Origin of the sequence: Flavobacterium pokkalii, assembly GCF_014596575.1 — a bacterium.
GTDB lineage: Bacteria > Bacteroidota > Bacteroidia > Flavobacteriales > Flavobacteriaceae > Flavobacterium > Flavobacterium pokkalii.
This window is the reverse complement of sequence record NZ_NASZ01000021.1, coordinates 1-57,671: the sequence shown is the minus strand read 5'-3', so window position 1 is coordinate 57,671 and position 57,671 is coordinate 1. Positions and strand designations below refer to the sequence as shown.

The 57,671-nt window shown below is 34.6% G+C and carries 55 protein-coding genes (1 of these 55 running past the window's edge); 18 read left to right on the top strand and 37 right to left on the bottom strand.

Annotated features, from left to right (window positions below; genetic code table 11):
• The 3 genes from rny to B6A10_RS12810 all read right to left on the bottom strand — a co-directional run.
• Window positions 1–1,061: the 5' portion of a ribonuclease Y gene (gene rny, locus B6A10_RS12825; protein ID WP_188221184.1), read on the bottom strand. The gene continues 502 nt to the left of window position 1, outside the view; only the first 1,061 of its 1,563 coding nucleotides appear in the window; the start codon lies at window positions 1,059–1,061; its stop codon lies off the left edge, out of view.
• A 217-nt stretch (window positions 1,062–1,278) separates the two neighbouring features.
• A complete protein-coding gene (locus B6A10_RS12815) occupies window positions 1,279–1,566 on the bottom strand; it encodes a cell division protein ZapA (protein WP_026714984.1) in 288 nt (95 codons plus the stop codon).
• 8 nt (window positions 1,567–1,574) lie between these two features.
• Entirely contained in the window at window positions 1,575–1,865 is a 291-nt protein-coding gene (locus tag B6A10_RS12810) for a hypothetical protein (protein WP_026714983.1), read from the bottom strand.
• A 177-nt stretch (window positions 1,866–2,042) separates the two neighbouring features.
• Here B6A10_RS12810 and B6A10_RS12805 point away from each other — a divergent pair, with 177 nt between their 5' ends.
• The 3 genes from B6A10_RS12805 to B6A10_RS12795 all read left to right on the top strand — a co-directional run bounded on the left by B6A10_RS12805 (window position 2,043) and on the right by B6A10_RS12795 (window position 7,035).
• Entirely contained in the window at window positions 2,043–3,737 is a 1,695-nt protein-coding gene (locus tag B6A10_RS12805; protein ID WP_188221183.1) for a M23 family metallopeptidase, read from the top strand.
• 12 nt (window positions 3,738–3,749) lie between these two features.
• Window positions 3,750–6,215, top strand: a complete 2,466-nt coding sequence (locus tag B6A10_RS12800; protein WP_188221182.1) for a TonB-dependent receptor — start codon at window positions 3,750–3,752, stop codon at window positions 6,213–6,215.
• Between the two features lie 97 nt (window positions 6,216–6,312).
• Complete coding sequence (locus B6A10_RS12795) at window positions 6,313–7,035, top strand: CREC-EF hand family protein (protein WP_055090520.1); 723 nt, start codon at window positions 6,313–6,315, stop codon at window positions 7,033–7,035.
• On the opposite strand, the gene B6A10_RS12790 is transcribed toward B6A10_RS12795, so the two are convergent.
• The 5 genes from B6A10_RS12790 to B6A10_RS12770 all read right to left on the bottom strand — a co-directional run bounded on the left by B6A10_RS12790 (window position 7,032) and on the right by B6A10_RS12770 (window position 12,922).
• On the bottom strand, window positions 7,032–7,733 hold the full coding sequence (locus B6A10_RS12790; RefSeq protein WP_188221181.1) for a hypothetical protein: 702 nt from the start codon (window positions 7,731–7,733) through the stop codon (window positions 7,032–7,034). The genes B6A10_RS12795 and B6A10_RS12790 overlap by 4 nt on opposite strands.
• 78 nt (window positions 7,734–7,811) lie before the next feature.
• Window positions 7,812–9,641: an ABC transporter ATP-binding protein gene (locus B6A10_RS12785; RefSeq protein WP_055090523.1), complete on the bottom strand. Its 1,830-nt coding sequence runs from the start codon at window positions 9,639–9,641 to the stop codon at window positions 7,812–7,814.
• Window positions 9,641–11,368, bottom strand: a complete 1,728-nt coding sequence (locus B6A10_RS12780) for a phospho-sugar mutase (protein WP_188221180.1) — start codon at window positions 11,366–11,368, stop codon at window positions 9,641–9,643. The genes B6A10_RS12785 and B6A10_RS12780 overlap by 1 nt, the downstream gene beginning before the upstream one ends.
• 55 nt (window positions 11,369–11,423) lie before the next feature.
• Entirely contained in the window at window positions 11,424–12,383 is a 960-nt protein-coding gene (locus B6A10_RS12775; RefSeq protein ID WP_026714976.1) for a glycosyltransferase family 2 protein, read from the bottom strand.
• Window positions 12,384–12,388: 5 nt separating this feature from the next.
• Window positions 12,389–12,922, bottom strand: a complete 534-nt coding sequence (locus B6A10_RS12770) for a DUF4199 domain-containing protein (protein ID WP_188221179.1) — start codon at window positions 12,920–12,922, stop codon at window positions 12,389–12,391.
• 244 nt (window positions 12,923–13,166) lie between these two features.
• Here B6A10_RS12770 and B6A10_RS12765 point away from each other — a divergent pair, with 244 nt between their 5' ends.
• The 4 genes from B6A10_RS12765 to B6A10_RS12750 all read left to right on the top strand — a co-directional run bounded on the left by B6A10_RS12765 (window position 13,167) and on the right by B6A10_RS12750 (window position 18,124).
• Window positions 13,167–13,418 carry a type B 50S ribosomal protein L31 gene (locus B6A10_RS12765; protein ID WP_026714974.1) on the top strand — a complete coding sequence of 84 codons (252 nt, stop codon included), beginning with the start codon at window positions 13,167–13,169 and terminating at the stop codon, window positions 13,416–13,418.
• Between the two features lie 126 nt (window positions 13,419–13,544).
• A complete protein-coding gene (locus tag B6A10_RS12760) occupies window positions 13,545–14,720 on the top strand; it encodes a GlmU family protein (RefSeq protein WP_188221178.1) in 1,176 nt (391 codons plus the stop codon).
• Between the two features lie 150 nt (window positions 14,721–14,870).
• Complete coding sequence (locus B6A10_RS12755) at window positions 14,871–16,334, top strand: alanine/glycine:cation symporter family protein (protein WP_188221177.1); 1,464 nt, start codon at window positions 14,871–14,873, stop codon at window positions 16,332–16,334.
• Window positions 16,335–16,489: 155 nt separating this feature from the next.
• Window positions 16,490–18,124: an ABC-F family ATP-binding cassette domain-containing protein gene (locus tag B6A10_RS12750; protein WP_188221176.1), complete on the top strand. Its 1,635-nt coding sequence runs from the start codon at window positions 16,490–16,492 to the stop codon at window positions 18,122–18,124.
• Between the two features lie 61 nt (window positions 18,125–18,185).
• On the opposite strand, the gene B6A10_RS12745 is transcribed toward B6A10_RS12750, so the two are convergent.
• Window positions 18,186–18,488, bottom strand: coding sequence for a GNAT family N-acetyltransferase (locus tag B6A10_RS12745; protein WP_194431841.1), 303 nt, complete (start codon window positions 18,486–18,488; stop codon window positions 18,186–18,188).
• A gap of 276 nt (window positions 18,489–18,764) precedes the next feature.
• On the opposite strand from B6A10_RS12745, the gene B6A10_RS12740 reads away from it, so the two are divergent.
• Window positions 18,765–19,442, top strand: a complete 678-nt coding sequence (locus tag B6A10_RS12740) for an alpha/beta hydrolase family protein (RefSeq protein WP_055090535.1) — start codon at window positions 18,765–18,767, stop codon at window positions 19,440–19,442.
• Between the two features lie 75 nt (window positions 19,443–19,517).
• On the opposite strand, the gene B6A10_RS12735 is transcribed toward B6A10_RS12740, so the two are convergent.
• Window positions 19,518–20,033, bottom strand: a complete 516-nt coding sequence (locus B6A10_RS12735) for a hypothetical protein (RefSeq protein WP_055090537.1) — start codon at window positions 20,031–20,033, stop codon at window positions 19,518–19,520.
• A 166-nt stretch (window positions 20,034–20,199) separates the two neighbouring features.
• Here B6A10_RS12735 and rpmH point away from each other — a divergent pair, with 166 nt between their 5' ends.
• The gene (gene rpmH, locus B6A10_RS12730) at window positions 20,200–20,361 is read left to right on the top strand and encodes a 50S ribosomal protein L34 (RefSeq protein WP_008464848.1); all 162 of its coding nucleotides are present in this window, start codon (window positions 20,200–20,202) and stop codon (window positions 20,359–20,361) included.
• A 155-nt stretch (window positions 20,362–20,516) separates the two neighbouring features.
• Window positions 20,517–23,372, top strand: coding sequence for a carbamoyl-phosphate synthase large subunit (gene carB / locus B6A10_RS12725; RefSeq protein WP_055090538.1), 2,856 nt, complete (start codon window positions 20,517–20,519; stop codon window positions 23,370–23,372).
• Between the two features lie 51 nt (window positions 23,373–23,423).
• Here the strand turns inward: carB and B6A10_RS12720 are convergent, their stop codons facing one another.
• The 10 genes from B6A10_RS12720 to B6A10_RS16365 all read right to left on the bottom strand — a co-directional run bounded on the left by B6A10_RS12720 (window position 23,424) and on the right by B6A10_RS16365 (window position 32,097).
• Window positions 23,424–23,726, bottom strand: coding sequence for a type II toxin-antitoxin system RelE/ParE family toxin (locus B6A10_RS12720; RefSeq protein ID WP_188221175.1), 303 nt, complete (start codon window positions 23,724–23,726; stop codon window positions 23,424–23,426).
• The gene (locus B6A10_RS12715) at window positions 23,716–23,955 is read right to left on the bottom strand and encodes a hypothetical protein (protein WP_188221174.1); all 240 of its coding nucleotides are present in this window, start codon (window positions 23,953–23,955) and stop codon (window positions 23,716–23,718) included. Before B6A10_RS12715 ends, B6A10_RS12720 begins: the two co-directional genes overlap by 11 nt.
• A gap of 700 nt (window positions 23,956–24,655) precedes the next feature.
• A complete protein-coding gene (locus B6A10_RS12710; RefSeq protein ID WP_188221173.1) occupies window positions 24,656–25,285 on the bottom strand; it encodes a hypothetical protein in 630 nt (209 codons plus the stop codon).
• A gap of 203 nt (window positions 25,286–25,488) precedes the next feature.
• Window positions 25,489–27,468 carry a KUP/HAK/KT family potassium transporter gene (locus tag B6A10_RS12705; protein ID WP_188221193.1) on the bottom strand — a complete coding sequence of 660 codons (1,980 nt, stop codon included), beginning with the start codon at window positions 27,466–27,468 and terminating at the stop codon, window positions 25,489–25,491.
• Between the two features lie 119 nt (window positions 27,469–27,587).
• Window positions 27,588–28,880 (bottom strand): hypothetical protein, encoded by a 1,293-nt coding sequence (locus B6A10_RS12700; RefSeq protein WP_188221172.1) that lies wholly within the window; start codon window positions 28,878–28,880, stop codon window positions 27,588–27,590.
• A 167-nt stretch (window positions 28,881–29,047) separates the two neighbouring features.
• Window positions 29,048–29,503, bottom strand: a complete 456-nt coding sequence (locus B6A10_RS12695; protein ID WP_317172039.1) for a sensor of ECF-type sigma factor — start codon at window positions 29,501–29,503, stop codon at window positions 29,048–29,050.
• Between the two features lie 21 nt (window positions 29,504–29,524).
• On the bottom strand, window positions 29,525–29,941 hold the full coding sequence (locus B6A10_RS12690) for a hypothetical protein (RefSeq protein ID WP_188221171.1): 417 nt from the start codon (window positions 29,939–29,941) through the stop codon (window positions 29,525–29,527).
• Between the two features lie 33 nt (window positions 29,942–29,974).
• Window positions 29,975–30,517: an RNA polymerase sigma factor gene (locus B6A10_RS12685; RefSeq protein WP_188221170.1), complete on the bottom strand. Its 543-nt coding sequence runs from the start codon at window positions 30,515–30,517 to the stop codon at window positions 29,975–29,977.
• A gap of 54 nt (window positions 30,518–30,571) precedes the next feature.
• Entirely contained in the window at window positions 30,572–31,687 is a 1,116-nt protein-coding gene (locus B6A10_RS12680; RefSeq protein ID WP_188221169.1) for an SRPBCC family protein, read from the bottom strand.
• A 221-nt stretch (window positions 31,688–31,908) separates the two neighbouring features.
• The gene (locus B6A10_RS16365; protein ID WP_238929401.1) at window positions 31,909–32,097 is read right to left on the bottom strand and encodes a hypothetical protein; all 189 of its coding nucleotides are present in this window, start codon (window positions 32,095–32,097) and stop codon (window positions 31,909–31,911) included.
• Window positions 32,098–32,177: 80 nt separating this feature from the next.
• Here B6A10_RS16365 and B6A10_RS12675 point away from each other — a divergent pair, with 80 nt between their 5' ends.
• Window positions 32,178–32,567, top strand: coding sequence for a pyrophosphohydrolase domain-containing protein (locus B6A10_RS12675; RefSeq protein ID WP_026714957.1), 390 nt, complete (start codon window positions 32,178–32,180; stop codon window positions 32,565–32,567).
• A 134-nt stretch (window positions 32,568–32,701) separates the two neighbouring features.
• On the opposite strand, the gene B6A10_RS12670 is transcribed toward B6A10_RS12675, so the two are convergent.
• The 10 genes from B6A10_RS12670 to B6A10_RS12625 all read right to left on the bottom strand — a co-directional run bounded on the left by B6A10_RS12670 (window position 32,702) and on the right by B6A10_RS12625 (window position 41,012).
• Window positions 32,702–33,658: a transketolase family protein gene (locus tag B6A10_RS12670; protein ID WP_188221168.1), complete on the bottom strand. Its 957-nt coding sequence runs from the start codon at window positions 33,656–33,658 to the stop codon at window positions 32,702–32,704.
• Between the two features lie 83 nt (window positions 33,659–33,741).
• Entirely contained in the window at window positions 33,742–34,596 is an 855-nt protein-coding gene (locus B6A10_RS12665) for a transketolase (protein ID WP_188221167.1), read from the bottom strand.
• 158 nt (window positions 34,597–34,754) lie between these two features.
• Window positions 34,755–35,198 (bottom strand): OsmC family protein, encoded by a 444-nt coding sequence (locus B6A10_RS12660; RefSeq protein ID WP_188221166.1) that lies wholly within the window; start codon window positions 35,196–35,198, stop codon window positions 34,755–34,757.
• A gap of 22 nt (window positions 35,199–35,220) precedes the next feature.
• Complete coding sequence (locus tag B6A10_RS12655) at window positions 35,221–35,535, bottom strand: rhodanese-like domain-containing protein (protein WP_188221165.1); 315 nt, start codon at window positions 35,533–35,535, stop codon at window positions 35,221–35,223.
• Between the two features lies 1 nt (window position 35,536).
• Complete coding sequence (locus tag B6A10_RS12650; protein ID WP_188221164.1) at window positions 35,537–35,821, bottom strand: rhodanese-like domain-containing protein; 285 nt, start codon at window positions 35,819–35,821, stop codon at window positions 35,537–35,539.
• Between the two features lie 128 nt (window positions 35,822–35,949).
• Window positions 35,950–37,464 carry a flotillin family protein gene (locus B6A10_RS12645; RefSeq protein ID WP_188221163.1) on the bottom strand — a complete coding sequence of 505 codons (1,515 nt, stop codon included), beginning with the start codon at window positions 37,462–37,464 and terminating at the stop codon, window positions 35,950–35,952.
• 9 nt (window positions 37,465–37,473) lie between these two features.
• Window positions 37,474–38,043: an NfeD family protein gene (locus B6A10_RS12640; RefSeq protein WP_188221162.1), complete on the bottom strand. Its 570-nt coding sequence runs from the start codon at window positions 38,041–38,043 to the stop codon at window positions 37,474–37,476.
• Between the two features lie 97 nt (window positions 38,044–38,140).
• Window positions 38,141–38,689 (bottom strand): RBBP9/YdeN family alpha/beta hydrolase, encoded by a 549-nt coding sequence (locus B6A10_RS12635; RefSeq protein ID WP_188221161.1) that lies wholly within the window; start codon window positions 38,687–38,689, stop codon window positions 38,141–38,143.
• A 163-nt stretch (window positions 38,690–38,852) separates the two neighbouring features.
• On the bottom strand, window positions 38,853–39,332 hold the full coding sequence (locus B6A10_RS12630; protein ID WP_188221160.1) for a hypothetical protein: 480 nt from the start codon (window positions 39,330–39,332) through the stop codon (window positions 38,853–38,855).
• Window positions 39,333–39,449: 117 nt separating this feature from the next.
• A complete protein-coding gene (locus B6A10_RS12625; RefSeq protein ID WP_188221159.1) occupies window positions 39,450–41,012 on the bottom strand; it encodes a protein adenylyltransferase SelO in 1,563 nt (520 codons plus the stop codon).
• A 421-nt stretch (window positions 41,013–41,433) separates the two neighbouring features.
• Here B6A10_RS12625 and tgt point away from each other — a divergent pair, with 421 nt between their 5' ends.
• From tgt to B6A10_RS12590, 7 genes are all read left to right on the top strand, one after another.
• Complete coding sequence (gene tgt, locus B6A10_RS12620; RefSeq protein ID WP_055090601.1) at window positions 41,434–42,564, top strand: tRNA guanosine(34) transglycosylase Tgt; 1,131 nt, start codon at window positions 41,434–41,436, stop codon at window positions 42,562–42,564.
• A gap of 66 nt (window positions 42,565–42,630) precedes the next feature.
• Window positions 42,631–43,719, top strand: a complete 1,089-nt coding sequence (locus tag B6A10_RS12615) for an LptF/LptG family permease (protein WP_055090564.1) — start codon at window positions 42,631–42,633, stop codon at window positions 43,717–43,719.
• Entirely contained in the window at window positions 43,706–44,608 is a 903-nt protein-coding gene (locus B6A10_RS12610; protein WP_188221158.1) for a DMT family transporter, read from the top strand. The genes B6A10_RS12615 and B6A10_RS12610 overlap by 14 nt, the downstream gene beginning before the upstream one ends.
• A 54-nt stretch (window positions 44,609–44,662) precedes the next feature.
• Window positions 44,663–46,597, top strand: a complete 1,935-nt coding sequence (locus tag B6A10_RS12605; protein ID WP_188221157.1) for an LTA synthase family protein — start codon at window positions 44,663–44,665, stop codon at window positions 46,595–46,597.
• A gap of 179 nt (window positions 46,598–46,776) precedes the next feature.
• A complete protein-coding gene (locus tag B6A10_RS12600; RefSeq protein WP_055090570.1) occupies window positions 46,777–47,730 on the top strand; it encodes an acetyl-CoA carboxylase carboxyltransferase subunit alpha in 954 nt (317 codons plus the stop codon).
• A gap of 145 nt (window positions 47,731–47,875) precedes the next feature.
• The gene (gene dnaB, locus B6A10_RS12595; protein ID WP_055090572.1) at window positions 47,876–49,420 is read left to right on the top strand and encodes a replicative DNA helicase; all 1,545 of its coding nucleotides are present in this window, start codon (window positions 47,876–47,878) and stop codon (window positions 49,418–49,420) included.
• A gap of 36 nt (window positions 49,421–49,456) precedes the next feature.
• The gene (locus tag B6A10_RS12590; protein ID WP_188221156.1) at window positions 49,457–50,719 is read left to right on the top strand and encodes an asparagine synthetase B; all 1,263 of its coding nucleotides are present in this window, start codon (window positions 49,457–49,459) and stop codon (window positions 50,717–50,719) included.
• Window positions 50,720–50,731: 12 nt separating this feature from the next.
• On the opposite strand, the gene B6A10_RS12585 is transcribed toward B6A10_RS12590, so the two are convergent.
• The 7 genes from B6A10_RS12585 to thrS all read right to left on the bottom strand — a co-directional run bounded on the left by B6A10_RS12585 (window position 50,732) and on the right by thrS (window position 57,136).
• Window positions 50,732–51,133 (bottom strand): hypothetical protein, encoded by a 402-nt coding sequence (locus B6A10_RS12585; RefSeq protein WP_188221155.1) that lies wholly within the window; start codon window positions 51,131–51,133, stop codon window positions 50,732–50,734.
• 157 nt (window positions 51,134–51,290) lie between these two features.
• Window positions 51,291–51,965 carry a response regulator gene (locus tag B6A10_RS12580; RefSeq protein ID WP_188221154.1) on the bottom strand — a complete coding sequence of 225 codons (675 nt, stop codon included), beginning with the start codon at window positions 51,963–51,965 and terminating at the stop codon, window positions 51,291–51,293.
• A gap of 10 nt (window positions 51,966–51,975) precedes the next feature.
• Window positions 51,976–53,712 carry a tetratricopeptide repeat-containing sensor histidine kinase gene (locus tag B6A10_RS12575; protein WP_188221153.1) on the bottom strand — a complete coding sequence of 579 codons (1,737 nt, stop codon included), beginning with the start codon at window positions 53,710–53,712 and terminating at the stop codon, window positions 51,976–51,978.
• Window positions 53,713–53,854: 142 nt separating this feature from the next.
• Window positions 53,855–54,199: a 50S ribosomal protein L20 gene (gene rplT, locus B6A10_RS12570; RefSeq protein ID WP_026714940.1), complete on the bottom strand. Its 345-nt coding sequence runs from the start codon at window positions 54,197–54,199 to the stop codon at window positions 53,855–53,857.
• A gap of 118 nt (window positions 54,200–54,317) precedes the next feature.
• Window positions 54,318–54,515 (bottom strand): 50S ribosomal protein L35, encoded by a 198-nt coding sequence (gene rpmI, locus B6A10_RS12565; RefSeq protein WP_055090581.1) that lies wholly within the window; start codon window positions 54,513–54,515, stop codon window positions 54,318–54,320.
• 100 nt (window positions 54,516–54,615) lie between these two features.
• Window positions 54,616–55,173 (bottom strand): translation initiation factor IF-3, encoded by a 558-nt coding sequence (gene infC, locus B6A10_RS12560; RefSeq protein WP_394330981.1) that lies wholly within the window; start codon window positions 55,171–55,173, stop codon window positions 54,616–54,618.
• Window positions 55,174–55,189: 16 nt separating this feature from the next.
• The gene (gene thrS / locus B6A10_RS12555; protein WP_188221152.1) at window positions 55,190–57,136 is read right to left on the bottom strand and encodes a threonine--tRNA ligase; all 1,947 of its coding nucleotides are present in this window, start codon (window positions 57,134–57,136) and stop codon (window positions 55,190–55,192) included.
• Between the last annotated feature and the right edge of the window lie 535 nt (window positions 57,137–57,671).

Here is a 57,671-nt window from a genome sequence, read left to right as displayed (position 1 = left end):
AATTCGGCAGCCATTAATCCGCAAAGTTTAGAAACTTCACGAGAGTGTTGTAATAAGTTTTGACCGTAAGACGAACGGTATTTCATACGACCAACAACTTTGATTAATTCTGGGTGTAAGCCGTGGATTCCTAAGTCAATAACGGTACGTTTACCTACTTCAATAATTTCGTCGTCAATTTGTTTCGCAGTTTTAGCCACCACTTCTTCAATACGTGCCGGGTGAATACGTCCGTCAGTTACTAATTTATGTAAAGACAAACGCGCAATTTCTCTACGAACAGGGTCAAAACAAGAAAGGATAATTGCTTCCGGAGTATCGTCAACAATAATTTCTACTCCCGTAGCAGCTTCTAAAGCGCGGATATTTCGTCCTTCACGACCGATAATTCTACCTTTTACGTCATCAGATTCGATGTTGAAAACCGAAACACAGTTTTCTACTGCTTCTTCAGTTCCTACACGCTGAATAGTGTTGATGATGATTTTCTTAGCTTCTTGTTGTGCTGTAAGTTTAGCTTCTTCAATAGTGTCCTGAATATGAGACATGGCTTTGGTTTTAGCTTCTGCTTTTAAACCTTCTACCAATTGCTCCTTAGCTTCTTCCGCAGATAAACCAGAAATCAATTCTAATTGTTGTAACTGACTTTTGTGTAGTCTGTCAACTTCAGCCTGTTTTTTGTCTAAAAGCTCCACTTTAGCCTGTAATTCGGCTGTTTTTCTTTCAAAATCATCGTTGATTTTCTTAGCTTTAGATAGTTCATTCGAAATTTGAGATTCTTTGTCTCTCGTTCTTTTTTCAACTTCAGCTACTTTTTTATCACGAGCCAAAATTACTTGCTCGTGCTCTGATTTTAATTCGATAAATTTCTCTTTTGCCTGAAGAATTTTATCTTTTTTTATGTTTTCGGCTTCAAAATTAGCGTCTTTTAAGATTGAAGCAGCTTCTTTTTTTGCGTTTTTGATAAGGTTAGAAATGTTACTTTTTTCAATGATTTTAGCAATGCTAAAACCCACTGCAACACCTATAATTCCCGAAATAATGATCGTTAATATGTCCATGTTTGTTTAAAAAATTAATATATAAAAAAAGCCTACATTAAGTGGTTTGTATAAACTCGTAAAGACAAGTTTTGAGCTAACTCACTGTTCAAGCTTCCAAACTGAATTGGCTTGCTATAGTAGTGACGATTTGCTCATTCTAATTTGTTAGTGTTGAGTTTATCAAATAGGTACTAATGTAGGCAGTATCTTAGTTATGTAAGAACGTCTTGTTTTTTTAGAGATTTTCGTCTAAAAATGCATTAATTTTCTGAATTCTGTCAACCGTTTCATCTGCGTTGATAGCGTTGTCAATCTGTTTTTGCTCTACCTGTGATGCAAATTGCAGGGCACACATGGCTAAAACGTCCTGTTTGTCGCGAACAGCATAATTTTCTTCAAATTGCTTTATCATAGTATCAATTTTTCGGGAAGCACTTCTAAGTCCTTCTTCCTGACTCGGATCCACCGTTAAGGGATACACGCGGTCTGCAATTGATATTTTAATTTTAAGCTTTTCGTCCATTTTTTATACTAATCTGATAACTGAGCGATACAGTAATCAATTTCACGAATTAATGAATTTATTTTAAGCTTTGTATCTCTTTTATTTTCTTCGCTGCCTAATAATGAATTGGCAATTTTAAGTGTTTCATACTGTGCTTTTAAAGCTTCAATCTCCTGAGATTGTTTTTGTATGATTTGTGCAGATTTATTTAATTCGACAGTTAAATCCTGATTGTTTTTTTCTAAATTTTTTAGTTTTAGAATCAGTTTTTCAACTTTACTTTCAAGAGTATCAATTATTTCTGCAATTACACTCATTATTAATCCTAATCATTACTTAATATTACAAATTTAGTATTAGTTTTTATTATTCCAATATTTTATTGTTTTTTTTATTATAAAATAATCAAAATGTTGTCCTGTAATTGGTTACAAAAAAATCTTTTTTCTAAAGCATTCCTAATTAGTTTTTTTATCTTAGCAAAAACGACATCTATGAGATTTTTTCTTTTTTTTCTATTGATTTCCAGAGCAGTTATTGCTCAAACAGTTTATCCACAGGATTATTTTCAGCCCCCGTTAGCGATTCCGATGCAGTTGTCGGGAAATTTTGGCGAATTAAGACCTAACCATTTTCATGCGGGTTTTGATTTTAAAACCCAGCAAAGAGAAGGGCTCGAAGTTCACGCCGCCGCCGATGGTTATGTTTCCCGTATTAAAATTTCGCCTTTTGGAAACGGAAAGGCTATTTATATCAATCATCCCAACGGATTTACAACGGTATATTGTCATTTGCAAACAGCTACCGGAGCGATTGAAGCATACATTAAAAAAACGCATTACAAAGAGCAGTCTAATGAAATTGAGATGTTTCCGCAAGCCAATGAATTAGTTGTTAAAAAAGGAGATGTGATTGCCCTTTCCGGAAATTCAGGTTCTTCCGAAGGACCACATTTGCATTTTGAATTCAGAGATACAAAAACTGAAAAAATTATCAATCCGATGTTTTTTGGTTTTGACAAAAATTTTAAAGACACTAAAAAACCAATCGTTTCGGCGGTGTATGTTTATCCGCTAGACGGTGCCACGGCTAATAAATCCAAACAGCCTTTGATGCTGAATTTAAGTTTGCAAAAAGACGGAACTTATCTGGCTAATAAAGTTTTGGCTAACGGAGCTATTGGTTTTGGGGTTTCAGCGGTTGATTATGATAATGTTTCCTGGAATAAAAACGGTGCTTTTAAAATTCAATCTTATTTGAATGGAAAAGCTTCTTTTGGTTACCAGTTTGATACCTATTCTTTTGACGAAATGCGTTATGTGAATGCTTTGATAGATTACGGTCGTTATAAAAAAACATCGCAAAGGGTTCAGAAATTATTCATGAAAACGCCATATAATCTGAGTATTATTAAAACTGACGCAACCAATGGAGTCATAACAGTTTTGCCTAATTTAAGTTCAACCTATCGTATTGAAGTGGCTGATTATTTTGGAAACACCACAATTATCAATATTCCGATTGCTTTTGATGCTTCCAGCCCGATTGTGGAGAAAGAAAAAGTGGAGTCTAATTATTTTGTAAAAGCCAATAAGGATAACATCTTTTCAAAAGAGAATATGACGGTTACTTTTCCAGCCGGAACTTTCTATGATGATTTTGCGATGAATTTTGCGGTGAATGGGGCTGCTTTAACCGTTCATGATGATACTGTTCCGGTACATTCCAGTTTTGAAATAACAATGGAAAGCGACAAATATTCGGAGGAACAAAAAAGTAAAGTATATATTGCCAGTTTAAGTTCTAGTGGGCGATTGGGGTATAATTCAACTTCCGTAAAAGGGAATTTGTATGCCACAAAAGTGCGTTCTCTGGGAAAATATACTTTGGCAATGGATACGACTGCGCCAACAATTAGTATGGCAAAATCTATTGAAGGTCGTTGGATTAGTAATGATAAAACGATTCAGCTTTCCATCAGTGATAGTGGTTCCGGAATTAAGTCGTACAACGGTTATTTGAACGGAAATTGGATTTTGTTTGAATACGATTATAAAACCCGAAAAATAACCCATCATTTTAGTGATGGAATTGTTGCCGAAGGAGCCAATGATTTAAAAGTAATTGTAACCGATCAGGTAGGGAATGCAGCCACTTTTGAGACGCATTTTTTTAGAAGTCAAAAATAATAATCAGGTACTTTGAAGAGCGTCAGATTTCGTTTCGGTTTTATTTTGTTTTGGGTTTCTTTTTCAGCTTTTGCACAGTTGGCAAAAGTAAAAGGAATCATCTTTGATGCTCAAAATCGACCTGTGAGCAATGTAAATATTTCATTTTCTGGGCATACTACCCAATCGAATGCGAAAGGGTATTATTCTATAAAAGTTCCGGTAAATAAGAAAGTTAATTTACTTTTTACACATCTAACCTATAAAAAGGCTACTGTTGCTTTGTTGTTGAAAAACAGCTATGATTACGAGTTAAATTTGGTTATGAACGAGCAGGAGGAACAAATGGGTGAGGTTTTGGTAAGCAGAGACCGGAAATCTCAAATTCAGGGCATAACCACACTTTCGGCTGAAACGATTAAGAAAATTCCGGGAGCGAATGCCGGAATTGAAAATGTGTTGAAAACAATGGCAGGAGTGAATTCTAATAACGAAATGAGTACGCAATATGCGGTTCGTGGCGGAAATTATGATGAAAATTTGGTCTATGTCAACGAAATTGAAATTTATCGTCCGTTTTTAATTCGTTCCGGACAACAGGAAGGTTTGAGTTTTACGAATACCGATTTAGTTCAAAATGTAAATTTCTCAGCCGGCGGATTTCAGGCAAAATACGGCGATAAGTTGTCTTCGGTTTTAGATATTACGTATCGCAATCCAAAGCAGTTTGGAGCTGCTTTTGAAGCCAGTTTTCTGGGCGGAAGCCTGGCTCTGGATTTGGTTTCAAAAGATAAAAAATGGTCTTCGGTAACTGGTGTTCGTTATCGAAATAACAGTCTTTTAGTAAATAGTCAGGATACGGAAACGAATTATACGCCTTCTTTTGCAGATGTTCAAACCAATGTAACTTATAAAGCATCGGATAAGTGGCAATGGGGTTTTTTAGGGAATCTTTCGCAAAATAAATACAATTATCAGCCTTTAATTCGTCGGACAAGATTCGGGACGTTGGATACTCCAAAGGTGTTAACGGTGTATTATGAAGGGCAGGAAAAAGATGAATATAAAACGTATTTAGCTGCTTTAAAAACGACTTATAAAGTTTCGGATAAGTTGAAATTCAAATTTATTAATTCCGTTTATCACACTCAGGAACAGGAATATTTTGATATTTTGGCACAATATCTTTTAACGGATAATACAAGCAGCATAGGTTCTGAATCTTATGATGCATATTATGCCAGCGGAATTGGTTCGCAACTGAATCACGCCCGCAATGATCTGGATGCTTTGATTGTAAACAGCGAGATTAAAGGTTTTGCCGATTGGAAAAAAAGCAATTTGGAATTTGGTGTTAAATATACCCGCGAATCTATTCGGGACAAAGTAATGGAGTGGGAGGTAATTGATTCGGCGGGATTTTCAATCAATCCGCCAGTTTTAGAATTTTCCAGAGAAGATCAGCCTTATACTTCTTTTGTTGGGCCATTAGCGCCTTACAGAAGTGTTTTTGCAACAAATTATAATACAATTAACCGCCTTTCCGGATATGTTCAGTGGAATGCTAAAACTGATTTGGAAAGTGCGGAACTTTGGTACAGCATTGGTGCCCGAATGCAAAATTGGAGCATTAACGGTACAAATGCTACCGGAAAATCGCAAACGGTTTTTAGTCCCAGAGGACAATTGACCTTAAAACCGGATTGGGAAAAAGAAATGTTGTTTAGAATTTCCGGTGGTTATTATTATCAGCCTCCTTTTTACAGAGAACTTCGGGATGCTTCGGGAGCGGTTCAGGAGAATGTTAAGGCGCAACAATCGGTTCAGCTGGTTTTAGGGAATGAATATGATTTTAAAATGTGGAATCGTCCTTTTAAGTTGGTTTCGGAGTTGTATTATAAATCGTTGACGGATGTAAATACGTATACAATAGATAATGTCAGAATACGTTATGTTGCTACAAATAATGCTAAAGCCTATGCGCAGGGAATTGATTTTCGACTGAATGGCGAATTTGTTCCGGGAACGGAATCCTGGTTTAGTTTTGGTTATTTGAAAACAGAAGAAAATAGTGCAAATAAAGGTTATATTGCCCGTCCTACGGATCAGAGATTGAAATTTGCCGTATTGTTTCAGGATTATATGCCGGCAATTCCCAGTATGCGATTGTATTTGAATTTGGTTTACAATACCGGATTGCCCGGAGGTTCGCCTTCTTATGCCGATGCGTATCAATATCAAAACCGCTTGAATGATTATCGTCGGGTGGATATTGGTTTTTCTAAAGTCTTAATTGACACCGATTTGATGAAAAATAAAAAGAACTGGCTTGGAAATTTTAAAGAATTAGCTATTGGTTTGGAAATTTTTAATTTGTTTAATAATCAAAATGCGATTACCAATACCTGGGTGCGCGATGTGTATTCCAAAAATGAATATGCAGTGCCCAATTATATGACCACAAGAGTTTTTAATATAAAGTTGAATGCCAAATTGTAATGAAAAGATGTTTTTTCTAAATTCATAAAATACTTTTAAAATTCGAAAGCCTTTTTAAAAATCATTACATTTGAAAATATTTTAATATCACAGCCCTATGAAAACTGTACAAATAGCCCTGATCAATATCGCCATCCTGCTTTTAGTAAGTTGTAAAGAAGAAGTGGAGAAACCAAAAGTGATTTATGATGCGGCTTCCAAAGAAAAAGCTGTTTCTAAGGTTGATTCTACCCAAATTGCCATTGCCGATTTGCCAATTCAAATGGAAGGAACGGATTATTTAATTCACCCTGTGGGCGATTTAAGAGTGTATGAAAGAGGAGCGAAGGCAAAATATGGTTCTTCGAGTGTGATTGATTTGAGTTTTACTATTTCTAATTTAGGCGATGAGGAAATAACCGGTTTTTTACAAAATTTAAAATTTCAAAAGATAGATTCTGATTCGATTCATTCGTTAACGGATAAACCTGCATTGATTTTAACGGCTACTTATTTGAAAGCAGTTGCTGATAAGACCAAAAAACAAATTTTGGTTTATACCATGTATGATGTCGATACAAATAAAGACGGAAAATTAGATACCAGCGATATTAAATCGTTGTATTTGAGTGATATTAGTGGTACTCATTTTACTAAGATTTCGGCTAATTTTGAAGAGTTAATCGATTGGAGTTTGATTGAATCTAAAAACCGATTGTATTTTAGAACAGTAGAAGATACCAATAAAAACGGGCAATTTGATAAAAATGATGTGTTACATTATAATTATATCAATTTGCTGGATGCTAATTGGGAAGTGAAAAGTTACGAACCGATTTAAATCAAAATATCACTTTCTAAATCGGATTTTTCAATGGTAAAATCAAATCCCAGTTGTTTTACCAATTCGATCACCAGATTCTTATACCAGTTTTCTGATTTAGGATGAATGTAAATTTTCTCAATCAGTTGGTTGATGTCCACGTTGATTTTTAAGCCGTCATTTAATTTGATATTATCGTTCGAAACATCTGTAATGACGCGTACTTCCCGTTCGTACTGAAAACTTTTACGTTTAAATAAAAAGGGAAAGAAGGTATCGTCAAAAGGGATGTATTCTTTTTTATAGTCAATATAATTGACCTCACCAATGTATTGTTTAAAATTGGTTTCAGGATGCAGCGCTTTTTGCAAACGACCGATGGTGGACTGAATAGCTAATCCTTCGCTATTTTGAGTGAAAATTTGCCACATGGCAAATGATTCATATTCATTAATGTGCCAGCTGCTAATGGCAACTTTTTCACGATGTGTTTTATAATAGTTAATGAAATCAGGATTGTCAATCGCTAATTTTTTGATTTCTTCATAAGTAGGTTCGCTAAAAGTGCCTTCGTATTGGTCTTCAAACTTGTCTGAACGGGACATGAATAATTTTTGCGAAAGCAGTAAATCTAAAAATTTTGACAAATCCAAATATTTCCACACGACTGTTTCGGTGTTTTCAGGCAGTTTGATATTTGGATTGTTTTGATACATTCTCTTAGATTTAAAAGGTACTATAAAAGTATGATTCGTTTTTGAATCTAAAATAAGCTGATGTTAAATTATAATTATTTATTCAAAAGATTGCATCATCACGAGTTTATTGTAAGTGCCGTTTAAGGCTACTAATTCGTCGTGTGTACCTTGTTCTACAATTTTACCTTTTTGCATAACCACAATCGTATCTGCTTTTTGAATCGTCGAAAGGCGATGTGCAATGACAACTGAAGTACGGTTTTGCATCATGTTTTCGAGTGCCAGCTGAACCAGTTTTTCGCTTTCGGTATCTAATGCGGAGGTGGCTTCGTCCAAAATCATAATTGGCGGATTTTTAAGTACGGCACGGGCAATAGAAAGGCGTTGTTTTTGACCTCCCGAAAGTCGGTTTCCGCTGTCTCCTACATTAGTGTGAATGCCTTCCGGCAAATCTTTTACAAATTCGTAAGCATTGGCAATTTTTAAGGCTTCAATAATTTCTTCGTCAGTTGCATTCGGTTTTCCTAAAGCGATGTTGGCTTTGATGGAATCATTGAACAAAATAGAATCCTGAGTAACTAATCCCATCAAATCGCGAAGGGATTTCATTTTAAGACTTTTGATGTCAATCCCGTCCAGAGTGATTTTACCTTCGTTTACATCATAAAAACGGGTTAGTAAATTGGCAATGGTACTTTTTCCGGAACCTGATTGTCCTACTAAGGCGACTGTTTTTCCTTTAGGAATGGTTAATGAAAAATTGTCTAAAACATTGTCTTTTTTGTAACGGAAATTGATATTTTCTAAACGAATAGCTTCTTCAAAAGTTTCTTTTTCGGCTGCATTTGGCAAATCAACAATAGTGTTTTCTTCGTCCATAAGGGTAAAAACTCTTTCTGCAGCAGCCAATCCTGTTTTTACCTGATATGAAGCTTTCGAAATGGATTTAGCAGGAGTCAAAATAGTGTAAGCAAGAGCAATATAGGTAATGAAGGTAGCCGAAGAAATAGAATGTTCTTCAACTACTAGCTGAGCTCCAAACCATAATAATACTGCAATGGTAACAATTCCCAGAAATTCGCTTAACGGTGAAGCTAAGTTGTTTTTGTTTCCAATACTGTTAGAAAGGTTTAGCAGACGATTGATGGAATTGTTGAATTTTTCGATAAATGAATTTTCGGCATTATATCCTTTCACCACTTTAAGTCCACCCAGAGTTTCGTCTAAAATAGAGATGAAAATTCCGTTTTCGTTTTGTGCTTTTACCGATTTGGCTTTTAGGTTTTTACCAATTCGGGAAATGATAATTCCTGAAACCGGAATAAATCCAAAAACAAAAAAAGTCAGTGTGGGACTAATGATAAACATTGTTACAATTGAAAAAATAATTGTCAATGGTTCGCGGACAACTAATTCTAAAATTTGAAAAAAAGAGTTTTGGACATCATTAATGTCGCCTAACATTCTGGCCATAACATCTCCTTTTCTTTTTTCAGAATAGAAGGAAACCGGCAGGTTGATGATTTTGGCGTATAAATTTTTTCTTAAATCTCTCAAGACTCCGGTTCTTAATCGGGTAACGTGGTAAGAAGCAAAATAATTGGTTACGTTTTTTAAAAAAGCGGTGATGATAATAATTGAAATTACAAACAGAAGTGCAATTTTAAATCCATTAACTTCGGTAAGTACAGTGATTTTGTAATTCAAATATTCCTCGGCATAGCCTTTTATTTGCCCAATTCCTTTATAAACCGGAGCTTCATGCACTTTTTTGTTTAGTCCAAAAAGTACATTTAGTGTAGGTATCATGGATACCATAAGCAGGGTAGAGAATAAAGCATAGAAGATATTAAAAAACACATTTAAATAAATGTGTTTTTTATATTTTGAAACAAAAGGAATAAGCTTTTTTAAATTGATATCCATTATTTTAATTGCATTTCAGCAATGATATTTTTTATTTTTTCGTTTAAAATTTGTTCTGTTTCGTTGAAGTTTTCAACGCTCTCCAGTTCGGTGTTTACGCTGATGTAGAATTTTATTTTTGGCTCAGTTCCACTAGGTCTGGCGCAAATTTTAGAACCGTCTTCTGTATAATAAATCAATACGTTTGATTTTGGCATGTCAATTTGAGACTCTTCACCGTCCAGTAAGTTTTTAGCAATAGACGATTGGTAATCTTCAACCATTACCACACGTTGTCCGTTGATTTCTTTTAGTGGATTTTCTCTTAAATCAATCATCATTTGGTTGATTTCCTGTAAACCTTCCATTCCTTTTTTAGTCAAGGAAACTAAGTGTTCTTTAAAGAATCCGTGGTCAGCGTATAAGTTTAAAAGTTCTTTGTAAACCGTGCTACCATTAGCTTTTGCCTGAGCGGCAACTTCGCATATTAATAAAGTAGCCGCAACAGCATCTTTATCACGAACAGCATCGCCTACCATATATCCAAAACTTTCTTCTCCTCCGCCAATGAATTGTAATTCCGGGAAGTCTTTAATCATTTTGGCAATCCATTTGAATCCGGTTAAACCTACTTTGAATCCTACTCCGTAAGCTGAAGCTAATTCCATAATCATAGGAGTAGAAACAATTGTAGAACCTACAAACTGTCTTCCGTTGATTTTGCCTGCTTTTTTCCATTTTTCTAATAAAAAGGCAGTCATTAAAATCATGGTTTGGTTTCCGTTCAAAAGGGTCATTTGTCCCTCGTTGTTTCTAACGGCAATTCCTAAACGGTCACAATCCGGATCGGTTCCAATAACGATATCAGCGTTTGTTTTGTCAGCAAGTTCTAAAGCTAAAGTAAGTGCTTCCGGTTCTTCCGGATTTGGTGATTTTACTGTTGGGAAATCTCCGTTAGGAACGGCTTGTTCTTCAACAATGTGAACATTTTTATAGCCTGCCTGGGCCAAAGTTTCAGGAGTAACCGTAATAGAAGTTCCATGTAACGAAGTAAAAACAATGTTTAAGTTGTCTTTGGCTTGTTGTGGTGTTTCAAAACTGGCGTTTTCAATAGTCGATTTTATGAAAGCCTGATCGATTTCTTCATCAATATATTGAATCAAATCTTCGTTAGCGTCAAATTTGATTTCGTTGTAATTTAATTTTTCAATCGCATTGATAATCGCTTCATCTTCCGGAGGAACAATTTGGCCTCCGTCCTGCCAGTACACTTTATATCCGTTGTATTCCGGCGGATTGTGTGATGCAGTAAGTACAATTCCGCATTGGCATTCTAAATGTCTTAAAGCAAAAGAAAGTTCCGGTGTAGGTCTTAAATCTGAAAATAAATAAACCTGAATTCCGTTGGCCGAAAATACATCAGCAACTACTTTGGCAAGTGATTTACTATTGTGGCGACAATCAAAAGCAATAACCGCTTTTATTGGTTGGTTTGGAAAAACAGATTTTAAATAGTTAGACAATCCCTGAGTGCTTTTTCCTAGGGTGTATTTGTTGATTCGGTTGTTTCCTACGCCCATAATACCGCGCATACCACCTGTACCAAACTCAAGATTTTTATAAAAGCTTTCTTCTATTTCTTTTGGTGAAGTAGCTAATAATTTATTAAGCATTTCTTGTGTTGTTGTATCAAACAAAGGGCTTTGCCATTCTTTAACAGCATCTAAAATGTTTTGTTGTAATTCCATTTTGTCGCGTTTTTAGTTTTTTATTTTCAGTTGTTTTTAGTTTTTTGAATTTGATTTAAAGGAAATTAATCTCGTTAGAGATTTTGTAACGCTCCTCGTTGCTTTTAGAACGTAAAATAATTTCGCCTAAAAATCCGGCTAAGAATAATTGGGTTCCTAAAATCATGGTGGTTAATGCAATGAAAAACCAAGGATTGTTTGTTACCAAGCTATAGCGCATGTTGTTGTACATGTGGTATAATTTAGAAACACCAATATATCCGGCTAATAAAAATCCGATTACAAACATCAAAGAGCCAATAGCTCCAAATAAATGCATAGGTCTTTTTCCAAATCTAGACAAAAACCAAATAGTAATCAAGTCCAGAAAGCCATTTATGAAGCGTTCCATACCAAATTTAGTTTCGCCGTATTTTCTGGCCTGATGTTGTACTACTTTTTCACCAATTTTTCCAAAACCGGCATTTTTCGCCAAAACCGGAATGTATCGGTGCATTTCGCCTGAAACTTCGATGTTTTTTACCACAACATTTCGGTAGGCTTTTAATCCGCAGTTAAAATCATTCAATTCTACTCCGGAAGTTTTTCGTGCTGCCCAGTTGAATAATTTGGAAGGTAAATTTTTAGCCACAACCGAGTCGTAGCGTTTCTTTTTCCATCCAGAAACTAAATCGAAATTTTGTTTGGTAATCATTTCGTATAATCCCGGAATTTCTTCCGGACTGTCCTGTAAATCGGCATCCATAGTAATGATGACGTCTCCCTGTGCTTTGGCAAAACCAGCATGTAAAGCCTGCGATTTTCCGAAATTTTTCATGAATCGAATGCCTTTTACATGAACATTTTCGGTAGCAAAGCTTTGAATAATAGACCAGGATTTGTCGGTACTTCCGTCATCCAGAAAAATAATTTCATACGAATAACGGTTTTCCTGCATTACTTTTATAATCCAGGTATAAAGTTCTTTAAGTGATTCTTCTTCGTTAAGAAGAGGTATTAGGATGGATAAGTTCATCGATTTTATGCTTGTGATGAGGATTTACTTTTAAAGAAAGCCGCCAAAATTAAACCAAAAATGGTACAAAAAACAATATTGGATAAAGAACCTTTTAGTAATCCTACAATAGAGAATTGGTCGTTTTCTTTTAAGTCGGCAATAGTTTTATTGATGGCAGCTGCCGGAGCATTGAATTTCTCCAGTGCTGAAACCATATATTTAATGGTTAATTCTTTAATGGTATCTTTTGCGGCAGGATCAATTAAATTAAATAAAATGATGTTGAAAAGAACAGAAATCGCAATTCCGATTAATGCAGAAATAAAATAAGTGGTAAAAGCATCTTTAAAACTAAAAATTCCTGGGAATTCTTTCTTTGTTTTGATTAGTAAAACAATCGCTAGGACTAAATAGATGGCTAAATTGCTAAAACCAATCCAGGGAGAGGTAAATAAATTTAAATCAATAGCATAGATAAAAGTAGTTATTAAAACGGAGGTTAATCCGGTTATAATTCCAAAGGTAATCCCGTTTTTTTTGATGATTTCGTGTATCATTTTACGCGTCTTTCAATTAAGCAACAAATATAGTAATTCCCGTTATACGGAAGTGTAAAAAACTGTTTTTAGAAGATTATATAAAAAAATGAAACATTAGATTTGTTTATTGAAAAATAATTGTATTTTTGCATCCTCAAAATAATAATTAAAAAAACAAAAAGTTATAGTTTGTTTACACCTTTTCACTAAAAAAGAAAAGCTTCGGAATAAATTATAGCCAAACAAATAAAAAAGATTCAAGATGAAAAAAGGTGTTCACCCAGAGAATTACAGATTAGTTGCATTCAAAGACATGTCTAATGATGATGTTTTTATTACTAAATCTACAGCAGAGACTAAAGAAACAATTGTACATGAAGGTGTTGAGTATCCAGTTGTAAAAATGGAGATCTCTAGAACTTCTCACCCTTTTTACACAGGTAAATCTAAACTTATCGATACTGCAGGACGTATTGATAAATTCAAAACTAAATACGCTAAACACATTAAATAATTTTAATTTGTTTCTTGATAAAATAAGCCTTCCATTTGGGAGGCTTTTTTGTTTTTATCTATGACAATCTTTGTAACTTTGGCTCGGGCAAAAAAAACACACCACTTAAAAAAAACAGACAATAATATGAACTATATACTTTTTGACGGACCGGCACGAAATGCTTTATTGCCATTTACTTTTACCCGTCCTGTGGCTGATATTCTTATTGGAATTATGACCATTCGTCAGAAATGGGAACGTTATTTGGGTTCTACAATTACAACTTTAACGGAAGAATATTTATCGGATAAATATCCAATGGTAGAGTTGGAAGAAAATGTGATGATTAATGCTTCTTTTCTTCCTAATGAAGTTTTGGCTGAAATGGTTTCTAACTTAGAACCTAATCAGGCTATTTTTAAAGGAGAAGAAGTGATTGCTTTTTTTACAAATGATAGTCAGGAAGAAGTAGATTTTGATAATTATGAAATTATCGAATACAATGAAGATTGTATTACGGTTATGAATACCTGGGATATTTTTTCTAAAAATGGAGCTGCTATCCGAGAAGATTTTGAGTTTTTGACAGATGACCGAAAATCACAGCCAATTCCTAAAAGCGTCAATGTAATTGCGCCGGAAAATGTATTTATTGAAGAAGGGGCTAAATTAGAATATGTTACTTTGAATGCTGCTACCGGACCAATATATATAGGTAAGGATGCGGAAATTATGGAGGGTACAGTAATTCGTGGTCCATTTGCTTTGTGTGAGGGTGCTGTGGTTAAAATGAGTGCCAAAATTTATGGACCAACAACGGTAGGGTCTTATTCTAAAGTAGGCGGAGAAATTAACAATTCAGTCTTATTTGCACATTCTAATAAAGGTCATGATGGTTTTTTAGGGAATTCGGTGTTAGGAGAATGGTGTAATATAGGTGCGGATAGTAATAATTCGAATTTAAAGAATAACTATGATGAGGTTAGATTGTGGAGTTACGAGACTGAAGGTTTTGCTAAAACAGGCTTGCAGTTTTGTGGTTTGATGATGGGAGATCATAGTAAATGCGGAATTAATACGATGTTTAATACCGGAACAGTTGTAGGAGTTAGTGCTAATATTTTTGGTGCCGGTTTTCCGCGAAATTTTGTTCCGAGTTTTTCCTGGGGAGGAGCAGCAGGATTTACCACTTATGTGACCAAAAAAGCTTTCGAAACAGCGAAGTTGGTTATGGGAAGAAGAAATATAGAATTTGATGAAAAAGAGGCTGCTATTTTGGAACATGTTTTTGAAATAACTAAAAAGTGGCGGAAAGAATAATTGTCATTTGTTTTTGAAATTTATTTTATCAATTGAAATACTTTATCTGTAAGGGATAAAGTATTTTTTTATTTGTAGTTGATAATTTTTGAAAAATTCTTTGAAATCTGAATGCTTTGTTGTTTTTTTGATGGAAAATTAATCAACCATATGAAAAACCTTGTAGAATTTTTAAACGAAATAGTTTGGAGTAATGCTCTGATTGTTTTGTGTCTGGGTGTCGGACTTTATTTTTCAATACGAACCCGTTTTTTGCAATTGCGACATATTAAGGAAATGTGGCGTCTTTTATTTGACGGAGAAAGTACTGATTCCGGAGTTTCTTCTTTTCAGGCTTTGGCAATGTCTTTGGCAGGAAGAGTAGGTACCGGAAATATTGCCGGAGTGGCTACAGCTATTGCTTTTGGAGGGCCGGGAGCAATGTTTTGGATGTGGCTGGTTGCTTTTTTAGGGGCGAGTACTGCTTATGTAGAGGCAACATTAGCGCAAATTTATAAAGAAAAACATTTAGGGGAATTTAGAGGAGGTCCCGCTTTTTATATTGAAAGAGGTCTAAATATGAAATGGTTTGCCGTATTGTTTGCGGTTGTTTCTGTTATTTCTGCCGGTGTTTTTTTACCGGGAGTTCAGGCAAATTCAGTTGCTGAAGGAGTTAAAAATGCGTTTCATTTGGAAACCTGGATTTCGGGTCTGGGAATGGTAATTCTGTTTGGAGCTATTGTCTTTGGAGGAGTAAAGAGGATTGCCCGATTTACAGAATATGTGGTTCCGTTTATGGCGATTGGTTATATTTTACTGGCTTTAATAATTATTGTGGTTAATTATGATCAGTTGGTTAGTGTAATTAGCTTGATTTTTAAATGTGCTTTTGATTTAGAAGCAGGTTTTGGAGCTGTATTTGGATTGGCAATTCAGTGGGGGGTGAAACGCGGAATTTATTCTAATGAAGCCGGTCAGGGAACAGCACCTCATATTGCTGCTGCGGCTAATGTTTCGCATCCGGCTAAACAAGGGTTAGTGCAGTCTTTTTCGGTTTATATAGATACGTTATTTGTTTGTTCGGCTACCGGATTTATGATTTTGATAACCGGAATGTATAATGTTCAAAATCCGCTTTTTGGAACTAATGGAGCGTCGGAATTTTTATATCATGGTGTGGATGTGGCTGTAGGGCCGGCTTATACACAAAGCGCTATGGATACTGTTTTTCCGGGTTTTGGTTCTTATTTTGTGGCTACGGCATTGTTTTTCTTCGCTTTTACTACGGTTATTGCTTACTACTATATCGCGGAAACGAATATATCCTATTTGACCAGAAAAGTAGAATCGCCTAAGTTTTACTATGTTTTAAAAGTAGTAATGATGGTTGTCATTATGTATGGTTCGGTCAATCAGGCTACATTGGCATGGGCAATGGGTGATTTAGGGGTTGGTTTGATGGCCTGGTTTAATATTATTGCTATTATTTTGTTGCAAAAACCGGCTTTGAAATCATTGTTGGATTATGAAAAACAGAAAAAAGAAGGGATTGATCCGGTGTTTATTCCTGAAACAATAGGTGTTTCTAATGCGCATATTTGGAATACATTGAATAAGGATAAAGAAAAAGAATAACAAAAATTACAAACTTTTTTTGAGAACTTCCGATGGCAGATTTTTAACTGTATCGGAAGTTTTTTATGATGGCAAATCACTTAATTCATTTATCTTTGCAGCTTTTAAATTTATTGAGAACGGGACTTCCGATCTCTAACTTCTAACTTTATATAATGATTACAATCAACGATATCTCGGTACAGTTTGGAGGAACAACATTGTTTAGTGATGTTTCTTTTGCTATTAATGAGAATGATAAAATAGCCCTGATGGGTAAAAATGGTGCAGGAAAATCAACTTTGTTGAAAATTATAGCCGGAAATTCTAAACCTTCTACGGGAAATGTAGCAGTGCCTAAAGAAGCTGTAGTGGCTTATTTACCACAGCATTTGTTAACAACCGATACGGCAACGGTTAAAGAAGAAGCTTCAAAAGCGTTTTCGGAAGTTTTTTCAATGAAAGCTGAAATTGACGAAATCAATGAACAATTGACCGTGCGTACTGATTACGAAAGTGATGAGTATATGAAGTTGATTGAGCGAGTTTCTGATTTAAGTGAGAAATTTTATGCGATTGAAGAAATAAATTACGAAGCAGAAGTTGAGAAAGTTCTAAAGGGATTAGGATTTGTAGCTGCTGATTTTGATCGAAAAACTTCGGAGTTTTCAGGAGGTTGGAGAATGCGTATCGAATTGGCTAAAATTTTATTACGCAAACCCGATTTGATTTTGCTGGATGAGCCTACGAATCACATGGATATTGAAAGTATTCAATGGTTAGAGGATTTTTTAATTAATTCGGCTAAAGCGGTTGTGGTAATTTCTCACGATAGAGCTTTTGTAGATAATATTACGAATCGTACTATTGAAGTAACAATGGGACGTATTTACGATTATAAAGCCAAATATTCTCATTATTTGGAATTGCGAAAAGATCGTAGAATTCACCAACAAAAAGCGTATGATGAGCAACAAAAAATGATTGCGGATAACCGTGCCTTTATTGAGCGTTTTAAAGGGACTTTTTCTAAAACCGATGCGGTGCAGTCACGTGTAAGAATGTTGGAGAAATTAGAAATTGTTCAGGTCGATGAGGTAGATACTTCGGCTTTGCGATTAAAATTTCCGCCGGCAGCGCGTTCCGGACAATATCCGGTGGTGGTGAAGGATTTGGCAAAATCTTACGGAGATCATGTGGTTTTTAAAGATGCAAATATTGTTATCGAAAGAGGACAAAAAGTAGCTTTTGTGGGGAAAAATGGAGAAGGAAAATCAACGATGATTAAAGCTATCATGAAAGAAATAGGGATTGATGGCGGCAGTGTTGAGATTGGTCATAATGCTCAAATTGGTTATTTTGCTCAAAATCAGGCTTCGTTATTGGATGAAAACGCTACTATTTTTGAAACAATCGATAATATTGCTGTGGGGGATATTCGCACTCAAATTAAAAATATTTTAGGTGCTTTTATGTTTCAGGGTGATGATATTACGAAGAAGGTAAAAGTACTTTCCGGTGGTGAAAAAACGCGTTTGGCAATGATTAAATTATTGTTGGAGCCGGTGAATTTATTAATTCTGGATGAGCCTTCGAATCACCTGGATATGAAAACCAAAGATATTATCAAGGATGCGTTACGTGATTTTGACGGAACTTTGATTTTAGTTTCTCACGACCGTGACTTCCTGGATGGTTTGGCAACTAAAGTTTTCGAATTTGGAAACAAAAGAGTAGTGGAGCATTTTGAGGATATTACCGGATTCCTGGCGCATAAGAAAATGGATAGCATGAAGGAAATAGAAAAATAATTTTTTGACTAAAAGTCATTTAAAAAGGCATAAGTTAGTTCTTATGCCTTTTTTATTGGTTTTAAATTCGAATTCCGGGAGGAAGAAGTTCTTTGTACGAAGGATTTTTTTTGAAAAACTGAACAATTCTGGGATAGGTTGGAACTACTTTTATCCGTTGTTCGATGGCGTTTTCCAGAATATTTTTGATTACTTTGTCAATAAAGTTTTCGTTTTCAAAATGTTCCGGAGTATTTATTTTGGTTAAAAATATTTTTCTTTCCTGAAGCGAATATTCAATGGTGATAAGTCCTTCCGGAATAGTGGTTTCAAATTGTCGGGCAAAAGTGTTGTCTTTAATTTCGATTGTAGCAATTGTTTCCATATTGTTGTTTTTTGAACAATGAATTAAAAAATAAATGGTTTTCGGATTTTTTGTCCGAAAAAGATGTTTTTTACGTTTTTTTATCCAGTGATATTTTCCTAAAGAAAAAGAGGGAGTGTAAAGTTAAGTATTTGATAACCAAAATCAAACAATTTTAACGTATGCTTTTTGAGCTGTGAGTGTTAAAGTAAGTGCTTGTTTGTTTTTTAAGTTTTGTAAAATAATATGAAAAAACTTTAAATTAGTATTTTGGTGTTGTCGATTTGAAATTTCATTATGAGCAAAATTCCTGTTTATTTTATGCCCGGATTAGCAGCAAATCCTTTGATTTTCGAAAGGATTAGGCTTGATGATGCGCGTTTTGATGTACATTATTTGGAATGGGAAATTCCGAAGCCAAAAGAAACTTTGGAGGATTATGCAGAGAGAATTGCTTTGCATGTCAAGCATAAAAATCCAATTTTGATAGGTGTTTCTTTTGGAGGGATTTTGGTGCAGGAAATGGCTCGCTTTCTGGAGGTGCAAAAAATAATTATTATTTCGAGTGTCAAATCGAAGTCAGAATTTCCTAAAAGAATTCGTTTTGCCCGAAAAACATTGGTTTATAAACTGATTCCTATTCGGTTGATTTTGAGTTTTGGCAAATTGGCGCAATTTGTTTTTGGCGAAAAAATGTCACATCGCATGCAATTGTATGATACTTTTTTGTCGGTTCGGGATCTGTATTATTTAAAATGGGCGGTTGAAAAAGTGGTTTTGTGGGACAGAGAAGAAATTGATAAACGGGTGATTCATATTCACGGCGATAAAGATGAGATGTTTCCAATTCAAAATATAAAAAAATGTATTGTAGTTGAAGGAGGAACTCATGTGATGATTTATGTGAAGTATCGCTGGTTTAATGCTAATTTGCCGGCAATCATTTTGGATACTAATAATTTGTGTTACAATTAAAATTCAGTAAAAGCATAAAAAAAACGTCCCGTTCTACTGAACAGGACGTTTTTTTTTTGTTTGAGTGAATGAAAATTAGATTTTTTTCATTTGTTCTTTCATCATGTTGATTTGATCTTTCAACATGTTTTGTTTGTCCAGCTTTTTAACTTCTGCAATTAAATTAGTGGCTTCAATTTTTCTTCTTCTTGATAAAGCGATTCCTGCTAAGTTTAATTTGGCTACAGCCAAATCCATATCCATTGATAAACCTAATTCGATGGCTTTTTTGAAATATTTCTCAGACTGATTGATGTTCGTTTGCGAAAGCATAATTCCGTGAAGGTAATTAAAGTAACCTTGTTGTTTTTGGGTTAAAGCACCTTCCGGGTTTTTAATTTTAGAAAGCCATTTTTGAGCGCCTTCAAAGTCTTGTTTTCTTAATTTTAAAAAGGCCAATAAGATGTATTCGTTTCTGTAATAAAGAAAAATAGGAATTATGGTAAGTAATAATAAGAAGATTCCGTTTCCGATATTGTTTTCAGTAAATTGCCAGATACTGGCCGCTACGATAAGTCCGGCGATGATAAGTTTAATATTCTTGTTTAACATGATGGGTTATAATTTGTGATTGCAAATATAGTAAAAGGAATTAAAAATATTTTTATAAAACTTCTTGCCAGAAAAAAAAGTCTTTGTATATTTGCACTCGGTTTTGAAAGAACCACTATTTGAAAACAAAAAGATACATATAATTAAGATTTAAAGATACAAAGCAATGAGCAAGAGAACGTTTCAACCATCGAAAAGAAAAAGAAGAAATAAACACGGATTTATGGACAGAATGGCTTCTGCAAATGGAAGAAAAGTTCTTGCGCGTAGAAGAGCTAAAGGAAGACATAAATTAACTGTTTCTAGCGAGCCTAGACACAAAAAATAATGTTTGTAAAAGCATAAATAAGGGCGTTACTTTTTTTAGTATCGCCCTTTTTTATACCTTGTCTGAAATTAAACTCAAAATTAAGATTTATAGCGGGTTATGTCGTTTTAATCTTGAGGGATAAAAAAACTTGAAAAAACAATAATTACATCATAATGCCAAAAGACACTTCAATCAAATCAGTTTTAATTATAGGTTCAGGTCCTATTGTTATTGGTCAAGCCTGCGAATTCGATTATGCAGGATCGCAATCAGCTCGTTCTATTCGTGAAGAAGGAATCGAGGTAATTCTTATCAATTCGAACCCTGCTACAATTATGACCGACCCATCTATGGCGGATCATATTTACTTGAAGCCTTTAACTACTAAATCGATCATTGAAATTTTAAAAGAACATCCACAAATTGATGCCGTATTGCCTACAATGGGAGGTCAAACAGCGCTTAACCTTTGCTTGGAAGCTCAGGAAAAAGGAATCTGGGATGATTTTGGCGTAAAAATGATTGGGGTTGATGTAAATGCAATCAACATTACTGAGGACAGAGATCAGTTCAAAGCCCTTTTGAAAAAAATTAATGTGCCAACAGCTCCTGCTGAAATTTGTACTTCTTACTTGAGAGGTAAAGAAATTGCTCAGGAATTTGGTTTTCCATTAGTTATCCGTCCATCGTTTACACTTGGAGGAACCGGAGCTTCTATCGTTTACAAACCGGAAGATTTCGACAGATTGTTAACTGCGGGTCTTGAGGCTTCTCCAATTCACGAAGTCTTAATTGATAAAGCTTTGATGGGATGGAAAGAATACGAATTAGAGCTTTTAAGAGACAAAAATGATAATGTTGTAATTATTTGTTCCATCGAAAATATGGACCCAATGGGAATCCATACCGGAGATTCGATTACGGTAGCTCCTGCGATGACATTGTCGGATACTACTTTCCAAAAATTACGTGATTATGCTATCTTAATGATGCGTAGTATTGGGAACTTTGCCGGAGGTTGTAACGTACAGTTTGCGGTTTCTCCGGATGAAAAAGAAGATATCGTGGCTATCGAAATTAACCCACGTGTATCTCGTTCTTCTGCATTGGCTTCTAAAGCTACCGGTTATCCAATTGCTAAAATTGCTTCGAAATTAGCTTTAGGGTATAACTTAGATGAATTACAAAACCAAATTACTAAATCTACTTCTGCTTTATTCGAGCCTACTTTAGATTATGTAATCGTTAAAATACCTCGTTGGAACTTTGATAAATTCGAAGGTTCTGACAGAACTTTAGGGCTACAAATGAAGTCAGTAGGTGAGGTTATGGGTATTGGACGTTCGTTCCAGGAAGCTTTACACAAAGCAACCCAATCCTTAGAAATTAAACGTAATGGTTTAGGCGCTGACGGAAAAGGATATACGAATTATGAGCAAATTATCGAAAAACTAACTTACGCAAGTTGGGATCGTGTATTCGTGATTTACGATGCGATTGCGATGGGAATTCCTTTGAGCAGAATTCATGAAATCACTAAAATTGATATGTGGTTCCTGAAACAATACGAGGAATTATTCATTTTAGAAAAAGAAATTTCTAAATATACAGTTGCTACTTTGCCAAAAGAATTTTTGCTTGAAGCGAAACAAAAAGGTTTTGCCGACAGACAAATTGCTCACATGATGGGATGTATGGAAAGTGAAGTACATGCGCTACGTATGGAAATGAACATCAACCGTGTATTCAAATTGGTAGATACTTGTGCGGCTGAGTTTAAAGCAAAAACACCTTACTATTACTCAACTTTCGAGGCTGAAATTGAAAAAGCTGACGGAACTCGTTTTGTAGACAATGAAAGTATTGTAACCGACAAAAAGAAAGTTATTGTATTAGGTTCAGGACCAAACCGTATCGGACAAGGTATTGAGTTTGATTACTCTTGTGTTCACGGAGTTTTAGCTTCTAAAGAGTGTGGATACGAAACGATAATGATTAACTGTAACCCGGAAACGGTCTCTACTGATTTTGATACAGCAGACAAATTATACTTCGAGCCAGTATTTTGGGAGCATATTTATGATATTATCCAACACGAAAAACCAGAAGGTGTAATCGTACAGTTGGGTGGTCAAACTGCACTTAAATTAGCGGAGAAATTATCTAAATACGGTGTGAAAATCATCGGAACTAGTTTTGATGCACTGGATTTAGCGGAAGACAGAGGACGTTTCTCTGATTTATTGACCGACTTGAAAATTCCTTTCCCGAAATTCGGAATTGCAGAAAGCGCTGAAGAAGCTTCTAAATTGGCAGATTCTTTAGACTTCCCATTATTAGTACGTCCTTCTTATGTATTAGGAGGTCAGGGAATGAAAATTGTAATCAACAAACAAGAATTAGAAGAGCACGTAATCGATTTATTGAAAGCGATTCCAGGTAACAAATTATTGCTAGACCACTATTTAGATGGAGCTATCGAGGCGGAAGCGGATGCCATTTGTGATGCTGACGGAAATGTGTACATCATCGGAATTATGGAGCACATCGAGCCTTGTGGAGTTCACTCCGGAGATTCTAATGCGACATTGCCTCCATTTAACTTAGGTGAGTTTGTAATGCAACAAATTAAAGATCATACTAAGAAAATCGCGGTAGCTTTGAAAACAGTAGGTTTAATCAACATCCAGTTTGCTATCAAAGACGACACTGTTTATATCATCGAGGCTAACCCAAGAGCTTCCCGTACCGTTCCTTTCATTGCAAAAGCTTACGGAGAGCCTTATGTGAACTACGCTACTAAAGTAATGTTAGGACACAGTAAAGTAACTGACTTTGATTTCAATCCGCAATTAAACGGATATGCTATCAAACAACCGGTTTTCTCTTTCAGCAAATTCCCTAACGTAAACAAAGCTTTAGGACCTGAAATGAAATCTACAGGAGAAAGCATCTTGTTTATCGAAGACCTGAAAGACGATCAATTCTACGAATTGTATTCCAGAAGAAAAATGTATTTGAGTAAATAATCTCAAATCCTGATATAAAAAAAGCTCCAAAACTGGAGCTTTTTTTATTTTTTATCTGTTGTTTGGATATTTATCAGGATTTTGAGAAGTGTGAAAAACAGCGTTTAAAAATACTGTTTTGCCTGGTTCATCAATGATGAAAAAAGCAATATAAGGAAATTTTTTAAACGGAATTAAATGATAATTTGAGTCGTGAATTTGATAAAAAGGATTGATTTGTAGTGCTTTGTATATTTCTTTGTAATCGTCTAAAAAATCTAATGCAACTTTTTTTGAAGCTTTACTGATGTAGTACTCAACTGCATCTTCAATATTTTTTGAAGCAATAGGAGAAACGATAACCTTATAATTCATACTTCTTTTTTAAATCAGAATAAAGCGTTTCTGCTTTAGTATAAGTTGATTTGTCAGAATTGATTTGATTATCTAATATTTCTTGTTGTTCTTTAGTTAAGCTGTATGTTTTAGAAATGGAGTTTGGTTCTGTCATCAGGGAATCAACATAAGCCATAACGCGTTCTAATACGCTTTGTGGAGCGTTTTTAAGCTTGTTAGTAAGTAAGTCAAAAGTTATAGAGTCCATTTCTTTAATTGTTAAAAGTCTGATTTTAAACAAAGTTAGAAAAAATAGATCAAATTTTTTTTATTATTTAAGTTTAATCTTTTTAAAAGCTAATTTGTTTTAAGAATTCTTTATAGGATTTGAGTAAATAATCTCAAATCCTGATATAAAAAAAGCACCAAAACTGGAGCTTTTTTTGTTATATGATAAGTTGTGCTTTTATCTAATTTTAATATTTTAATTTCTTACGGGCACAAGCGTGACGCTTGCGCAAGCAGAGAGGGGATGCCGCTTCCATCAGGGCTAGCCACTGCAATTGTCATTGTGAGGTACGAAGCAATCTCAGCCAGTAATTCGACAAAATAGCTCATTGTAGCGGGTACGGATTGTAATCCACACTATCGGGTTTCTGTTAAATACGAGTCTTTAGCTAGTGAGAGCGTCACGCTCGTACCCGTTTCTTGTGTCTTTTATTTTCGATGTGTGCACAAGCGTGACGCTTGCGCTAGCTTGGGGCTTTTTTTGTTATATGATAAGTTGTGCTTTTATCTAATTTTAATATTTTAATTTCTTTACGGGCACAAGCGTGACGCTTGCGCTACTGGGGGATTTTTACCACAAATATTGATGCGGAGAACCAAACTTTGATTAACCACAAAACTGTCTGCGGAGAACGGAATCGCCAATTTCTTGTAGGTGCTGTTATAGGGCGTTTTTTCTTTCATTTGTTTCTGTTGTCCTCTGTCACACGAAATCGAAATTCTCTATCAATTTCATTTCCCTTATCGTCAATTTGCGTAATATAATTAGCTTTTGATTTTATTAGGTCAATGCTGTCTTTTTGATAATAACTTTCAGTTCTTATAACAAGTTTGTTCGTCTTTATGCAATTGTCAATATTTGATTTGTCAATTGTAATAATGCTGTCTTTCAAATTGTATGTTCCATAAAAGTAACTCTGTCCAAGTCCGCTTCCATTTGCCATTACGTAATTTCCGTCTGTCTTAAAGTCTACTGAAAAACCATTAAAACCACCGTCATAAAAACCACTAATTAAAGTCGGTGCATTTGTCTTGCTGTCTTGGTAATAGAATAAGCCAATGTTTGTCAGGATAAATAAAAGTCCAATAAAGGTCGGTAAATAGCTTGTCAATTTTTGTGAAGTCTTAAACTCCTTTCTGTCTTTACGTATTGTCCAAATAAAGATTAGAAATCCAATGAATGCAATTACTAACAAAATAATTCCGTCAAGAAAGAAGTCGTCTTGAGCTGTCTGATACAATTTGTATGCGAACCAAGTCCCGAAAATTGTCAGCAGAATAATTCTTAATATTTTGTTGTCTCGTGTCAATTTTGTCGTCTTTTAAAATGCCCTATAACTAGTATATATGTGCTATAAAGTAGCGCCTATACACCCAAAATCAGGCAGATTGGCGAAGTTTTATTTCGCTTTTTCAAATATAGAAAATAAAACTTACAAAAAAAGTAATGGTAATAAAAAAACGACTGAAAAACAGCTTATTGTTCTCAGTCGTTTTATGTTGAGTAATGATATTAAATATGTACTTCTCTTGCGGCTAAACGGGTTAAATCCATGTTTTCCGGTGTGTGGAGAATCATAGGGAATTTTTCAATTTTCACCGAACTACTGTCCAAACCAAAGGCGCTTTCTTCAGATAAACTTAGTTTTTTGATTAAAAAATAAGAGTTCATAATGATGTTTTCGTGCCATTTTAATTCGTTATCATTGGATAGGAATTTCTCGGAAAGCACAAATTTGAAGTCACCAATAATGTTGTTTTTGTTTAAGGATTCATAACGGCTTCGGATATCTACTTCGCCATTTTTCACCATGTCTTTAATCACTTCTTTGAACATCAAATTGATTTTGGTAGGTTCTCTAAATCCTAAATTAAAATCCACCCGATATAAATCGTCTTTAAGAATTTCGGTTACGCGGTATTCGGTTTTATAAGGTTCGTTTAGAATATTTACGTGTACAAACCAATAAATATCGGCTCTTTTGGGTCTTTTTTGCAAAATAGAATACATTACTTTTTCTTCTATTTCATCGGCTCGTCCGGCGTTAGTCATATAAACTAAATGGGTTGCGTATTTTGGAATACTTAAGTCAACACTCAATTCGCTTAATACTTTTTTATAATCGTGTATTTTAACAATATTGGTGTAGCTTTTCGTAATTTTTTTGGCTGAAAACCAAATTGACATGATGCTAATCAATACAGCAGCAATAATCAAGGTAACATAACCACCGTCGGCAAATTTAGTTACATTGGCAGCCAAAAAGCTAAATTCGATTAAAAGGTAAAGCGTGATTAATGGTACCATGATGTACAATTTTACTCTTTTCATAATAAGAAAGAAATTAAGTAAAATAGTAGTCATAATCATACAAAGAATAATAGCCAAACCGTAAGCATGTTCCATGTTACTGGATTCTTCAAAGTGAAGTACGATTCCGATACAACCTAATAATAATAACCAGTTGATTGACGGGATGTATAATTGTCCTTGTAATTCGGTTGGATATTTGATTCTTACTTTTGGCCAGAAATTCAATCGCATAGCCTCGTTTATTAAGGTAAATGAACCGCTAATTAAGGCTTGGGATGCAATTACCGCAGCTGTAGTGGCAATTACAATTCCAAAAGGCTGAAACCAGTCTTCCATGATTAAGTAAAATGGATTTCCATTTTTTCCGCCTAAACTCATAAGGGTTTCTCCTTCGTTATGAATTAAATAAGCTCCCTGTCCGAAATAGTTCAAGACTAATGTTGTTTTTACAAAAACCCAGCTGATACGAATGTTTTTTCGACCACAGTGTCCCATGTCAGAATACAAGGCTTCAGCTCCGGTGGTACAAAGGAAAACAAACCCTAATACAAAGAATCCTTCCGGGTGAATTGTCAATAAATGGTAAGCGTAATAAGGATTTAAGGCCTTGAAAACTTCAGGATGATGAACAATTTGGATAGCTCCTAAAACCCCAAGCATGGTAAACCAAATAAGCATCATTGGAGCAAAAAATTTACCTACAAGCTTAGTTCCAAATTGCTGAATGGTAAAGAGTACCACTAAAATTCCAATTACGATGGGAACGGTATTAATTTCAGGATAATAGGTTCGGATTCCCTCTACGGCAGAAGATACAGAAACGGGAGGAGTAATAATTCCGTCGGCAAGCAGCGCACTTCCTCCAATAATAGCAGGAACAATGAGCCATCTGATTTTTGTCTTTTTAACAAGGGCATAAAGGGCAAAAATTCCACCTTCACCATGGTTATCGGCATTTAACGTAATGAGTACGTATTTTATGGTGGTTTGTAAGGTCAGAGTCCAGAAAACGGCCGAAATTCCTCCTAAAACAACATCGGCATTAATGACATGATCTCCTAAAATGGCTTTCATTACATAGAGAGGGGAAGTCCCAATATCACCATATATAATTCCTAAAGTTACTAATAAACCGCCTAATGTTAGTTTGCTGTGTAAATTTTTATGTGATGCGCTCATTTGTGTTTTTGTAAAGGCCTCAAATTTACTCATTTTTAAATAAATCAAAAGTGATTGTCTTTAAAAAACTAAAAAACCCGACCAATTGGTCGGGTTTTTCATAATCCTTTTTTGTTTTGTTAAATTCTTCTGTTGTTATCTCTTGAAGAGGAGTTGTTTTCTCTCTGGTTACTACTTCTGCTTCTGCCGGATTCAGCTCTTTGAGGAGTAGCATTTGGAGTGCTCGGTCTTGAAATCATCCCTCTGTTAGAACTATTTCCTCTTGGAGTTTGAACTCTTTGCGCATTGTTTTCCTGTCTTGGAGCATAGCTTCTGGTGTTTGGACTTGGATTGCTTCCCTGACTTTGATTATAGTTTCTGCTTGGAGTTCTTGCCGTTTGATTTTCTCTGGAATTATTATTGTTTTGATTGTAATTTCTGCTTGGAGTTCTTGGGGATTGACTTTCTCGGGAACTATTATTGTTGTTCTGATTGTAATTTCTGGACGGAGTATATGATTTGGTCGTAGCCGATTTGTTGCTGTCATATCTTCTGTCGGTATTGTTTCCCGGGGTCGAGTAATTTCTGGACGGTGTGTTTCTTCCGGAAGAATACTCTCTTTGAGGAGTTCTTCCTGTTGCCGTATTATTGTACTGTCTTCCTGTATTGTATCTTCCTGAAGACGAGTAAGTACCTCTTCTTCGGTCTATATCATGACGATTGGTATAACTACTGTGTCTTCTTGAAAAAGCATAGTTAGGATAGCGTCTTTCATACGCATTAGAACGACGGGCGTTATAAAGAGAAATAGCCAAATTACTTCTTCTGTAACTTACATAATTGTATCTGTTATTGAAATTTAGACACAAATGAATGTTGTTTTGGTATCTGTACAAAGGATACGGATTCCAGGCATAGTAGTAAGAAGGATAATAATTCCAATACCACATAGAAATATACGGACGATAATTGCTCACCCAAAAAGAGGTATATATTAGAGGTGTGGTATAATATACGGGTTCATAAATGTAATTTGGTCCGTAAATGTATTCGTTACCAATAAATTGTACCTGAACATTGTTGTTATTTCTTTCAATGTCTATCGTTGCAACGTCCTGATAAACATCACGATCTAAAACCGATTGAATAATCACCACGTGAGTATTGTATTCTACGGTTTCAATTACACGTAAATAATCTACTTCGTTATCGTTATTAAGATCCAGATTAGAGATTTGAAGTTCAGGGTCGTTTAGACGTCTTTCAAAGTCTTCTAAGTTTTGGGAGTCTCCAAAAATAGAGGCAACGGCTCTTAGATCGAGGTTGTCGCTAATTTCATTACTCATCGCATTTACTGTGGTTCTGTTTTGGGCTTCTGTCGAAGTCGTAAAAACAGCAGCAATCATGCTCAGGATTAGGATTGTATTTTTCATGATAATTGTTTTTTTGCATTCATAATTGGTCATATTCAATTACTGTGCCAATTAATTAAACTTCTTTTGCAACCGAAGTTTAACAACGCAAAAAATGAATTTGTAGTATCATAAAAAAAGCCGTTCCAAAATGAATTAGAACGGCTTAATTATCTGTTTGTTTTGTTTTATCTTCTTTTACCTCTGTCACCGTATTGTTGGAGTAATTTTCTATAAAAATCATCTTCGGCTTTTTTAAGTTTCAGGATTTTTGAAGCGGGTAAAATTGTTCTGAGACTTTTGCTGAATTTTTTTCGCAGATAAAATAACTCTTCATCGGCAGCTTCCATTTGAGTTAGTAAAATGTTGGCATCTTTTTCGCTTATTTTGTTTAAAGACTCGCTGTTTAATCTGTTTTTGAAAGCTTTCATCTTTTGATGTCTTATTTCAAATTGTTTGTCGTCATAAACATTGTAAAGCGGCCAGAATTTCTCGGCTTCTTGTGTACTAAGATCTAATTCGGAAGTCAAAAAGGCAACTTTTAAAGCTTTTACCTGCTCTTTTTTGTCTTTCATATTGTCTTGCGCATACAGACTACAAGCGAATAATAATAGCAGGGGTAAAATTTTTCTAAAATTCATCATCTTTTCTTTTTTTTGGTAATATTATTCTATAATGTAATGTTCTAAATTATTGTTGCTTATTAAAATTTCTTCTATAGTTTGGTCTTTCAGCACAATATCGGTGTCTATTTTGTCAATCTCTTCTAGGTCTAATTCATTAATTAAATCATCCTGATTGATAGTGGACTGATAACTCAGGTAATTTTCGAGTGTTGTGGTGTCTAATTCGTTAGAATGACTGGCATTTTTTATTAAAACAGGAATTGCTAAAGCAAAAACAAAAACGGCGGCAACCATCATTATTATATTTCTTTTATTTTGTAATAATGAAATTGTTTTGGGTTCGTTTTTAGGTAACTGACTTAATAAATTAGCTGAGAATTTGTCAAAATAAGCATCTTCCGGCGTTTTTAATCCGGAGCTGATTTTAGGGCTATTATTTAATTTAAATTCTTTCATGATAGTTATTAGACCAAATAAAAGGCAAAAGGTTTAATTAGTTGTTAATAATGCTTCTATTTTTTTTACGGCATGATGGTAAGAAGCTTTTAAGGCTCCTACCGAAGTTCCCAGAATCTCTGAGATTTCTTCGTATTTTAATTCTTCAAAATATTTCATTTTAAAAACCAGTTGTTGTTTTTCCGGAAGAGTTGCAATGGCTTTGTGTAGTGCAATTTGAATTTCGTTTCCGTCAAAATAAACGTCGGCTTTGAGTTTGTCTATGGTGTTGTTTTGCAAAGTTTCTGATGAGATGCCGCTTTTTTTTGCTTTTTGGTTTAAAAAACTTAAGGCTTCATTGGTGGCAATTCGGTACATCCAGGAAAATAATTTACTTTCTCCTTTAAAATTTTTAATATTCTGAAATACCTTTATAAAGGTGTTTTGTAAAACATCATCCGTATCGTCATGATTTAAAACGATGTTTCTAATATGGTTGTAAAGTGGCTTTTGGTACAGATGCAACAATTTCTGAAAAGCGTCATTCTGCGTTTTCGGATTTAATAATTGTTGTATGAATTCCTTTTCGTCCAGCAAAGTTTTTTTAGAATTAGATAAAATAGTGGTGCAAAGGTTTAAAGAAGAAAGTTGCTAAAACTGGAATTCTTCTTCAATTTTTGTGTTTGGCTCTTCCTGATGCGGATTTGGATTTGTTGCCGGAGCAGTTTTTACTACCGGAGCCGGAGCTACTTTAGGAACAATTGGGATGTAAATTTCCGTAACCCATTTTGACGGATTTTTTACTTCATTTTTACCGGTTGAATAAATTTCCAAAAATGAAAAAATAGGATTTGGACTTAATTTGTTTTGGTTCAAAAAGTTAACGGTTTTGTTGTAAGCCGCTTTTAAGTGCGAATAATCTCCGGTTAAAGTTGTTTTGGCACCTTCAAAAGCCTCAATTTTACCCGATGAGATGTCGCTGCCGGAGCTTAAAAAGATAGCGTTTTGAATACCAACTCCAATAGTAATTCGGGCGAGTCCTTTTTCAGTGTCATAAGTATGATAAAGAATAAAAGGCTTGCCGTTAATAGTGATATTGTTTTTCTCGCAAAAAGTTTTCAGTTTTGGAATGACAATTTTGAAATTTTTAGTCACTTTAGCCAGTTCACTGGTAAAAGTTTGCCCAATGTAGTTCATAGCCGGTTTTTGAACCAATCCATTTTCAATGGTTGAAAAAGTGTTGATTTCGTAGTCTAAAGCCTTATCCAGATTAGCTAGGCTTTTTTCATAAATAGTACCAATTACCCTGTTGGTTCCGCCATTTAGAGCAGCATAAATTTTGAAGAAAAAACTCATTTTTCCTTTAGACCTCCAGGTTACTTTTGTACCTCCAATGGTGTCTTTAAAATGCCAGCTTATGGTAGAAGTGGTTCCTTCAAAATCCAGAGCTTGGGCAATGCTGTCATTTTCTTTTACGGCAATGGTGCGAATTTGTCCCTGACCATCTTTTCCTTCCCAGGAGTAAGAAGCGCCTTTTCCAATGGTGTTTGGAGCGTAATTTATTTTAATTTCAGGATCTTCGGTAGTCCAGGAACCAAAGTCGTTCCAGTTTCGGTAATCATTGACATAGTTGTAAACCGAAGTTACGGGAGAATTAATAATCTTACTTCTTTCAACCAGGAAATCTCCTTTTTGTGTAGCGATGAATATCGATAAAGCCACAAGGCTAAGTAATAATAAAAGAAAGATATATTTTATAATTCTCATAATTCATTGATTATTTTCTGATGTAAAGTTAGAAATTTTATCAATATGCAAGACTATGAGTATAAAAAATATAAAAAGAGATAATTTGTTGAATTAATACCAACAAACTTTTGAAAAATTCTAAAAAAACGCAGTAGTTTTTGAATTGCGTAATTTTCTAATTTATTTTTTTTTTTTTTTTTTTAGGGTCGTAAATTACTGTTTTTTAGTGCTTTATTTTGTTATCGTTTTAAAAATATTTTAATAACAAATAATAATCCGATGAAAATAAAGAAGCCAATTAAGATTTTGTAATTTCCTTTATAAAAAAGCTTATGCGTGTTAATGTCTTTTCGATAGGAAAAAATCATAACAATGATAAAAGCGATTAGAAAACAAATTGCAAAAATTAATTGACCCTGACTAAACATAATTTGAAAAATTTATTGCAAAAATAATCAATTGTTTAGGATTAGTTGCTAATTTGCAATTCATTTAATTAATAATAATTATGCAAAAGCAAATAAACTCTGTTAAAGAATTTCATACAGCATTCGGGATAGGACATAGCGAAGAACCAATTGCCGATTTAGGAGAAACTAAAAATACGCTTCGTTATCATCTGATGAAAGAAGAGAATGAAGAATATCTGGAAGCGGTTAAAAATAATGATTTGGTTGAAATTGCGGATGCTTTGGGAGATATGATGTATATTTTGTGTGGAACGATAATAGAGCACGGACTTCAGGATAAAATTGAAGCTGTTTTTGATGAAATTCAAAGAAGTAATATGAGTAAGCTGGGCGAAGATGGTAAACCTATTTATCGCGAAGATGGAAAAGTGATGAAAGGGCCTAATTATTTTAAACCCGATTTTTCGAAAATATTAGGAGAGATTTAATAAAAAAGTCGATTTTCAAATTTTGAAAACCGACTTTTTTAGGTTTATTACGATTAAATGACGATATTTCATAAAGAAAGAATCCCATCTCGTTTAGAACAAGATGGGATTTTTTATATGGTATAAAGTTAGAATTATTTTTTTCTAGCCATTACTTTTTCTACAGCTTCAACAATCGCTTGATTGTTTAACTTGTATTTTTCCATTAATTGCTCAGGAGTTCCAGATTCACCAAAAGTATCTTTAACAGCAACAAACTCTTGTGGAGTAGGGTTGTTCAAAGCTAATACACCAGCAATACTTTCTCCAAGTCCGCCAAGGTAGTTGTGCTCTTCAGCAGTAACAATACATCCTGTTTTAGCAACTGATTTTAAAATAGCTTCTTCGTCAAGAGGTTTAATAGTGTGAATATTGATAACTTCAGCAGAAATTCCTTTTTCTTCTAGTTTTTCAGCCGCAATTAAAGCTTCCCAAACTAAGTGACCTGTTGCAACAATAGTTACGTCAGTTCCTTCGTTTAGCATAATCGCTTTACCAATTACGAAAGGCTCGTCAGCAGGAGTGAAATTAGGTACAACCGGACGTCCAAAACGCAAGTAAGCAGGACCGTGGTGATCAGCAAGAGCAATAGTAGCCGCTTTAGTTTGGTTGTGGTCACAAGTGTTGATAACAGTCATTCCTGGTAACATTTTCATCAAACCGATATCTTCTAAGATTTGGTGAGTAGCACCGTCTTCTCCAAGTGTTAAACCAGCGTGAGAAGCACAGATTTTCACGTTTTTTTCAGAGTAAGCTACTGATTGACGAATTTGGTCGTAAACCCTTCCTGTAGAGAAGTTAGCGAAAGTTCCTGTGAAAGGAATTTTTCCACCTATAGTTAAACCGGCAGCAATTCCAATCATGTTTGCTTCAGCAATTCCGATTTGGAAAAAACGCTCCGGGTGATTTTTTTTGAATTCGTCAAATTTTAACGAACCAATTAAATCCGCACAAAGTGCTACTACATTTTCATTTTTTTGACCTAATTCAGCCATTCCCACTCCAAAACCTGAACGGGTATCTTTGCTTCCTGTATTTGTATATTTTTTCATTATTTTTTTAAATTGAAAGATTAAAAAAAATTGAAAGATTAGTGGATTCCAAATCAGAAACCGTTAATCTGCAATTTTAATTCTTAATAATCTGAATTGCCTCCAGTATTATAGTTTTGTCCTAAAGCGTTTGCCAATTGCTCGTCATTTGGTGCTTTACCGTGCCAAGCATGACTGTGCATCATATAATCTACACCATTACCCATTTCGGTATGTAGTAATACACAAACAGGTTTACCTTTTCCTGTTCTGGCTTTCGCTTCGGCCATTCCTCCAATAATAGCTTCTATGTCGTTTCCATTAGTGATTTCAACCACTTCCCAGTCAAAAGCTTCAAATTTAGCACGAAGACTTCCCATGCATAAAACTTCGTCAGTAGTTCCGTCAATTTGTTTCCCGTTAAGATCCACAGTTGCAATGATGTTGTCAACACCTTTTGCAGAAGCATACATAATTGCTTCCCAGTTTTGACCTTCCTGCAACTCTCCGTCACCGTGAAGTGTATAAACGATATGTTTGTCGTTGTTTAATTTTTTTGCCTGAGCAGCTCCAAGAGCTACTGATAATCCCTGACCTAAAGATCCCGAAGCAATACGTACACCAGGTAAATGGTCGTGAGTAGTTGGGTGTCCTTGTAATCTTGAATTTAACAAACGGAAAGTTCCTAATTCAGATACAGGGAAATAACCGCTACGTGCAAGAACACTGTAAAAAACCGGTGAAATATGTCCGTTTGACAAGAAGAATAAATCTTCTCCGATTCCGTCCATGTCCCAGCCTTCTTTGCGTTCCATAATGTTTTGATATAAGGCTACCAAAAATTCGGTACAACCTAGAGAACCTCCCGGGTGCCCTGAATTAACAGCGTGAACCATTCGAAGGATGTCTCTTCTTACTTGGATAATTAAATCGTTTAATTGTTGAGTGTTAGGTTTCATTTTTAGTGTAATAGTTAAACTGCTGCAAATGTAAATTTTATTTTTCCGTAAGACAAGGGATTTTAAGAATTGTTTAGGATTAAATAAATAAGGGCATAAAAAAAGTCCGAAATAGGACTTTTTTTGAGGTTTTAGATATTGATATTCGTTTCTTTTGTTTAAGAAACAATTTCCGAAATAATTACTCTCGGATTCATTGCGACCTTTGATTTGATCGAATTTGAAATTAAGCAGGCAGCTTCTGATTTTGCTAATATTTTTTGCGCTTTAGCCAAATCGTTTTCAGAATTAATTTCTAAAGTTGGTTCCAAAATTATTTCAGTCATTAGAAATTTTCCATCAATTTGCTCTATTTTTCCTTTGGAATCACATTTGAAATTTTGAAACTCTAATTTCGAATTTTCAGCTATGGCTAAAAAAGTAGTCATAAAACAACTCACCACAGCAGCGGTTAATAAATGTTCCGGCGACCAAATGCCTGCTATTCCGTGTGGAAAAGGAGGAGGTGTAGCTACTTCTATATTTTGATTCAATTCAGGTGAAGAAAGAATTCCTCGTCTTTCAGATGTCCAGTTTAAATTTACATGGTAAGTTGCTTCCATAAGTATGTTGTTTTGGTAGTTTTTAGGCTATTTTATTGGCTAAACTGTTCCAGCCGCCGCCATTATGTATTCGGGTGAAATGTTGAGATTTTAAAAATCTTGCGGCCGAAGCGCTTCGCATTCCCGAAGCACAGCAGGTTATAATGGTTTGGTCTTTTTTTAATTTTGAAATGTGATTTTCTAATTCGTTGAGAGGCAGATTTATCGCGTCTTTAATGTGACCTTGTTTGAATTCGGCCGGAGAGCGTACGTCTAAAATAACGGCTCCTTCTTTTACTAAGTTTGCAAAATCGGTTTTAGGGCTGCTGCCAAATATTTTTTTAAATAAATTGATCATGTTATTCTTGTTTGGATTGATAATAATTAACGTCTAGCCAAGAACCGCCGTTATAGCATTCGATTCCGAGTTGCGATAGAAAATGTTGTGCCTGGCCGCTTCGGTTGCCGGAAGCGCAACAAAGAATTAAAGGTGTTTTGAGTTGTTTGATTTTTTCAATTCTTTCCGGAATTTGATTTAAGGCAATGTTTATCGAACCCGCAACATGACCTTCCATAAATTCACCATAGGAACGAACATCGACTATAGTTCCTTCGTTTGTCTGTATTATTTTTTGTAAGTCCATTGTTTTTGTATTTTGTTACTGTAAAACTATTTTAAGAAAACAAGTCGGACAGTAACTTTAGTTACACAACAAAAAAATTAAATAAAAAGCCTTGCGATGGGCAAGGCTTTAAAGTTTTTTTGCGAAAATTAATTTTTAGGTTCTTCTTTATCAGGGGTGATAATCTCAGTTTCAGTTTGATTTTCTCCTTTCAAATAACTAGGTAAATTTAATCCTGCCATGTTGAATAAATCGTTCAAAGGCGGTACGGTTTTCATCATGCCGGAAACAAAATTAGCTGTAGAGCCATTTCCGTTTTCATTATTTCCTGAATCCCAAACGGTGATTTTGTCAATCTTGATGTTTTTCACGGCTTCCACCTGCGTTTTAACCAATTCAGGTAATTTTTCAATTAACAATAATTGGAATGCCTGACCGGGGTCGCCTCCGGCAGCTTCCACCACTTGTTTGTAACCTTCGGCCTGTTTGGTAAGAATTTCGTAAAGACCTTTGGCTTCAGCTTCCATCTTAGCATAAATCGCGTCCGCCTCTCCTTTGGCATTTTCTCTGATTCTTTCGGCATCGGCCTGAGCTTCGATAATGGCGCGTTGTTTAGCAATTTCGGCAGGAACTACTACGTTAGCAATTTGGGTAGAACGTTCTCTTTCAGATCGGGCTGTTTCCGCTTTTTGCTCTGCGATATACGATTCTTCCAATGCTTTTGCCTGTTGTACTTTTTCAGCTGCAATGGCAACGCGCAAAGATTCAGCTTCTTTTTCTCTACGTAAAGCTTCCGAATTGGCAATGGCAATTTTAGCCTCGTTTTCTCCTTTGATAGCTATCGCATTGGCTTCCGAAGTTTTTACTCTGGTGTCTCTTTCGGCTTCGGCTTTACCAATGGCTTCATCTTTTGAGGCAGCGGCAATACTAATTTCGCGGTCTTTTTGTGTAATAGCAATTTTTACATCACGATCTCTATGTGTTTCGGCAATTTGAGTATCTTTTTCTCTGTCGGCTAAGGCTTTTCCGGTTTCCCCGATTTTTTCCTGTTCGGCAACCGAAATTTTCGCCTCGTTAATCGCTTTGGCAGCAGCTTCTTTTCCTAAAGCTTCGATATAACCGGACTCGTCTTTGATATCGGTAACGTTTACGTTGATTAATTTCAAACCAATTTTACGCAATTCGCTATCCACATTTTTAGAAATATTGTCCAAAAATTTATCTCTGTCGGAATTAATTTCTTCAATCGTCATCGTAGCAATTACCAAACGCAATTGTCCAAATAAAATATCTTTGGCTAATTCCTGAATTTGCTCCGAAGTCAATCCTAATAATCTTTCTGCAGCTGTATTCATGCTGTCAGCTTCGGTAGAAATAGCAATGGTAAAACGACAAGGAACATCCACACGAATGTTTTGTCTACTTAAAGCATTGGTTAGGTTGGCTTCAATAGAAAGTGGTTTTAAATCTAAAAAAGCATAATCTTGGATTACAGGCCAAATAAAAGCACCTCCGCCGTGCACACATTTGGCCGAAGTGCCTCCGGTTTTTCCATAAATTACTAATATTTTGTCAGATGGACATCTTTTGTAACGGGAAATTAAGGCTGAAATAGTTACAAAAAAGACAACTGCGGCAACCGCAATAATTAAAACTGGTGTCATGGATTGGATTTAAATAGGTTGAACGATAATAATATTGTTGTTTTCAATTTTTACAACTTTTACGGTACTTCCGGAAGCAATTTTTTCGACATGTTCCGTCATGGCATCCAATTCGTGAAAAGCACCATTGATAGAGATCATAATTTTCCCTTTTCCGGATTTGTTTTCCGGAATAGTTAAATATACCTCTGCTGATTGGTGAAGGGTATTTTCGAGTTTAAAGGAATTGTCTTCTTCTAATTTTTGAACCTGTTTAATAATAAGGAAGAAAACAAAGACAAACAGACAACCTATTATTACTGCAAGAGCTATTAAAAGGCTTGAATTTTCGATGCTGTTGTAGAGTGAAATTCCTGACCAACTGAAACCTAGTAAAAAGTTGATGAGATTTCGAAGCGAAAATAATTGAAAAGTAGAATCGCCACCTTCAAGGTCGCCATCAAAATCGGCTTGAAGACCGTCTGAGGAATCAACTCCTGAAAAGGTCATTACTGCCTGAATGGCAAAAATTAATGAGGTAGGAATAGCAATGTACCAAAAGGTTTTGAGTAATACAGGCAAATTTTCCAGTAGTTCCATAATGTATAACTTTTGTTAGTTATACAAACATAATGAAATTACTTACTAAAGCAATGCGAGTAGTGTAAAAAAATTAGGATGTTTTTTTATGTTGCCATTATTTTGTAATGGATTGCAATAAAGATTCCAGAATTTGCTGGCCTTCTTCCCAAAGTCCCAGTTGAGATTCAAAATTTAAATGACCTTTTGGACCCACATTATAAAAAAGGCTTTCCCATTTATTAGCTAAAAATTCCGCTCTTTCAACCGAAATATAAGGATCGTTAGAACTGCTAATTACGATAGAAGGATAATTTAGTTTGTTTAATGGAATAGGAGCAAAGTTCCAGGTTTCTTCCGGTGTGTGCTTAGAAGATTCTACATCGGCGGGAGCTACGAGTAAAGCTCCTGCTATCTTACTTGTATCGTTTTGTTGTGACCAATGTGTTACTAAAGAAACAGCCAAACTATGTGCTACAATAACAACAGGTGTTTCAATAGAATTTATAGTCGCATCCAGATTTTTTAACCAATCCTGTAATTGCGGTTGATTCCAATTATTCTGAACTACTTTTTTGGTGTTTGGAAAATGCTGTAACCAATTGTCCTGCCAATGTCCGGTTGTGGAATCGCCTAAACCGGGAACTATTAATAAGGTATGTTTCATAGTTTTTGTAATTTTATAAGGATGATACAAAACTATAAAATTCGCTTTACTATATCAAATTAGTATAATAAAAATAAATGAATACACTGTAACAAGTTTTATAAAAACAGAATTCCGCAAAACTGAGGAGTCAATGCGGAATTCTGTACTATAAAAAATCAGTTTAAAATTGTTTACCAGGAGGAGGAGGAAAATCATTTATCTTTATTGAATTATTTCTTGAATCTAAATGATTAAATTTTTTTTCTTTCCCTTTTTCGTAATAAATTATTTTACAAAACTTCACCCTCCCTTCTTGTGATTGTTTATATGTTCTAATAATCGAATCTATTGTCGTACTCTTTTCATATCCGTTGATGTAATATTGTTTTGTTATAATATAATAATCATTATCGATTTTCTTTACTTGTAGATTTCCTGAAGCAAAAATTGTATCTGTGTCTGATTGAAATTCGAATTTTTGTCCCTTGACGAGTGTTGAAAAAACAGTGTCACTTTTTGGGTTAATATACAATTTGTAAGTGTACATTATTCCATCTGAATTGACCTTTTTAAAAGCGTTTGTGTAATTATAATCACCGATTTTTTCTGTGTGATTACAGCTGAAATTGATTAAAAGTGCAAAAAATATTATTTTTTTCAAATTTCTAGTTATTTATGTTTAAAACAAATCTAATAAAAATATATTTTGTTTTTTCTTACAAAATAAAAAAGTACAGCTTTCACTGTACTTTTAAGATTTGATATATTATATTCAAAACTAAGAACTACAAGACAACATCGAACAACCTACTTTATTTCTTGCCCATTCCGGACGTTTAACAAACCATTTTTCTTGTTCTTTTTGTTCGGAATACGGGTTTTTTAAGAGATTGAAAAGTTCGTCAATCAGGTTGTAATCGCCTTTGTTGGCGGCATCGATAGCGAGTTGTGCTATGTAATTCCGTAATACATATTTTGGATTGACGCTGTTCATTTTTTCAGCGCGTTCAGTATTGGTTGCTGTTTCTAATTGCAAGCGTAAGCTGTATTGGTTGAACCAATTGTTCCAGGCTTCTGTGATTTTTGGGAATTCTTCAATGGAATTGTAGAAAGCAGCTGCAATAATTTTTAATCCTTCTTCCGGTTTTTCTTTTTGGAACTGACTTAGATTTCTGTAGAAAATGCTCATGTCGGTTTCGGTTAGGTGCAAATTGTTTTCTAATTCCTGAATGAGTTTTTGGTCGTTCTCATTTTGATTGAAAAGTCCAATTTTAGAACGCATCATGTCTAAATATTGGATTTCGAAATTGGTACCAAAATCAGCCAGAATTTTTTCCAAACCTTCGGCTTCGTTGATTAAAAGAAATAAAGCATTTGCCAATTGGTACAAATTCCAAAGGACAATGTTGGGCTGGTTTCCATAACGGTAGCGCTTGTGTTGGGAGTCGGTGGTGTTAGGTGTCCAACCGTAGTCGTAACCTTCGAGCCAGCCATAAGGACCGTAATCGATGGTGAGTCCCAAAATGGACATGTTATCAGTATTCATTACGCCGTGAACAAAACCTACCCGTTGCCAATGAATAACCATTTTCAGACTTTTTTCGGCGACTTTTCCGAAAAATTGCAGATAGCTCTCTTTAGAAGGTTCTCCTAATTCCGGGTAAAAATGTTTGATGGTATAATCAGTCAGTGTTTTTAGAGTTTGCACATCTTTACGTGCGGCTAAGATTTGGTAGTTTCCAAAACGTAAAAAACTAGGTGCAATACGACTTACAATAGCTCCTTTTTCATAAGCCGGATGACCGTTGTAGAGCATATCTCTTAAAACTTCGTCGCCCGACAATGCAAGAGATAAAGCACGAGTAGTAGGAACACCTAAATGAAACATGGCTTCGCTGCATAAATATTCGCGGATGGAAGAGCGCAAAACTGCCAATCCGTCGGCAGTTCTGGAATATGGTGTTTTTCCTGCACCTTTGAGTTGGATAGCCCAACGTTGATTATTGTGAACGATTTCGGTTAAATTGATTGCACGTCCATCGCCTAGTTGTCCTGCCCAGTTTCCAAACTGATGTCCGCCGTAGCACATGGCATAGGGTTGGGTGTTTGGTAAAACTTCGTTTCCAGTGAAAATATTTTTGAATTCTTCGGATTGAGCGTCTTCTTGTGATAATCCTAAGTTTTCGAGCATTTCCGGAGAAACGTGAAGTATTTCAGGATTGGCTGTTTTTACAGGTGTTACAAATGAAAAACAAGCGTTTTCGACCTGTCTGACGTAGTTTTCGGTAATTGGGTCGGCGGGTAATTCTTTGTTGAAAGTATCTTGAATGTTGATTTTCATTGTATTTGTAATTATTGATAATACAAAGTTACAAATATTAATACCACTATAAATCTTCAATTTTACCATTTAAGGAGTTAAGGAAATTTATACTTAATGATTCTTAATTTCTTAATGGTTTGTGTAAAAATCAGCCACGAATTCACTAATTTTTTGATATTATCAAATTTTAAATGGAATTGCACAAATAGAATTCGTATCGAATATCATGCTGTTATTAATTGTCAGGTTAAAAATAAGTTTAGTGAAGAATTTGTGTAATTATAAACGGTTAGTAATTTGTGTTTATTAGTGTAATTCGTGGTGGAAACTTTTAAAAAGGAGGGCTCTTATTTTGCTGTTAAAAGATGTAGCTTTTTTCTAAATTAAACTATCTTTGCGCTCCCGAATAGTCGGAAAAACAATCGGTAGAGAAACCAGTATGAAGTTTGATTTATTACAAAAAGACCCACTTTCTAAAGCCAGAGCGGGAAGTATTACCACTGATCACGGTGTAATTGAAACGCCTATTTTTATGCCTGTAGGAACGGTAGCTTCTGTAAAAGGAGTGCACCAAAGAGAATTGAAAGACGATATTAATCCGGATATTATTCTTGGAAATACTTATCATTTGTATTTGCGTCCGCAGACTAAAATTTTAGAGCAGGCGGGAGGATTGCATAAATTCATGAATTGGGATCGTAATATTTTGACAGATTCTGGAGGTTATCAGGTGTATTCGCTTTCCAATAGCCGAAAAATTAAAGAAGAAGGAGTAAAGTTTAAATCACACATTGATGGTTCTTATCATACTTTTACTCCGGAGAATGTAATGGAAATTCAGCGTACTATTGGAGCTGATATTATCATGGCTTTTGACGAATGTACTCCTTATCCTTGCGATTATCATTATGCCAAACGTTCGATGCACATGACCCACCGTTGGTTAGACCGTTGTATCAATCATTTGGATAAAGTTCCGGTAAAATACGGTTATGATCAGGCATTTTTTCCAATTGTTCAGGGAAGTACTTATAAAGATTTACGACGTCAGTCGGCGGAATATATTGCGAATTCCGGTCAGGTAGGAAATGCTATTGGCGGACTTTCAGTAGGTGAACCAGCCGAAGAAATGTATGCGATGACCGAGGTGGTGACTGAAATTTTGCCGGAAGACAAGCCTCGCTATTTGATGGGTGTGGGAACACCAATTAATATTTTGGAAAATATTGCTCTGGGAATTGATATGTTTGATTGTGTGATGCCTACGCGAAATGCCCGAAACGGGATGTTGTTTACGGCTAATGGAACAATCAATATTAAAAATAAAAAATGGGAAGCCGATTTTTCGCCAATTGACGAAATGGGAATCACCTTTGTGGATACGGAATATTCTAAAGCTTATTTGAGACATTTGTTTTCTGCTAATGAATATCTGGGGAAACAAATTGCAACGATTCACAATTTAGGGTTTTATATGTGGTTGGTTCGCGAAGCCAGAAAACATATCTTAGCCGGAGATTTCAGACCGTGGAAAGAAATGATGGTAAAGAATATGAGTCAAAGACTTTAAAATATGTTGATTTGTTTAATCGTTTATTCGGTTAAACGATTAAACAAATAATCAATTAACGCTATTATGTTAACAATACTAGATAAGTACATTCTGAAAAGATATTTGGCCACTTTTGCGGCTATGTTGTTAATGTTTATTCCAATCGGGATTATTATTGATGTTTCGGAGAAAATCAATTTTATGATTGAGAATAAAGTTCCTTTTCTGGCTATTGTTATCTATTATTATCATTTTACGATTTATTTTGCCAATGCCTTATTTCCGATATTTCTCTTTTTATCGATTATTTGGTTTACTTCAAAATTGGCTAATAATACCGAAATCATTGCCATATTGAGTTCGGGAATTTCCTTTAGCCGTTTTTTAAGACCATATTTTATCGGAGCAACCATTATTTCGATTTTTGTTTTGTTAATGGGATTTTATGTAGTTCCGGTTTCGAGTGAGGGTTTTAATAATTTCCGTTATACTTATTTGAGAAGAGATGGAAAAGAACGAATGCGGGGCGATAATACCGATGTGTACAGGCAGTTGAATGACAAGGAATTTTTGTATGTAAGTAATTTTAATCCAACGTCGAAAATGGCGTTTAATTTTGCTTTGGAAAAATTTGAAAAAGAAAAAATGGTTTCCAAAATTACCGCCAGCCGAATTAAATACAACGAAAAAGACAGCACTTATACCTTGTATGACTATACTAAGCGAACTGTAGGTAAACTAGGCGATAAGATTGAAATTTTGCCTGAAAAAAATGTGAAATTTAAATTTGAACTCGAAGATTTAACTCCGGTAGTTTACATAGCAGAGACGCTGCGACTGGATAAACTAATTGATTTTATTGATAAGGAAAGGAAACGTGGTTCGTCTAATATCAACGTTTATTTAGTGGTTTTCTATAAAAAATTCAGTATTCCGGTTTCGGCCTTCATTTTGACCATTATTGCAGTGGCAGTTTCTTCGATGAAGCGAAGAGGAGGGATGGGAATGAATTTAACCATCGGTATTGCCGTAGCTTTTGGATTTGTGTTTTTTGATAAGATATTTGGCGTATTAGCCGAAAAATCGACTTTTTCACCTCTTGTAGCGGTTTGGTTCTCTAATTTTGTTTTTGGAATTCTGGCTGTTTATTTGTTGCGCAATGCCAAACGATAGAATTAAAAGTTATTTCAATCTCCATCTGATTGTTTTTATTTGGGGGTTTACAGCCATACTTGGCGCTTTAATTACTATTGCCGCCGACTCGATTGTTTGGTATCGAATGCTGATGGCTTCTTTGTTTTTAGCAGTTTACATTTTCTTTTCAAGAAAGTCTTTCCAAATTCCATTTACCGCTTTACTTCAGTTGACTTTTGTAGGGCTGCTAATAGCGCTGCATTGGATTTTTTTCTTCCATGCCATTCATATTTCTAATGTGTCGATAACTTTGTCTGTGTTTTCTTTAGGTGCTTTTTTAGCATCCCTGTTAGAGCCTTTGTTTTATGGACGAAAAGTCCTTTGGTATGAAGTGTTTTTTGGGTTGGTTATTATAGCGGCTTTATCTGTAATTATGCAGGTTGAGGCCGGGTATTTTAAAGGAATGCTCTTTGCCTTGGTAGCCATTGTTCTCGGGGTTTTGTTTACTTTGTTTAATGGTAAATTGATTCAAAAACATGATTCGGCAGTGATTACTTTTTATGAATTTGTAGCCGGTTTTCTTTTTATAACGATTTATTTTATTGGTCAAAATAAATTTAGTCTGGATTTTTTCAGCATTTCAACTAATGATTGGGTGTTGCTGTTGGTTTTGTCTTCGGTTTGTACAGCTTATGCTTTTACGGCTTCGGTAAAAGTGATGAAACAATTGAGTCCTTATACTGTTATGCTGACAACCAATTTAGAGCCGGTTTACGGTATTCTTTTGGCTTATTTTATTATTGGCGATAAGGAAAAAATGAGTGCTTCTTTTTATGCGGGCGCTTTGATTATTCTTTTAGTGGTGATTTTAAACGGAATTTTAAAACACAAACGCAACCTGAAGTTGAAAACAAAAAACAGCAGTTAAGAGTTTTTCTTTTTTAAATAATTACAGCAATCCTTCTATAATTTTATATGTCAAATGAAGAAAATTAATTTTATCAAACCAGTACTGAATTTCTTTTTTATTGGTTTACTGATTACAACGCTCAGTCGTTTTGCTCTTTTTTTAGTATTTAAAGAGCGTGTAATGCAAACACCGGATTATTGGATGTTGTTTCCAATAGGTTTACGAATGGATATCATTTTGCTGAGTTATATTTCATTTTTGCCAACATTATTATTGTCGGTTTTGCCGGATAATTATTTGCAAAAAATAAAGAAATTTTTCAGCGTTTACTTTATTTTCTTTTTGTTTTTGTTGTTTTTCATGGAATTAGCCAGCTATGATTTTATCAATGAATATGATACACGTCCCAATAAATTGTTTATTGATTATTTAATTTACCCTAAAGAAGTTGTGGGAACTTTGATTAAAAGTTATATGACTTCTATGGTGGTTTCGTTTTTGGTTTTAGGGTTGGCACTTTATTTTGCAATTAAAAATGCTGCTACCTGGTTTTACCCCAAAAATATGGCTTATCGTACTAAGTTGCTTTTGTTTCCTCTGGCGGCTTTTCTGTTGTTTTTTGGGGCAAGATCAAGCTTGGTCTCTAAAAGACCAATAAATGCCAGTAATGCTATTTTTTCAACTGATCAATTGACGAATACTTTAGGGTTGAATTCCTTATATACCGTAGGTTTTGCATTGTATTCACTCAAAAACGAAGGAAATGCGGCAAAAATGTATGGTAAAATGGATGCTGAAGAAGCAATCAGGCGGGTTAAAAAATATATGGATGTTCCCGAATCAAATTTTACGGATGCTAATTTACCTTTAATGCATTTGCAAAAAGCGGATACTGTTCTCGAAAAACCTTACAATATTGTGGTTTTTTTACAGGAAAGTTTAGGTGCTGAGTATGTTGGTTGCTTAGGAGGATTACCTTTGACTCCTGAATTGGATAAACTTTCTAAAGAAGGTCTTTTGTTTACTAATATGTATTGTACCGGAACGCGTAGTGTAAGAGGTATAGAAGCCGTAGTGACGGGGTTTCTTCCTTCGCCTTCGGAGAGTGTGGTAAAATTGAGTAATTCGCAAACAGGATTTTATACGCTTGCTGAAAATCTTAGGGAGAAAGGTTATCAAACTAGTTTTATTTATGGCGGAATGGCTAATTTTGATAATATGGCTGCTTTTTTTAACGGAAACGGTTTTAGTAAAATTATTGATGAAAAAGATTATGATAAATCTAAAGCAGCATTTAAAGGGACTTGGGGATATTCTGATGAGGATTTAGTTGTAAAAGCCAATGAATATTTTAAATCCATGGGGAATAAATCTTTCTTCTCTCTGATGTTTTCAACATCTAATCATGAGCCTTTTGAATTTCCCGACGGAAGAATTCAGTTGTATGATAAAAAGAAAAATACCGTACATAATGCTATGAAATATGCCGATTTTTCAATCGGGAAGTTTTTTGAACTGGCTAAAAAAGAAGCCTATTTTAAAAATACCATTTTCCTTGTTATTGCCGATCATAATACCAGAACTTACGGGAAAAACTTAGTACCTATTAACAAGTTTCATATTCCGGCTTTATTGATTGGTCCGAATGTTCCTAAAGGTAAAAAATATGATAAATTATGCAGTCAGATTGATATTGCGCCAACGGTATTGAATTTTATAGGTATGGATATCAGTGATCCAATGCCGGGAAGAAATTTAATGCATCTTGCTTCAAATGTTCCCGGAAGAGCCATCATGCAGTTTCATGATAATAATGCATTTCGAATAGAAAACAAGGTTGTTGTTTTGCAACCGAATAAAGAACCTTTGGAGTTTGAAATGAAAAATGATACGGTTTTAATGCCAACAAAATTGGATAAAGAAATGGCGAAAGACGCTTTGGCTCATGTTACCACAGCTTCTTATTTGTATAAGGAACGAAAATACAGAATGAAAAATCAGAAGTAAAATAATTATGTTTTACGGGTTGATTTTCAGTAAGATGAGGTTTTGAGAGAAGTTTGTCTAAGAATAGTATAATTGGTTGTATCTTTGTCGGGATAGACTAAAATAAAAAAATTAACGGGTGTAAATGATTTAATATTTTATATTTGCACTTCCAAATAAAATAATAACGCACAAATCCTATGGAATATTTAGATTTTGAGCTTCCAATAAAAGAACTTGAAGAGCAATTAGAAAAATGTCAGGTTATTGGACAGGAATCAGAGGTTGATGTTACCAATACATGCAATCAAATTAATGATAAATTGATTGAGACCAAAAAGAAGATTTATGGAAATCTTACGGCTTGGCAACGTGTACAACTATCAAGACATCCAAACCGTCCTTATACTTTAGATCATATTAGAGGACTTTGCGGAGATACTTTTTTAGAACTTCACGGAGACAGAGGATTTAAAGATGACAAAGCCATGGTAGGTGGTTTAGGGAAAATAGGAGGTCAGTCTTTTATGATTATTGGTCAACAAAAAGGATACAATACTAAAACACGTCAATATAGAAATTTCGGGATGGCTAATCCTGAAGGATATCGTAAAGCCTTACGATTGATGAAAATGGCTGAAAAGTTCGGAATTCCAATTATTACTTTAGTGGATACTCCGGGAGCTTATCCAGGTTTAGAAGCAGAAGAACGCGGACAAGGAGAAGCGATTGCCAGAAATATTTACGAGATGGTTTTGCTTAAAGTTCCTGTAATTACCATTATTGTTGGAGAAGGAGCTTCAGGGGGAGCTTTAGGAATTGGTGTTGGAGACCGTGTTTATATGTTAGAAAACACTTGGTATTCGGTTATTTCTCCGGAATCTTGTTCTTCTATCTTATGGAAAAGCTGGGAATACAAAGAGAAAGCTGCCGAAGCATTAAAATTGACTTCTGCCGACATGAAAAAACAGCAATTGGTGGATGATGTAATTCCGGAACCACTGGGAGGTGCTCATTATGACAGAGAAACTACTTTTAAAACTGTTGAAAAATACATTTTGAAAGGATATGAGGAGTTGAAAAAATTATCAACAGCTGACTTAATTGCACAGCGAATGGATAAGTACACTAAAATGGGTGAGTTTAAAGAATAATAAACCCTTTTACGAATATAGAATCCGAAGCCTTACCGTTTCGGATTTTTTTTTTGGAGGTTATAAACAAATTGGAGTTAGTTATAAACATATTGTTGTAATAACTAAACTGTGTTTTTTTTAAAATTTATGCTACTTTCGTGCTATGGAAAATTTCAAGAATGTAAAGCCGGTAAAGGTCGATAAATCTACAATAATAAACCTGGAAAAAGGGAAGTTACCTCCTCAAGCTGTTGATTTAGAGGAAGCTGTGTTGGGTGCAATGATGATTGATAAAAAAGGGGTAGATGATGTAATTGATATTTTGCAACCAGATGCCTTTTATAAAGAAGCCCACCGACATATTTTTGAAGCCATTGTGCAATTGTTTACCGAAACGCAACCCATCGATTTGCTTACGGTTTCTGCACAGTTAAAGAAAAATGGAAAATTAGACTTAGCAGGAGGTGATTTTTATTTAATTCAGCTTACGCAAAAAATCTCCTCTTCGGCCCATATCGAGTTTCACTCCAGAATTATTCTTCAGAAATTTATTCAAAGAAGTTTGATTCGGATTTCCAATGAAATTATCGAAGATTCCTATGATGAAACAACCGATGTTTTTGATTTGCTAGACAAGGCCGAATCCAAACTTTATGAAGTAACTCAGGGAAATATTAAGCGAAGCTCGGAAACCGCACAAAGTTTAGTATTACAAGCCAAAAAGAAAATTGAAGAAATTAGTAAAAAAGAAGGTTTGAGTGGAGTTGAAACCGGGTTTACTAATTTGGATAAACTAACTTCAGGATGGCAGCCGAGTGACTTGATTATTATCGCAGCACGTCCTGCGATGGGAAAAACAGCCTTTGTATTGTCGATGGCTCGAAACATGGCGATTGATTATGGACACGGAGTAGCTATATTTTCGCTGGAGATGGCATCCGTACAGCTTATTACCCGTTTGATTTCTTCTGAAACTGGTTTGTCTTCTGAGAAATTAAGAACCGGAAAATTAGAACCACATGAGTGGACGATGTTGAGTACAAAAGTAAAGGACTTAGAAAAAGCGCCTTTGTTTATTGATGATACGCCTTCGCTTTCTATTTTCGATTTACGTGCCAAAGCCAGACGTTTGGCTTCCCAACACGGAATTAAAATTATTATTATTGACTACTTACAGTTGATGACAGCCGGAGGAAATGCCAAAGGTGGAGGAAACCGTGAGCAGGAGATTTCGACAATTTCCCGAAATTTAAAAGCTTTGGCAAAAGAATTAAATGTTCCGGTAATTGCACTTTCTCAGCTTTCGCGTGCGGTGGAAACTCGTGGATCGAGTAAACGTCCGTTGCTTTCCGACCTTCGTGAATCGGGAGCGATTGAGCAGGATGCCGATATTGTATCGTTTTTATACCGTCCGGAATATTATAAAATTGACGAATGGGATGATGATGAAGCGGCTCCAACCGCCGGACAAGCCGAGATTATGATTGCCAAACACCGTAACGGGGGAATTGAAAATGTGCGTTTGAAATTCTTAGGGCATTTAGGAAAATTTGACAATTTGGATGATTACAGTGGAGGCTATGATGATGACTTACCGTCATCGATGAATCAGGATGATAATTCGTTTATTACTAAAAATTTGCCTTCGCCTCACGAAGCTTTCGGAAGTAATTTGAATGATGATGATGACGATGATATGCCGTTTTAAGGTAAAAAGCGCTATATTTGGAATAAAACTTTCCTAATGGTTTTTAGAAATATAGCGCTTTTTATTTTTATTTTATTTTCCTTCACAGCTAAGGCTTCTTTTATTTTGTTGCCAATGGATGAAACTTCGCAGCAAAATCATCTGAAAGCTTACGGAATTACCTATTGGTGTCTGGATAAAAAATACAAAGCGAGTTGGTTGCTAAATTATCGCGGTGGTTCTTTTTTATTACCCGATGCAAATGAAATTCGTAAAGAATGTCAAATTAGAGGTGTAAGTTTTGAAATTCTTTCTGATGCTGATGAACAGGCAATTTTGAACGAAATTGCCAGCCCTTCGCAAAATATGGAAAATGTTATCCTCGAAAAAGCTCCTAAAATTGCAGTTTATACTCCAAAAGGCAAACAGCCTTGGGATGATGCGGTTACTCTGGTTTTAACCTATGCCGAAATTCCTTTTACACCTATCTATGATACCGAAGTTTTAAGTGACCAATTGGTTTTATACGATTGGTTGCACTTACATCACGAGGATTTTACCGGACAATATGGAAAGTTTTATGGATCATATCGCAATGCGCCTTGGTATATTGAACAAAAAAAAGAAGCTGAAAATTTAGCGCATCAATTAGGTTTTTCAAAAGTGTCGCAGGAAAAAGTAGCTGTAGCTAAAAAAATCAGAGATTTTGTGATAGGAGGCGGTTTTATGTTTGCCATGTGTTCGGCTACGGATAGTTTTGATATTGCTCTATCAGCTGAAGGGGTTGATATTTGTGAATCTATGTTTGATGGAGACCCAAGTGAAGCTAATTATCAATCGAAATTGAATTACTCAAATTCTTTTGCTTTTAAAGATTTTATTCTGGAACGCCGACCGGAACGTTATGAGTTTTCAGATATTGATATGACTGAAAAAAGAACGGTTCCTATGGAAAAAGATTATTTTACTTTGATGGAATTTTCGGCAAAATGGGATCCAATTCCCAGTATGCTTTGTCAAAATCATACGCAATTGATAAAGGGATTTATGGGGCAAACTACCGCATTTGATTCTAAATTAGTAAAATCGAATATGTTAATTTTGGGAAGTTGTGAGTTGAATGGCGAGGTACGGTATCTTCACGGCCAAAAAGGAAAAGGAATGTTTAGTTTTTATGGCGGACATGATCCGGAAGATTATCAGCACAAAGTAGGGGATGCGCCTACAATGTTAGATTTGCATCCGAATTCTCCGGGCTATCGTCTGATTTTAAATAATGTATTGTTTCCGGCAGCACGAAAAAAACAGCAAAAAACCTGATTTTAAAAGTGATTATTCGTCGTCAAGTTTTAATCGGTATTGATAACCATTGATATCGGTTGCAATAATTCTGTTGGCATTAATGTGTTCGCTTACAATTTCAATTTCTTTAGTATCATCTTTTTTTACGATTCCAATGCCAATTTCGTCTTCAAGATTGATAACGCCGTTAACCTGATTTCCGTTTTCATCTTTTCCACTAATTTTATGATTGAATTTGGCATTACTGGTTTTTATATAATAAGACGGTTCTGAATTGGTTAAAGTTATTTTTTTTAGAGCATCTTTTTTGGAGCTTATTTCTGTGGTTAATTTTTTCTCTGTTTTTATATTCTGAATTTCTTTTTTGCAGGAAACGGTGCAAATTAATAGTCCAATAGAGATAAATTTTATATAAGTGTAGGTGTTTCTCATAGACGTTGCTCAATTTGTTTCTTTTAAATTGAAAAGGATTTTAATAAAAGAAAGCCAAATTTAACACTTATATAAATGAATTCTTTACGGAAAACCGTAAGAAGTTTGATTTTACGATTGTTAATGAGATTAAATGTAAATGCGAATGTTTTATGTTTTAGATTAATCCCATATCTTTTGTAATAGCAATAAGATGTACATTGTTATTGGCTTTGAAATACATTTTAAGTTTGTTAAGGCGTTTTTCAATACTGCTGTTTCCGCTTGGATGAATCCCCGAAATTTTAAATTCATTGGCAATTTCGTTAATGCTATAACCTTTTGAAAGTGATTTTAATAACTCAATATCATAAGCTTCGATTTCGATAACGGATTTTTTATGTGTTGAATTTGCTGTTGTTTGCGGAAAAAGGAATTGAGCTTCATTATTGTGATAAGTTGTTTCAATCGCTTTTTTTAGCTCCTCAATACTGTTTCTTCCCTTTATAACATATGCGTTGATTTTTAAATCTTCAAATAAAGATTTTATTTTAAAGGATTTGTCTTCAATTGAGAAAACAATTATTTTAATATCAGGCTGATTTTTTTTGATTTCGCTAATTAGTTGTTCACCATTTTTTAGTTTGTTTTCCCGATGATCTTCTTTAAAAGATAAATCGGTTATTAATAAATCAAAAGGTTTGTTTTCGTGTTGCGCTTTTTTGATTTTCAAAAAAGCATCATCGCAATATTTTGCTGTTTGTATTTCACCGATTGATAGATTTTTTAAGGTTTTTGTCGTACTTAGTATGATGGGATCTAAATCTTCTACAATTATTACTTTTTTAAACATTTTACAGTTGTTATAATGGAATGACAATACTGGTTTTAACTCCTTTATTTTGGTTGCTATCAAAAGTTATGGTTCCATTAATAGCTTCAATTCGGTTTTCAATGTTGTAAAGTCCGCTTTTCTTTTTAGTTTGTTTAAAATCGATTCCTTTTCCATTGTCATAATAATTTAATAGTAGATTATTTTCTTGAGTTTTAAATGAAATCAGAACTAAATTACTTTGGCTGTGTTTTTTCATATTAACTAATAATTCTTGTATGACACGATAAATAGCAATCTTCTTCAATTTACTTGTTTTTTTCCAGTTGATTTCTTCTAAATTGTTAATTATTATGTTTACGGTTTTGCTTCCAAAACTTGTAATCATTTCTTTTAAATCATTTTCGAATTGTTCTCCTGTTTCAATTTGGTTATTTTCTTTTGAAATATTTCTTGTTGTTGAATATATAGAATCTAGATTTTCTAATAATTTTCCTGATATTTCAGGTGAAGATAAATCCTGTGTTTCAGCGAAGTTGATCGTTTGGAAAATTTCATTAGCTAATTCATCGTGTAGCTTTTTGGCAATTCTGATTTCGGTATTGTATGCGGTTTGGATTTTTTCTTTTTTGTTTTTTTGAATAAGATAATAATAAATAAAGGCAGAAAGAAGTATAATGATGATAATGATAAAAGTAATTACGATGTTTTTATTTCGTTCTAATTCCTGTTGTAATTCTTTTTCAGCCTTTAGTTTAAGGTTTTCTTCTTTTTCTTTTTTAGAATCGTATTTTAATTTTGCAAAATAATTTTTCGCCTTTTGCCTTACTTCGGTAATGCTGTCGTTTAATTTTACATATTTTAAGGCATAGTCTTTTGATTTTTTGCCTTCGGTATTTTTAACTAGAAGGCTTAGAGCTAGCAGTTGGTCATCTGTGTTATCTACTTTTTTTGCTGTTTTGTACAGTAAATAGGCATATTTAATAGCCTTTGAAAAATCCTTTTTTTCTGTATAATATTCGTATAAATAATAATAGTTAGCTGTTAACCCCCAATCGTCCATAAAACTTTTGGTATTTTTTAATCTAATTTCTAAAGATTTTTTTAAAAAATGAAGTGCGTTTTTTTTATGAGTTTTGAAATAGCAATATCCTAAATTATTCATTACTACAGATTGGAATTCTGGATCATTTATGATTAGTTTTTGGTGTGTTAAAAATTCTAGTATTTTAATTGCTTGATTATATTTTTTCTCTCTGATATTTAGATAAGAGAGACTTATTAGTGTGCAAAATCTGCGTTCTGAATCTATTTTTAGTTTTAATGATTTAGAGTGGTAGTATTTGGCATTATTAAAATCTAATAGTTTGGCATAATTTGTCGCTAGAATGAAAAATATTCGCCATTTGTATTTTTCATTTTTTACATGTACAATATATGGTATAGCTTCTGTTGCTATGTCTTCACAGTTGGCATAATCACCATTTAGTTGTGATATTGAACACAAATAGGTGGTACTGTAGATGTATTCTTTTAAATCTTCTTTACGATTGCAAATTGTTTTAGCTTTATTGAAATAAAAAAAAGCACTATCATATTGAGTTTTTTTATAAAGAAGTTCTCCTTTTTTTATTAAAAAATCTATTTTTCTTTTGTCTTTTTTATATTCATTAGTTGGCCTTTCTTTTTGTTTACACGAATATAGCGTAAGCGATAAAACTGCTAAAAGAATGCTTAATATTCTTAAAATTAATCTTGGTAAAATCATTTTACTAAAATACTATTTTTCTTAATAACCAAAAATTGAAAAAATATTTTTTAAGGTTATAGGGCATAAAAAAAACCTCATTTGCATGACAAATGAGGTTTTCTATATAAGTAAGTAGTCTTAAATTGAGTTGATAAAACGTTTATTTTACTTTGTTAAGTACAGCTTTGAAAGCTTCAGGGTGGTTCATTGCTAAATCTGCAAGAACTTTTCTGTTCAATTCGATTCCGTTAGCTTTTACTTTACCCATGAATTGAGAGTAAGACATTCCTTCCAATCTGGCTCCGGCGTTAATACGTTGAATCCATAATGAACGGAAGTTTCTTTTGTTCTGCTTTCTGTCACGGTAAGCATAAAGCATTGCTTTTTCTACCGCGTTTTTAGCAACTGTCCAAACGTTTTTACGACGACCAAAGAAACCTTTGGCTTGTTTCATTATTTTTTTTCTTCTTGCTCTTTTAGCAACTGAATTTACCGATCTTGGCATAATTTTTACTTTTATTTTTGTAGCAGGCGACCCGAATTTAATCAAGGGTACTTATTGGCCATACTCCAAGGTTATTAAATTGTTTTAACCTAAAGAATTTTAATTGACAAATTGTCGATTAGATAATTCTTAATTGTTTTTTGATGCTGTTCATATCTGATTCGTGAACTAGCGCTGAGTGAGTCAAAGCTAATTTACGTTTCTTAGATTTTTTAGTCAAGATGTGACTTTTAAAAGCATGCTTTCTTTTAATTTTTCCAGAACCAGTAACTTTAAAACGTTTCTTGGCGCTAGATTTGGTTTTCATTTTAGGCATTTTTTCCTAGTTTTTTAATTTATTCTTACTTACTTGTCTTTGCGAGCTGCGCGAAGCAATCTCATTGTATTTTATTCAATCTGCTTTCTGCAGACTAATATCATTTCTTTTTCTTAGGTGCAATGAACATAATCATTCGCTTTCCTTCAAGAACCGGCATTGCTTCAACTTTACCAAACTCTTCTAAATCCTGAGCCAGTCTTAACAATAAGATTTGTCCTTGGTCTTTATAAATAATAGAACGGCCTTTGAAGAATACAAAAGCCTTTAATTTAGATCCTTCTTTCAAGAATTTCTCAGCATTCTTTCTTTTAAATTCATAATCATGCTCATCTGTTTGAGGTCCAAAACGGATTTCCTTAACTACAATTTGAGCTGATTTGGCTTTCAATTCCTTTTCACGTTTTTTCTGCTCATAAAGGAATTTTTTATAATCCATAATCTTACAAACAGGCGGTTCGGCATTAGGAGAAATCTCCACCAAATCCAATTCCAACTCATCAGCTTTACGCAAGGCATCTGAAATTTTATAAATCCCAATTTCTACGTTTTCTCCTACGAGTCGTACTTCTTGTAAACCACGAATATTATTATTGATTCTGTGGGCATCCTTTTTTTCTACGCGAGGTTGAAAACCTCTGTTGCTTCTTATTGCTATGGCTTTAAAATTTAAGTTAAACTGTAAATACTTTTAATGTCTTTTCTATTTCTTCTTTTACAATTGCTGCAAATTCTTCAATTGTAACGGTACTATTTCCTTTTCCTTCCTGACCATGACGACGAATGGAGATGGTTCCGTTTTTCTCTTCTTCTTCTCCTACAATCAGCATAAATGGGATTTTTTGAATCTCTGCATCCCTGATTTTCTTTCCAATTGTTTCGTTTCGGTTGTCAATTAGCCCGCGAATTTCGTGATTTTCTAGCAATTCTAAAACTTTTTTGGCATAATTTTCATATTTCTCGCTCAAAGACAATATTATAGCCTGTTCCGGCATTAGCCAAAGAGGGAAATTTCCTGCTGTATGTTCTAATAAAATTGCGATGAAACGCTCCATAGATCCAAATGGTGCTCTGTGAATCATCACTGGACGATGAAGTTCGTTATCTGAACCTTTGTAGGTTAGCTCAAAACGTTCCGGAAGATTGTAGTCAACCTGAATGGTACCTAATTGCCATTGTCTTCCTAAGGCATCTTTAACCATGAAATCCAGTTTTGGACCGTAGAAAGCGGCTTCTCCGTATTCTACAACGGTGTTTAAACCTTTGTCTCGAGCGGCATTGATAATGGCGTTTTCGGCTTTTTCCCAATTTTCATCAGTACCAATGTATTTGTCTCTGTTGTCTTTGTCTCTTAACGAAATTTGAGCGGTAAAATTTTCAAAACCTAAAGAGCCGAATACATACAATACAAGGTCGATAACTTTTTTGAATTCTTCGTCTAATTGTTCCGGAGTACAGAAAATATGAGCGTCATCCTGAGTAAATCCACGTACACGTGTTAATCCGTGTAATTCACCAGATTGTTCGTATCTATAAACGGTACCAAATTCAGCATATCTTTTTGGTAAGTCTTTGTACGACCAAGGTCTGGTATTGTAGATTTCGCAGTGGTGAGGGCAGTTCATTGGTTTTAATAAAAACTCTTCGCCTTCTGCAGGTGTATTAATAGGTTGGAAGCTGTCTGCTCCGTATTTGGCATAGTGTCCGGAAGTAACATAGAGTTCTTTTTGTCCAATATGTGGAGTAACAACTTGCTCGTAACCGGCTTTTTTCTGTGCTCTTTTTAAGAATTGTTCTAATCGGTCTCTTAAAGCGGCTCCTTTTGGTAACCATAACGGTAAGCCTTGACCAACTTTTTGAGAGAAAGCAAATAATTCTAATTCTTTGCCTAATTTTCTGTGATCGCGACGTTTTGCTTCCTCTAATAAGGCTAAATATTCAGTAAGATCTTTTTGTTTAGGGAATGAAGTTCCGTAAACACGAGTTAATTGTTTGTTTTTTTCATCACCACGCCAGTAAGCGCCTGCAACGCTCATTACTTTCATGGCCTTGATGAGTCCTGTGTTTGGAATGTGTCCTCCGCGGCATAAATCAGTAAAGGTGTCATGGTCGCAAAAAGTAATTGTTCCGTCTTCAAGATTGGAGATCAATTCCGTTTTGTATACGTTGTCTTTGTAGGTTTCTAAAGCTTCTGCTTTTGAAACAGGTCTTAATTTAAATTCGTGTTTACCTCTTGAGATTTCAAGAACTCTGTCTTCGATTTTTTTGAAATCGGCCTCAGTGATTTTTTGGTCTTCAAAATCTACATCGTAATAAAACCCATTTGCGATTGCGGGGCCTAAAGTTAATTTGATACCTGGATACATTTCTTCTAATACTTGCGCCATTACGTGCGAAGTGGAGTGCCAGAAAGCTTTTTTCCCTTCCAGGTCATTCCATGTATATAATATAAGACTGCCGTTCGTGGTCAAGGGAGTTACTGTTTCCACTGTTGTACCATTGAAAGATGCCGAAATTACATTTCGTGCGAATCCTTCACTAATGCTTTTAGCAACATCCATCGGAGTAACGCCGGTAGCGAACTCTCTAACTGACCCGTCGGGCAAAGTAATCTTAATCATTATTATTGTTTTATTTGAGAGTGCAAATATATAGTATTAGAAAAATACATACAATATATATTATAGTATATGTTGTTTAAAATAGAAATGATTTTTTGAAGCTTATCCTGCTTTTCGCTGTAGCTCCAGTGCCGAACCCCGGCACAGGAGGCTGTCGCTTCAATCAGGGCTAGGGTAAGAGTTTGAAAAGAGGTTTCTACTTATATTATAGTATGAATCTTTGTTTTCTTGATTTTTTCTTTGTGCCTTATGTGGTAAAATTAATTTTATATAGTGAATAACCTTAGTATACTTCGTGCTTTCTTTGTGTTCTTTGTGTTTAAAACGATTTTAATTCTTCCAAATTCCTACAAACATAAAAAGCTTCAAAATAGAAAAGCTTTGTTGTCAGGTTATTAAAAAATAGTGAGTAAAATAGTTTGCAAAAGGTGTTGTATAATTGAATAAAGGTGTTACTTTTGCACCCGCAACAGCGAAAACGTTCTGATAGACATACTGAAAAGCGAAAGAGAATTTAAGAAGAAATTTTTAAAAA

Coding starts and splice junctions, on each gene's coding strand:
- B6A10_RS12720 (WP_188221175.1), bottom strand. CDS start 23,726: ATGAATTATAAGGTTATCGTTTCTCCTATTGCTTCAAAAAATATTGAA.
- B6A10_RS12785 (WP_055090523.1), bottom strand. CDS start 9,641: ATGGATATCAATTTAAAAAAGCTTATTCCTTTTGTTTCAAAATATAAA.
- B6A10_RS12740 (WP_055090535.1), top strand. CDS start 18,765: ATGAGCAAAATTCCTGTTTATTTTATGCCCGGATTAGCAGCAAATCCT.
- B6A10_RS12790 (WP_188221181.1), bottom strand. CDS start 7,733: ATGTATCAAAACAATCCAAATATCAAACTGCCTGAAAACACCGAAACA.
- thrS (WP_188221152.1), bottom strand. CDS start 57,136: ATGATTAAGATTACTTTGCCCGACGGGTCAGTTAGAGAGTTCGCTACC.
- B6A10_RS12755 (WP_188221177.1), top strand. CDS start 14,871: ATGAAAAACCTTGTAGAATTTTTAAACGAAATAGTTTGGAGTAATGCT.
- B6A10_RS12795 (WP_055090520.1), top strand. CDS start 6,313: ATGAAAACTGTACAAATAGCCCTGATCAATATCGCCATCCTGCTTTTA.
- B6A10_RS12610 (WP_188221158.1), top strand. CDS start 43,706: ATGCCAAACGATAGAATTAAAAGTTATTTCAATCTCCATCTGATTGTT.
- B6A10_RS12705 (WP_188221193.1), bottom strand. CDS start 27,468: ATGAGCGCATCACATAAAAATTTACACAGCAAACTAACATTAGGCGGT.
- B6A10_RS12650 (WP_188221164.1), bottom strand. CDS start 35,821: ATGGACTTACAAAAAATAATACAGACAAACGAAGGAACTATAGTCGAT.
- B6A10_RS12585 (WP_188221155.1), bottom strand. CDS start 51,133: ATGAGAAACACCTACACTTATATAAAATTTATCTCTATTGGACTATTA.
- B6A10_RS12805 (WP_188221183.1), top strand. CDS start 2,043: ATGAGATTTTTTCTTTTTTTTCTATTGATTTCCAGAGCAGTTATTGCT.
- B6A10_RS12590 (WP_188221156.1), top strand. CDS start 49,457: ATGGTTTTTAGAAATATAGCGCTTTTTATTTTTATTTTATTTTCCTTC.
- carB (WP_055090538.1), top strand. CDS start 20,517: ATGCCAAAAGACACTTCAATCAAATCAGTTTTAATTATAGGTTCAGGT.
- B6A10_RS12780 (WP_188221180.1), bottom strand. CDS start 11,368: ATGGAATTACAACAAAACATTTTAGATGCTGTTAAAGAATGGCAAAGC.
- B6A10_RS12815 (WP_026714984.1), bottom strand. CDS start 1,566: ATGGACGAAAAGCTTAAAATTAAAATATCAATTGCAGACCGCGTGTAT.
- B6A10_RS12735 (WP_055090537.1), bottom strand. CDS start 20,033: ATGTTAAACAAGAATATTAAACTTATCATCGCCGGACTTATCGTAGCG.
- B6A10_RS12700 (WP_188221172.1), bottom strand. CDS start 28,880: ATGAAAAATACAATCCTAATCCTGAGCATGATTGCTGCTGTTTTTACG.
- rpmH (WP_008464848.1), top strand. CDS start 20,200: ATGAGCAAGAGAACGTTTCAACCATCGAAAAGAAAAAGAAGAAATAAA.
- rplT (WP_026714940.1), bottom strand. CDS start 54,199: ATGCCAAGATCGGTAAATTCAGTTGCTAAAAGAGCAAGAAGAAAAAAA.
- B6A10_RS12600 (WP_055090570.1), top strand. CDS start 46,777: ATGGAATATTTAGATTTTGAGCTTCCAATAAAAGAACTTGAAGAGCAA.
- B6A10_RS16365 (WP_238929401.1), bottom strand. CDS start 32,097: ATGTTTAGTCAGGGTCAATTAATTTTTGCAATTTGTTTTCTAATCGCT.
- B6A10_RS12660 (WP_188221166.1), bottom strand. CDS start 35,198: ATGGAAGCAACTTACCATGTAAATTTAAACTGGACATCTGAAAGACGA.
- B6A10_RS12575 (WP_188221153.1), bottom strand. CDS start 53,712: ATGATTTTACCAAGATTAATTTTAAGAATATTAAGCATTCTTTTAGCA.
- B6A10_RS12580 (WP_188221154.1), bottom strand. CDS start 51,965: ATGTTTAAAAAAGTAATAATTGTAGAAGATTTAGATCCCATCATACTA.
- B6A10_RS12640 (WP_188221162.1), bottom strand. CDS start 38,043: ATGGAACTACTGGAAAATTTGCCTGTATTACTCAAAACCTTTTGGTAC.
- B6A10_RS12625 (WP_188221159.1), bottom strand. CDS start 41,012: ATGAAAATCAACATTCAAGATACTTTCAACAAAGAATTACCCGCCGAC.
- B6A10_RS12645 (WP_188221163.1), bottom strand. CDS start 37,464: ATGACACCAGTTTTAATTATTGCGGTTGCCGCAGTTGTCTTTTTTGTA.
- B6A10_RS12690 (WP_188221171.1), bottom strand. CDS start 29,941: ATGAAAGAATTTAAATTAAATAATAGCCCTAAAATCAGCTCCGGATTA.
- B6A10_RS12635 (WP_188221161.1), bottom strand. CDS start 38,689: ATGAAACATACCTTATTAATAGTTCCCGGTTTAGGCGATTCCACAACC.
- B6A10_RS12680 (WP_188221169.1), bottom strand. CDS start 31,687: ATGAGAATTATAAAATATATCTTTCTTTTATTATTACTTAGCCTTGTG.
- tgt (WP_055090601.1), top strand. CDS start 41,434: ATGAAGTTTGATTTATTACAAAAAGACCCACTTTCTAAAGCCAGAGCG.
- B6A10_RS12655 (WP_188221165.1), bottom strand. CDS start 35,535: ATGATCAATTTATTTAAAAAAATATTTGGCAGCAGCCCTAAAACCGAT.
- B6A10_RS12745 (WP_194431841.1), bottom strand. CDS start 18,488: ATGGAAACAATTGCTACAATCGAAATTAAAGACAACACTTTTGCCCGA.
- B6A10_RS12770 (WP_188221179.1), bottom strand. CDS start 12,922: ATGATACACGAAATCATCAAAAAAAACGGGATTACCTTTGGAATTATA.
- B6A10_RS12765 (WP_026714974.1), top strand. CDS start 13,167: ATGAAAAAAGGTGTTCACCCAGAGAATTACAGATTAGTTGCATTCAAA.
- B6A10_RS12810 (WP_026714983.1), bottom strand. CDS start 1,865: ATGAGTGTAATTGCAGAAATAATTGATACTCTTGAAAGTAAAGTTGAA.
- B6A10_RS12760 (WP_188221178.1), top strand. CDS start 13,545: ATGAACTATATACTTTTTGACGGACCGGCACGAAATGCTTTATTGCCA.
- B6A10_RS12675 (WP_026714957.1), top strand. CDS start 32,178: ATGCAAAAGCAAATAAACTCTGTTAAAGAATTTCATACAGCATTCGGG.
- B6A10_RS12750 (WP_188221176.1), top strand. CDS start 16,490: ATGATTACAATCAACGATATCTCGGTACAGTTTGGAGGAACAACATTG.
- dnaB (WP_055090572.1), top strand. CDS start 47,876: ATGGAAAATTTCAAGAATGTAAAGCCGGTAAAGGTCGATAAATCTACA.
- B6A10_RS12695 (WP_317172039.1), bottom strand. CDS start 29,503: ATGATGAATTTTAGAAAAATTTTACCCCTGCTATTATTATTCGCTTGT.
- rpmI (WP_055090581.1), bottom strand. CDS start 54,515: ATGCCTAAAATGAAAACCAAATCTAGCGCCAAGAAACGTTTTAAAGTT.
- B6A10_RS12670 (WP_188221168.1), bottom strand. CDS start 33,658: ATGAAAAAATATACAAATACAGGAAGCAAAGATACCCGTTCAGGTTTT.
- B6A10_RS12605 (WP_188221157.1), top strand. CDS start 44,663: ATGAAGAAAATTAATTTTATCAAACCAGTACTGAATTTCTTTTTTATT.
- B6A10_RS12615 (WP_055090564.1), top strand. CDS start 42,631: ATGTTAACAATACTAGATAAGTACATTCTGAAAAGATATTTGGCCACT.
- B6A10_RS12715 (WP_188221174.1), bottom strand. CDS start 23,955: ATGGACTCTATAACTTTTGACTTACTTACTAACAAGCTTAAAAACGCT.
- B6A10_RS12665 (WP_188221167.1), bottom strand. CDS start 34,596: ATGAAACCTAACACTCAACAATTAAACGATTTAATTATCCAAGTAAGA.
- B6A10_RS12775 (WP_026714976.1), bottom strand. CDS start 12,383: ATGAACTTATCCATCCTAATACCTCTTCTTAACGAAGAAGAATCACTT.